51 protein-coding genes and 5 pseudogenes (1 of these 56 running past the window's edge) are annotated in these 54,379 nt (G+C 73.6%); 24 read left to right on the top strand and 32 right to left on the bottom strand.

What is annotated here, in order from left to right; genetic code table 11:
* On the bottom strand, positions 1 to 388 hold the 5' portion of the coding sequence (locus OG299_RS34705; RefSeq protein ID WP_327363635.1) for a molybdopterin-dependent oxidoreductase. 290 nt of this gene lie to the left of the window's left edge; only the first 388 of its 678 coding nucleotides appear in the window; it begins with the start codon at positions 386 to 388; its stop codon lies off the left edge, out of view.
* Positions 389 to 677: 289 nt separating this feature from the next.
* On the opposite strand from OG299_RS34705, the gene OG299_RS34700 reads away from it, so the two are divergent.
* The 3 genes from OG299_RS34700 (at position 678) to OG299_RS34690 (ending at position 2,549) form a co-directional block, all read left to right on the top strand.
* Positions 678 to 1,016, top strand: a complete 339-nt coding sequence (locus OG299_RS34700) for a thioredoxin family protein (protein WP_266632087.1) — start codon at positions 678 to 680, stop codon at positions 1,014 to 1,016.
* Positions 1,017 to 1,152: 136 nt separating this feature from the next.
* Positions 1,153 to 2,340 carry a cytochrome P450 gene (locus tag OG299_RS34695; protein WP_327363634.1) on the top strand — a complete coding sequence of 396 codons (1,188 nt, stop codon included), beginning with the start codon at positions 1,153 to 1,155 and terminating at the stop codon, positions 2,338 to 2,340.
* A gap of 5 nt (positions 2,341 to 2,345) precedes the next feature.
* The gene (locus tag OG299_RS34690) at positions 2,346 to 2,549 is read left to right on the top strand and encodes a ferredoxin (RefSeq protein ID WP_327363633.1); all 204 of its coding nucleotides are present in this window, start codon (positions 2,346 to 2,348) and stop codon (positions 2,547 to 2,549) included.
* Between the two features lie 43 nt (positions 2,550 to 2,592).
* Here the strand turns inward: OG299_RS34690 and OG299_RS34685 are convergent, their stop codons facing one another.
* On the bottom strand, positions 2,593 to 3,591 hold the full coding sequence (locus OG299_RS34685; protein ID WP_327363632.1) for a BtrH N-terminal domain-containing protein: 999 nt from the start codon (positions 3,589 to 3,591) through the stop codon (positions 2,593 to 2,595).
* Positions 3,592 to 3,703: 112 nt separating this feature from the next.
* On the opposite strand from OG299_RS34685, the gene OG299_RS34680 reads away from it, so the two are divergent.
* Both OG299_RS34680 and OG299_RS34675 read left to right on the top strand, forming a co-directional pair.
* Positions 3,704 to 4,057, top strand: coding sequence for a DUF1304 domain-containing protein (locus OG299_RS34680; RefSeq protein WP_136222011.1), 354 nt, complete (start codon positions 3,704 to 3,706; stop codon positions 4,055 to 4,057).
* A gap of 14 nt (positions 4,058 to 4,071) precedes the next feature.
* On the top strand, positions 4,072 to 4,662 hold the full coding sequence (locus OG299_RS34675) for a TetR/AcrR family transcriptional regulator (RefSeq protein WP_327364652.1): 591 nt from the start codon (positions 4,072 to 4,074) through the stop codon (positions 4,660 to 4,662).
* A gap of 65 nt (positions 4,663 to 4,727) precedes the next feature.
* On the opposite strand, the gene OG299_RS34670 is transcribed toward OG299_RS34675, so the two are convergent.
* Together OG299_RS34670 and OG299_RS34665 are read right to left on the bottom strand one after the other, a co-directional pair.
* Positions 4,728 to 4,934 carry a cold-shock protein gene (locus OG299_RS34670; RefSeq protein WP_266632077.1) on the bottom strand — a complete coding sequence of 69 codons (207 nt, stop codon included), beginning with the start codon at positions 4,932 to 4,934 and terminating at the stop codon, positions 4,728 to 4,730.
* A gap of 124 nt (positions 4,935 to 5,058) precedes the next feature.
* A complete protein-coding gene (locus OG299_RS34665; protein WP_327363631.1) occupies positions 5,059 to 5,427 on the bottom strand; it encodes an HGxxPAAW family protein in 369 nt (122 codons plus the stop codon).
* A 108-nt stretch (positions 5,428 to 5,535) separates the two neighbouring features.
* On the opposite strand from OG299_RS34665, the gene OG299_RS34660 reads away from it, so the two are divergent.
* Together OG299_RS34660 and OG299_RS34655 are read left to right on the top strand one after the other, a co-directional pair.
* Positions 5,536 to 6,045, top strand: a complete 510-nt coding sequence (locus OG299_RS34660) for a MarR family winged helix-turn-helix transcriptional regulator (protein WP_327363630.1) — start codon at positions 5,536 to 5,538, stop codon at positions 6,043 to 6,045.
* A 62-nt stretch (positions 6,046 to 6,107) separates the two neighbouring features.
* The gene (locus tag OG299_RS34655) at positions 6,108 to 7,607 is read left to right on the top strand and encodes a DEAD/DEAH box helicase (RefSeq protein ID WP_389876207.1); all 1,500 of its coding nucleotides are present in this window, start codon (positions 6,108 to 6,110) and stop codon (positions 7,605 to 7,607) included.
* A 79-nt stretch (positions 7,608 to 7,686) separates the two neighbouring features.
* On the opposite strand, the gene OG299_RS34650 is transcribed toward OG299_RS34655, so the two are convergent.
* The 7 genes from OG299_RS34650 to OG299_RS34620 form a co-directional block, all read right to left on the bottom strand.
* Positions 7,687 to 8,619: a class I SAM-dependent methyltransferase gene (locus tag OG299_RS34650; protein WP_266632071.1), complete on the bottom strand. Its 933-nt coding sequence runs from the start codon at positions 8,617 to 8,619 to the stop codon at positions 7,687 to 7,689.
* A 196-nt stretch (positions 8,620 to 8,815) separates the two neighbouring features.
* Entirely contained in the window at positions 8,816 to 9,343 is a 528-nt protein-coding gene (locus OG299_RS34645; protein WP_327363629.1) for a hypothetical protein, read from the bottom strand.
* 81 nt (positions 9,344 to 9,424) lie between these two features.
* Complete coding sequence (locus OG299_RS34640; protein WP_442817555.1) at positions 9,425 to 9,736, bottom strand: hypothetical protein; 312 nt, start codon at positions 9,734 to 9,736, stop codon at positions 9,425 to 9,427.
* Positions 9,737 to 9,741: 5 nt separating this feature from the next.
* A complete protein-coding gene (locus tag OG299_RS34635) occupies positions 9,742 to 10,476 on the bottom strand; it encodes an SDR family oxidoreductase (RefSeq protein ID WP_327363628.1) in 735 nt (244 codons plus the stop codon).
* 138 nt (positions 10,477 to 10,614) lie between these two features.
* Positions 10,615 to 11,145, bottom strand: coding sequence for an SRPBCC family protein (locus OG299_RS34630; RefSeq protein WP_266632065.1), 531 nt, complete (start codon positions 11,143 to 11,145; stop codon positions 10,615 to 10,617).
* Between the two features lie 174 nt (positions 11,146 to 11,319).
* On the bottom strand, positions 11,320 to 11,946 hold the full coding sequence (locus OG299_RS34625; RefSeq protein ID WP_327363627.1) for a hypothetical protein: 627 nt from the start codon (positions 11,944 to 11,946) through the stop codon (positions 11,320 to 11,322).
* Positions 11,947 to 11,988: 42 nt separating this feature from the next.
* Positions 11,989 to 13,002: an NUDIX domain-containing protein gene (locus OG299_RS34620; RefSeq protein ID WP_327363626.1), complete on the bottom strand. Its 1,014-nt coding sequence runs from the start codon at positions 13,000 to 13,002 to the stop codon at positions 11,989 to 11,991.
* Between the two features lie 333 nt (positions 13,003 to 13,335).
* Here OG299_RS34620 and OG299_RS34615 point away from each other — a divergent pair, with 333 nt between their 5' ends.
* From OG299_RS34615 to OG299_RS34605, 3 genes are all read left to right on the top strand, one after another.
* The gene (locus OG299_RS34615; RefSeq protein WP_327363625.1) at positions 13,336 to 14,178 is read left to right on the top strand and encodes a DUF418 domain-containing protein; all 843 of its coding nucleotides are present in this window, start codon (positions 13,336 to 13,338) and stop codon (positions 14,176 to 14,178) included.
* Positions 14,179 to 14,256: 78 nt separating this feature from the next.
* Positions 14,257 to 14,718: a hypothetical protein gene (locus OG299_RS34610; RefSeq protein ID WP_327363624.1), complete on the top strand. Its 462-nt coding sequence runs from the start codon at positions 14,257 to 14,259 to the stop codon at positions 14,716 to 14,718.
* A 145-nt stretch (positions 14,719 to 14,863) separates the two neighbouring features.
* A complete protein-coding gene (locus tag OG299_RS34605; protein ID WP_327363623.1) occupies positions 14,864 to 15,514 on the top strand; it encodes an NAD(P)-dependent oxidoreductase in 651 nt (216 codons plus the stop codon).
* Here the strand turns inward: OG299_RS34605 and OG299_RS34600 are convergent.
* On the bottom strand, positions 15,508 to 16,479 hold the full coding sequence (locus tag OG299_RS34600; RefSeq protein ID WP_327363622.1) for a helix-turn-helix transcriptional regulator: 972 nt from the start codon (positions 16,477 to 16,479) through the stop codon (positions 15,508 to 15,510). The genes OG299_RS34605 and OG299_RS34600 overlap by 7 nt on opposite strands.
* Positions 16,480 to 16,580: 101 nt before the next feature.
* On the opposite strand from OG299_RS34600, the gene OG299_RS34595 reads away from it, so the two are divergent.
* From OG299_RS34595 to OG299_RS34575, 5 genes are all read left to right on the top strand, one after another.
* A complete protein-coding gene (locus OG299_RS34595) occupies positions 16,581 to 17,195 on the top strand; it encodes a TIGR03086 family metal-binding protein (protein WP_266632051.1) in 615 nt (204 codons plus the stop codon).
* A 97-nt stretch (positions 17,196 to 17,292) separates the two neighbouring features.
* A complete protein-coding gene (locus OG299_RS34590; RefSeq protein WP_327364651.1) occupies positions 17,293 to 19,098 on the top strand; it encodes an RNA ligase family protein in 1,806 nt (601 codons plus the stop codon).
* Complete coding sequence (locus OG299_RS34585) at positions 19,098 to 21,980, top strand: poly(A) polymerase (protein WP_327363621.1); 2,883 nt, start codon at positions 19,098 to 19,100, stop codon at positions 21,978 to 21,980. Before OG299_RS34590 ends, OG299_RS34585 begins: the two co-directional genes overlap by 1 nt.
* A gap of 326 nt (positions 21,981 to 22,306) precedes the next feature.
* Entirely contained in the window at positions 22,307 to 24,463 is a 2,157-nt protein-coding gene (locus tag OG299_RS34580; RefSeq protein WP_327363620.1) for a pectate lyase-like domain-containing protein, read from the top strand.
* Between the two features lie 84 nt (positions 24,464 to 24,547).
* Complete coding sequence (locus OG299_RS34575; protein WP_327363619.1) at positions 24,548 to 25,408, top strand: serine/threonine-protein kinase; 861 nt, start codon at positions 24,548 to 24,550, stop codon at positions 25,406 to 25,408.
* A gap of 6 nt (positions 25,409 to 25,414) precedes the next feature.
* On the opposite strand, the gene OG299_RS34570 is transcribed toward OG299_RS34575, so the two are convergent.
* From OG299_RS34570 to OG299_RS34550, 5 genes are all read right to left on the bottom strand, one after another.
* On the bottom strand, positions 25,415 to 26,332 hold the full coding sequence (locus tag OG299_RS34570) for an NADP-dependent oxidoreductase (protein WP_266633749.1): 918 nt from the start codon (positions 26,330 to 26,332) through the stop codon (positions 25,415 to 25,417).
* A 151-nt stretch (positions 26,333 to 26,483) separates the two neighbouring features.
* Positions 26,484 to 27,815, bottom strand: a complete 1,332-nt coding sequence (locus OG299_RS34565) for a GH1 family beta-glucosidase (RefSeq protein ID WP_405706588.1) — start codon at positions 27,813 to 27,815, stop codon at positions 26,484 to 26,486.
* An 88-nt stretch (positions 27,816 to 27,903) separates the two neighbouring features.
* Complete coding sequence (locus OG299_RS34560; protein ID WP_327363617.1) at positions 27,904 to 28,770, bottom strand: carbohydrate ABC transporter permease; 867 nt, start codon at positions 28,768 to 28,770, stop codon at positions 27,904 to 27,906.
* The gene (locus OG299_RS34555; RefSeq protein ID WP_327363616.1) at positions 28,763 to 29,692 is read right to left on the bottom strand and encodes a carbohydrate ABC transporter permease; all 930 of its coding nucleotides are present in this window, start codon (positions 29,690 to 29,692) and stop codon (positions 28,763 to 28,765) included. Before OG299_RS34555 ends, OG299_RS34560 begins: the two co-directional genes overlap by 8 nt.
* Positions 29,693 to 29,702: 10 nt before the next feature.
* Complete coding sequence (locus OG299_RS34550; RefSeq protein ID WP_327363615.1) at positions 29,703 to 31,022, bottom strand: ABC transporter substrate-binding protein; 1,320 nt, start codon at positions 31,020 to 31,022, stop codon at positions 29,703 to 29,705.
* Between the two features lie 195 nt (positions 31,023 to 31,217).
* Between OG299_RS34550 and OG299_RS34545 the strand changes: the two genes are divergently transcribed.
* Positions 31,218 to 32,558, top strand: a complete 1,341-nt coding sequence (locus tag OG299_RS34545; RefSeq protein ID WP_327363614.1) for an ROK family transcriptional regulator — start codon at positions 31,218 to 31,220, stop codon at positions 32,556 to 32,558.
* Positions 32,559 to 32,692: 134 nt separating this feature from the next.
* Here OG299_RS34545 and OG299_RS34540 read toward each other — a convergent pair.
* The 3 genes and pseudogenes from OG299_RS34540 to OG299_RS34530 all read right to left on the bottom strand — a co-directional run.
* Positions 32,693 to 33,058: pseudogene (locus OG299_RS34540) on the bottom strand (LysR substrate-binding domain-containing protein); the annotation flags it as partial.
* A gap of 94 nt (positions 33,059 to 33,152) precedes the next feature.
* Positions 33,153 to 33,902: a pentapeptide repeat-containing protein gene (locus OG299_RS34535; RefSeq protein WP_327363613.1), complete on the bottom strand. Its 750-nt coding sequence runs from the start codon at positions 33,900 to 33,902 to the stop codon at positions 33,153 to 33,155.
* Between the two features lie 199 nt (positions 33,903 to 34,101).
* Complete coding sequence (locus tag OG299_RS34530) at positions 34,102 to 35,178, bottom strand: RNA ligase (ATP) (protein ID WP_327363612.1); 1,077 nt, start codon at positions 35,176 to 35,178, stop codon at positions 34,102 to 34,104.
* Positions 35,179 to 35,310: 132 nt separating this feature from the next.
* Between OG299_RS34530 and OG299_RS34525 the strand changes: the two are divergent.
* Together OG299_RS34525 and OG299_RS34520 are read left to right on the top strand one after the other, a co-directional pair.
* Positions 35,311 to 35,766, top strand: a pseudogene (locus OG299_RS34525) (SDR family NAD(P)-dependent oxidoreductase); the annotation flags it as partial.
* Between the two features lie 164 nt (positions 35,767 to 35,930).
* A pseudogene (locus OG299_RS34520) lies at positions 35,931 to 36,218 on the top strand (SDR family oxidoreductase); the annotation flags it as partial.
* Between the two features lie 121 nt (positions 36,219 to 36,339).
* On the opposite strand, the gene OG299_RS34515 reads toward OG299_RS34520, so the two are convergent.
* Both OG299_RS34515 and OG299_RS34510 read right to left on the bottom strand, forming a co-directional pair.
* Positions 36,340 to 37,062, bottom strand: coding sequence for a peptidoglycan-binding domain-containing protein (locus OG299_RS34515; protein WP_327363611.1), 723 nt, complete (start codon positions 37,060 to 37,062; stop codon positions 36,340 to 36,342).
* 268 nt (positions 37,063 to 37,330) lie between these two features.
* The gene (locus OG299_RS34510; RefSeq protein ID WP_327363610.1) at positions 37,331 to 38,563 is read right to left on the bottom strand and encodes an MFS transporter; all 1,233 of its coding nucleotides are present in this window, start codon (positions 38,561 to 38,563) and stop codon (positions 37,331 to 37,333) included.
* Between the two features lie 302 nt (positions 38,564 to 38,865).
* On the opposite strand from OG299_RS34510, the gene OG299_RS34505 reads away from it, so the two are divergent.
* Together OG299_RS34505 and OG299_RS34500 are read left to right on the top strand one after the other, a co-directional pair.
* Positions 38,866 to 39,327: a hypothetical protein gene (locus tag OG299_RS34505; RefSeq protein ID WP_327363609.1), complete on the top strand. Its 462-nt coding sequence runs from the start codon at positions 38,866 to 38,868 to the stop codon at positions 39,325 to 39,327.
* A gap of 62 nt (positions 39,328 to 39,389) precedes the next feature.
* Positions 39,390 to 40,235, top strand: coding sequence for a MerR family transcriptional regulator (locus OG299_RS34500; RefSeq protein WP_327363608.1), 846 nt, complete (start codon positions 39,390 to 39,392; stop codon positions 40,233 to 40,235).
* Between the two features lie 23 nt (positions 40,236 to 40,258).
* Here OG299_RS34500 and OG299_RS34495 read toward each other — a convergent pair.
* Together OG299_RS34495 and OG299_RS34490 are read right to left on the bottom strand one after the other, a co-directional pair.
* Positions 40,259 to 40,405, bottom strand: a pseudogene (locus OG299_RS34495) (winged helix-turn-helix transcriptional regulator); the annotation flags it as partial.
* Between the two features lie 165 nt (positions 40,406 to 40,570).
* Positions 40,571 to 40,915, bottom strand: a complete 345-nt coding sequence (locus tag OG299_RS34490; RefSeq protein ID WP_327363607.1) for a hypothetical protein — start codon at positions 40,913 to 40,915, stop codon at positions 40,571 to 40,573.
* A 92-nt stretch (positions 40,916 to 41,007) separates the two neighbouring features.
* On the opposite strand from OG299_RS34490, the gene OG299_RS34485 reads away from it, so the two are divergent.
* Together OG299_RS34485 and OG299_RS34480 are read left to right on the top strand one after the other, a co-directional pair.
* Entirely contained in the window at positions 41,008 to 41,475 is a 468-nt protein-coding gene (locus OG299_RS34485) for a hypothetical protein (protein ID WP_442817554.1), read from the top strand.
* A gap of 70 nt (positions 41,476 to 41,545) precedes the next feature.
* The gene (locus OG299_RS34480; protein ID WP_405704389.1) at positions 41,546 to 42,418 is read left to right on the top strand and encodes a GNAT family N-acetyltransferase; all 873 of its coding nucleotides are present in this window, start codon (positions 41,546 to 41,548) and stop codon (positions 42,416 to 42,418) included.
* Between the two features lie 265 nt (positions 42,419 to 42,683).
* Here OG299_RS34480 and OG299_RS34475 read toward each other — a convergent pair whose 3' ends face one another.
* From OG299_RS34475 to OG299_RS34450, 6 genes and pseudogenes are all read right to left on the bottom strand, one after another.
* Entirely contained in the window at positions 42,684 to 43,310 is a 627-nt protein-coding gene (locus OG299_RS34475) for an HIT family protein (protein ID WP_327363606.1), read from the bottom strand.
* A gap of 131 nt (positions 43,311 to 43,441) precedes the next feature.
* Positions 43,442 to 44,038: a hypothetical protein gene (locus tag OG299_RS34470; RefSeq protein ID WP_327363605.1), complete on the bottom strand. Its 597-nt coding sequence runs from the start codon at positions 44,036 to 44,038 to the stop codon at positions 43,442 to 43,444.
* A 108-nt stretch (positions 44,039 to 44,146) separates the two neighbouring features.
* Positions 44,147 to 44,203, bottom strand: a pseudogene (locus OG299_RS34465) (hypothetical protein); the annotation flags it as partial.
* Positions 44,204 to 44,499: 296 nt separating this feature from the next.
* Positions 44,500 to 45,561, bottom strand: coding sequence for a tetratricopeptide repeat protein (locus OG299_RS34460; protein WP_266632006.1), 1,062 nt, complete (start codon positions 45,559 to 45,561; stop codon positions 44,500 to 44,502).
* Positions 45,558 to 46,943, bottom strand: coding sequence for an ATP-binding protein (locus OG299_RS34455; protein ID WP_327363604.1), 1,386 nt, complete (start codon positions 46,941 to 46,943; stop codon positions 45,558 to 45,560). Before OG299_RS34455 ends, OG299_RS34460 begins: the two co-directional genes overlap by 4 nt.
* 217 nt (positions 46,944 to 47,160) lie before the next feature.
* Complete coding sequence (locus OG299_RS34450) at positions 47,161 to 48,141, bottom strand: helix-turn-helix transcriptional regulator (RefSeq protein WP_327363603.1); 981 nt, start codon at positions 48,139 to 48,141, stop codon at positions 47,161 to 47,163.
* Between the two features lie 108 nt (positions 48,142 to 48,249).
* Here OG299_RS34450 and OG299_RS34445 point away from each other — a divergent pair, with 108 nt between their 5' ends.
* Positions 48,250 to 48,702 (top strand): DUF3224 domain-containing protein, encoded by a 453-nt coding sequence (locus OG299_RS34445; protein WP_266632002.1) that lies wholly within the window; start codon positions 48,250 to 48,252, stop codon positions 48,700 to 48,702.
* An 84-nt stretch (positions 48,703 to 48,786) separates the two neighbouring features.
* Here the strand turns inward: OG299_RS34445 and OG299_RS34440 are convergent, their stop codons facing one another.
* Positions 48,787 to 51,519 (bottom strand): DNRLRE domain-containing protein, encoded by a 2,733-nt coding sequence (locus OG299_RS34440; RefSeq protein ID WP_327363602.1) that lies wholly within the window; start codon positions 51,517 to 51,519, stop codon positions 48,787 to 48,789.
* A gap of 173 nt (positions 51,520 to 51,692) precedes the next feature.
* Here OG299_RS34440 and OG299_RS34435 point away from each other — a divergent pair, with 173 nt between their 5' ends.
* The gene (locus OG299_RS34435; RefSeq protein ID WP_266631998.1) at positions 51,693 to 52,370 is read left to right on the top strand and encodes an HAD family hydrolase; all 678 of its coding nucleotides are present in this window, start codon (positions 51,693 to 51,695) and stop codon (positions 52,368 to 52,370) included.
* Between the two features lie 62 nt (positions 52,371 to 52,432).
* Here the strand turns inward: OG299_RS34435 and OG299_RS34430 are convergent, their stop codons facing one another.
* Complete coding sequence (locus tag OG299_RS34430; RefSeq protein WP_327363601.1) at positions 52,433 to 54,340, bottom strand: glycoside hydrolase family 5 protein; 1,908 nt, start codon at positions 54,338 to 54,340, stop codon at positions 52,433 to 52,435.
* Positions 54,341 to 54,379: the final 39 nt, after the last annotated feature.

Here is a 54,379-nt window from a genome sequence, read left to right as displayed (position 1 = left end):
TCAGCACCTCGTGCAGCGGCACGCCCTGGTACGTGTGCTCCTGATCGCCCTTGGCGCTGGTGAACTTCACCGCCGCCGAGGTCTGGGGCAGCTTGCGCAGGTCGGCGAGGGTGAGGGTGTAGGGCTTGCCGACCTCGCCGCCCACGCGCACCTCGCCGGGCTTCAGCGGGGTGACGGAAGCCTTCGCGGACGCGCCTGCAGAGGCGCCCGCAGAGGTAGAGGCCGAAGCCGCCGTCCCCGCCTCGGCGTCCTTCCCGTCCGCCGACGTGCCGCAGCCGGCGAGAACCAGCGCGCCCGCCGCAAGCGCGAGGCCCGGTCGGCGAACTTCCCGAAGTCCGCGCGCTCCCCGAACTGCCCGGGCTCTCTCGAGGTTCCTGCGACGTTCCATGGACGACCCCTCCCGACCACGCCGATCAACTGCCTCGCATATGCAAGGCGATCAGCCCTCTGACGGCGAAAATGCCGTGCGCAACATACAGGAAGACCCGCAGCTGCCCCAGCCCACCCGAACGCCCCTGGAGCATCGGCCGAACGGCCTGGGCACAACCCCCGCCAAACGGTCCCGCCCCTTGGCGGAAACACCCGTTCCGGACGGGATTTCGGGCTCGGCCGAGCCGGCGGCGATGATGGGGCCGACCGGCCACGGCCACTCGGCACACGAAGCAGGAGCACCACCCATGACACGTCGGGTACACCAGCCGCTGGAGAACCAGGAGTTCGACTTCATCCTCGGTATGGCGCAGGGGCCGGTTCTCGCCTACTTCATCGGGACCTGGCCCAAGGCCCTGGAAGGCTGCCGGGCGATGGACGCGCTCGTGGCCGAGGCGGCCGAGGAGTACGGCACGCGGCTGACGGCCGTGCGCACCGACATGACCCGCTGCCCCGAGCCGACCAGGCGATACGGCGTGACCGGCGCGCCCACCGTCGTCCTCGTCCAAGGCGGCGAGGCCGTGGCGAGCCGGGCCGGCGCGATGAGCCGCGCGGAGCTGCGGGAGTTCCTGGACGCCCACCTCTGAGCGGCTCGACGGCCACCAGGACGGGCGGGCCAAAGTGGGCTATCTGGCCGAAACTGGCATAGGTCAGATAGGTGCCTAGGGCATGTAATGGGTTCCGGTGAGACGGACACACGGAACCATGCTTACGAGGTGCTGCATGCCAGAAACCGTTGCCTTTCCTCAGGACCGGACCTGCCCCTACCACCCGCCGGCCGCCTACCAACCCCTCCGCGAGGGCCGGCCGCTCTCCCGGGTCACCCTCTTCGACGGCCGCTCGGTCTGGGTGGTCACCGGGCACGCCGAGGCGCGCGCCCTGCTCTCCGACGGACGGCTCTCGGCCGACCGGCAGAACGAGGCCTTCCCCGCCCCCACGAAGCGGTTCAAAGGCCTGCAGAACCGCCGCACGGCCCTGCTCGGCGTGGACGACCCCGTGCACAACACCCAGCGCCGGATGCTCATCCCGAGCTTCACCCTGAAGCGAACGGCGGCGCTGCGGCCCGCGATCCGCCAGACGGTGGACCGGCTGATCGACGACATGATCGCCAGGGGGCCGGAGGCCGAGCTGGTCAGCTCCTTCGCCCTGCCCGTGCCCTCGATGGTGATCTGCGCCCTGCTCGGAGTCCCCTACGAGGACCACGAGTTCTTCGAGGCGCAGTCCCGGCGGCTGCTGCGCGGACCGGAGCTCGCCGACGTGGAGGACGCGCGGTCCCAGATCAACGGGTACCTGGCCGATCTGATCGAGCGCAAGCGCACGCACCGGGGCGACGGGCTGCTGGACGAGCTCGTCGAGCGGCGCCTGGAGACCGGTGAGACCGATATCGACGAGCTGGTCTCGCTGGCCGCGATCCTGCTGATCGCGGGGCACGAGACCACGGCGAACATGATCTCGCTCGGTACGTTCACCCTGCTGCGGCACCCGGAGCAGCTGGCCGAGCTGCGCGCCGACCCCTCGCTGATCTCGGTGGCCGTGGAGGAGCTGATGCGCTTCCTGTCCATCGCGGACGGGATGCTGCGGGTGGCGACGGAGGACATCGAGATCGGCGGGGTGACGGTCCGCGCGGACGACGGGGTGATCTTCTCCACCTCCGTCATCAACCGGGACGCGGCGGTGTTCGAGGAGCCCGACGCACTGGACTGGCACCGGCCCGCCCGGCACCACGTCGGGTTCGGCTTCGGTGTCCACCAGTGCCTCGGGCAGAACCTGGCCCGGGCCGAGATGGAGATCGCCCTGGGGACGCTCTTCGCCCGGCTGCCGGGGCTGCGGCTGGCGGCCGAACCGGACCGGATCCCGTTCCGGCCCGGCGACACCATCCAGGGCATGGTCGAACTCCCCGTGGCATGGTGAGAGGCATGTCGCCACAGCGCATCGACATCGACACGGCCGTCTGCATCGGCGCCGGGCAGTGCGCCCTGACCGCGCCCGACGTGTTCACCCAGGACGACGACGGCTTCAGCCGGTTGCTCCCGGGCCGGGAGGACGGCAACGGCAGCCCGCTGCTCCGCGAGGCCGCCCGCGCCTGCCCGGTCGCCGCCATCCGGATCCAGGAGGAGTAACCGGCGCAGGAGCAGAGCCGGCCCTTCGCGGGGCCCGTACGGCTCAGAACAGGGCGACGGCCCGGCGCTCCAGGTCCAGCGAGCGGTCCACCAGGTCGGCGCACGCGTCGAACAGGGCCCGCCGCCCGCCGGCGCCGGAGTCCGGGTCGGCCGTACGGGCCAGGGCAGCCAGCTCCGACCAGTGCCGGGCGGAGTCCCGCAGGAGCGAGGCCGCCTCCGGCCGCCCGGCGAGGTCGAGGAAGTCGGCGTACAGCGGCCGGGTGGCGCCGGGGGCGGTCCACTCCTCCTCCAGGCAGGCGTACAGCCGCCCGGTGCCCACCCGGAACGCCTCCGGGCCGGCGAACCGCCGCTCCCAGCCCGTCTTGGTGCCGGTGTCCCGCAGCTGCGCGGCGAACTTCGCCATGCCGGAGAAGCCGAAGTTGACGTCGAACTGGTTGCCGAGCACCGGCCCGGTGAGCCGGGCGGCGGTGGTGGCGACGGCCTCGTCGAGGTCCGGCTCGGCGGTGGCCGGCCCGGTGGGCACCACCATCTGGTGGTGACCCTTGCGGTGCCCCGTCCAGGCGGCGCCGAACTCCTCCCGGCCGATCCGGTACGGGACATCGGCCCCGTCCTCGACGTACAGGGTCTCGCCCTCGGCGCCCTCGTAGCCCACCACGACCACGGTGTACGGATCCGCGCCCGCCATCTCCGCAACGCCCTGGTGCCAGGGCAGCCGGGACCGGTCGACCGTGCAGAACACCGGATGCCCGTCGTCGAGGGCGGCGCACATCCGCCCCCAGCGGGGTTTGGTGCTGCGCGTGGCCTCGTACGGGACGTGCAGCCGGCCCAGAGCCGTCTGCACCCAGGGCTGGGGGTGGGCCTGGGCGACGATCGTCGGCATCGGCGGGTGGCCCGCGTACTCGAAGACGAAGTACATGAAGCCGATACCGCCCGCGAGGCCCGCGACCAGCACCTCGTCGTGCACGCTCCCGAGGGCGTGGCGGATGAGCGAGGCCTCGCGGTGGCGGCCGGTGCCGAAGTCCGAATGGACGAGGGGGGTCATGCGGCCAGCGTAGCCGCGCCCGTTCGGGTGACCGCACACCGACTTCCTGTACAGTTGTCCAGGAAGTCGCCCGCCGGCGCCCGATTCAACAGCCCGCGAAACGGAGGTGGCCGTGCACACGGTCGCTCAGGTCCTCATCGGTGTCGTCGCCGCGCTGCACGTGTACTTCCTGGTCCTGGAGATGTTCCTCTGGCAGCGGCCGCCCGGCCGGGCCCTGTCCGGGTTCGACGAGGACCTCGCCCGCCGCACCGCACCGCTCGCCGCCAACCAGGGCCTCTACAACGGCTTCCTGGCCGCCGGCCTGGTCTGGTCGCTGGTCATCGACTCGCTCGCCACGCAGGTCTTCTTCCTCGTCTGCGTGATCGTCGCCGGGGTGTACGGGGCCGCGACCGCCAATCGCCGCATCCTGATCGCCCAGGCCCTGCCCGGCGCACTCGCCCTGGGCGCGGCGCTGCTGGCCGCGTGAGCCCCGAGCACCCCGTGAGCCCCGCGCACCCCGAGGACCCCCGGACCGCCCGCACCAAGGCCCGGCTGCGCGAGAGCCTGCTCGCCGAGTGCGCGGACCGGCCGCTCGGCGAGGTCAGCGTCTCGGCGGTGGTCCGCCGGGCGGGGGTCGGCCGCGCCACGTTCTACCTGCACTACGAGGACCTCCCGGCGCTGGCCGTCGACGCGTGCGCCGAGGTGGTGCACGCGGCGGTCGACGCCCTGCACGCCTGGCAGACGGAGCCCGGGGCGCGGGCCCCGGCCCGGCCCCCCGCCGCGCTGGCCGGCTTCCTCACCGACGCCGACGCGCATGCGGCCCTCTACCGCACCCTGCTCCTGCCGGGCGGCGGCGGCCCGCTCGGCGAGCGGCTCCACCGGGAGCTGCGGGCCCGCGCCCGCGCCGAACGCACGGCGGCCGGCGCCCCGCACGCCGACCTGGTGGCCTCGGCGGTGGCCGCGACCTTCACCGGGATCCTCGCCGACTGGCTGCACGACAGCGTTCCGGGCTCCCCGGCGGAGCTGGCGGACCACGTCTGGCCGCTGCTGCTGGCCCTGCACCGCGCGGGCTCCCGGCCGACTGCCCCGTGACAGCGATGAGCCCCGCCGGACCGACCGGCGGGGCTCATGTCACGGGCTGAGCTCGTGAAGTGGCGTCACCTGGCGGGGTACACGTTCTCCGCCTGCGGGCCCTTGGGGCCCTGGGTGACGTCGTACTCGACCTTCTGGTTCTCCTGCAGCTCCTTGAAGCCGGTGCCCTGGATGGCGGAGAAGTGCACGAACACGTCGGGGCCGCCGTCATCCTGCTGGATGAAGCCGAACCCCTTCTCCGAGTTGAACCACTTCACGGTGCCTGTTGCCATCAGTACTGATCCTTCTCAACGTTCCACGCGGGCCGCACGTGCGGTGCAGCCAGTTCCATCCTGCCCACCCGTCACGCCCACCACACCCCAGACACGGCCGATCGGGGGCGTTTCGAACTTTCGTTCACGCACCGCCGTCCACCGTGGGTGACAACTCGGCGGGCCGGGGCCGCGGGGCCGCCGCGGCGGCGCGCCGGGTTCCACCGACCCGGCAGCCCAGGCACTGCACATGCCCGGTCCGGGCGACGGTGTCGCGGGTGCGCCAGTCCCAGTCGGCACGGGGACGGGGGCCGCCGGGCTTGCCCCAGCCGGCGAGGTGCAGGACCCAGGTGACGACTCCGGCCACGCCGACGAGGCCGAGGCCGAGCCAGATGCCGGGGGTCCAGGCCGCGCACACGGCGACCCCGGCTCCGGTGCAGCCCAGCAGGACCAGGGTGGTGCCGGTCCAGCCGGCGACCGTGTGGCCCATGTCGACGTCTCCGTGCGCGCTCATGATTCTCCCCGGACGGACGGGCGGCAGTAGGCTCGAAGCGCGAGATGCCTTAGTGAGCAAGATAAGCATCTCACGAGCTAAGTTACTTAGACACTAAGGAGTATCTGCGTGCAGGGCAAGTCCCGCCCCGCGGCCACGCCCGCGGAGGCGCTGTCGCGCATGGACCGGTACGTCGCGCTCGGCCTCGTCGGCCAGCAGGAGGTGGCGCAGCTGCTGGGGCTGAACGTCACCGACCTGACCTGCCTGGGCCACGTCCTGGGAGCCGGTGACACCCCGCTGGGCGCCGGCGACCTCGCCGAGCTGACGAACCTGACCACCGGGGCCGTCACCGGGGTGCTCAACCGTCTGGAGCGGGCCGGATACGCCCGCCGGCAGCCGGATCCCGCGGACCGGCGCCGGGTGCGCGTGGTCGCAGACCCGGCGGCCGCGGCCCGGGTCTTCGCCGTGTACGAGCCCTTCTACGCCCGGCTCGGCGAGGTGTTCGCCGCGTACTCCCCCGACGAGATCGCCGTCATCGCCGACTGGTTCGCGCGGGCGACGGTCGAGATGACCGCCCACCTCGCCGAGGTGCGGTCCGGGCAGCTCGGCCCCCTGGCTCCCGGCCCCGGGACGCCGTAGTCCCGTGGCGCCGTGGCCCCGATGGTAAAATTCCTCTTTTCACGTCTCACGGAAGGTTCTGCATGAGGAACCCGTCAGCTCACGGGCGTTTCGGCATCAAGGCCGGAGCCAAGGCAGGCCCCAAGGGCGGTGCGAAGTCCGGCGGCAAGACCCCCCGGACGGCCCCCCTGAAGGGCGAGTTCGCGATGCCGAAGACGGTCGAGCCGGCGCTCCCGCCGGTGGAGGCCTTCTCCGAGCTCGACCTGCCCCGTGAGCTGGTGACGACGATGACCGACCTGGGGGTGACGGAGCCCTTCCCCATCCAGGCGGCCACGCTCCCCAACTCCCTGGCCGGCCGGGACATCCTCGGCCGCGGGCGGACCGGCTCCGGCAAGACCCTGGCCTTCGGCCTGGCCCTGCTGGCGCGCACCGCGGGACGCAAGGCCGACCCGAAGCGCCCGCTGGCCCTGGTCCTCGTACCGACCCGCGAGCTGGCGCAGCAGGTGACCGAGGCGCTGACCCCGTACGCACAGGCCCTTGACCTGCGGATGGCCACGGTGGTCGGCGGGCTGTCGATCGGCAAGCAGGTGAGCGCACTGCGCACCGGCGCCGAGGTCGTCGTGGCCACCCCCGGACGCCTCAGCGACCTGATCGGGCGGCGCGACGTCCACCTGGAGCGGGTGAAGATCACCGTCCTCGACGAGGCCGACCAGATGTGCGACATGGGCTTCATGCCGCAGGTCACCGAGATCCTCGACCAGGTGCACCACGCCGGGCAGCGGATGCTGTTCTCGGCCACCCTGGACCGCAATGTGGACCAGCTCGTGCGCAGCTACCTGAAGGACCCGGTCTCCCACACCGTGGACCCGTCGGCGGCCTCGGTGAGCACGATGGACCACCACGTGCTGCACATCCACTCCGCCGACAAGTACTCGGCCGCCACCGAGATCGCGGCGCGCGAGGGCCGGGTGCTGATGTTCCTGGACACCAAGCACGGCGTGGACCAGTTCGTGAAGCACCTGCGGGCCATGGGCGTACGGGCGGAAGGGCTGCACAGCGGCAAGTCGCAGCCGCAGCGCACGCGCACGCTCGCGCAGTTCAAGACCGGGGCCGTCACGGTCCTCGTCGCGACGAACGTCGCCGCGCGCGGCATCCACATCGACGACCTCGACCTCGTCGTGAACGTGGACCCGCCGGCCGACCACAAGGACTACCTGCACCGGGGCGGCCGTACCGCCCGCGCGGGCGAGTCCGGCAAGGTCGTCACCCTGGTCACCCCGAACCAGCGCCGGGACATGGTCCGGCTGATGGCCGAGGCCAAGATCCGGCCGACCACCACCCAGGTCCGCTCCGGCGAGGCCGCGCTGAGCCGGATCACCGGGGCCAAGCCCCCGTCCGGGGTGCCGCTGGCCGGCGCCGAGCCGACCGATGCGAAGGGCCGGCCCTCGGGCTCCGACCTCGCCTTCCGCGGGATCGGTACGCGTCCGGGCCGGCCGGGTGCGGCCAAGGAGTCCCGCAAGACCGCGGAGGCCCGGCAGCTCGCCGAGGCGCGCCGCGCGGCCCGCGTCCGCCGGGGCGGCTGAGACCCGACACCCACGGCGCCGGCCCCCGGATGCGGGGGCCGGCGCCGTACGTGCATCCGGAGGCGGTCAGCGCGACCGGTCAGCGGCGGCGGCGCCGCCAGGACACGATCGCGCGAGTGACGACCGGCGGGAGCAGGTCCTTGGCCAGCCTGCGCCAGGCGGTGCCGGCCCGCGGGCGGGGTCCGGGCTGGTGCACGGGCGCCACGACGGGCTCGGGCGCCGGACGCAGCGGCACGGGCGGCGCCGGCGGCACGGCTCCTTCGTCACCGATGCGGACCAGGGACTGGCCGGCCACCGCGTCCACCCCGTGCCACAGGTCCGTGCGGCCCTCCAGCCAGGTGAGCAGCGCCGACCGGTAGGCCGACGCGTCGTCCCAGGTCGCGTACAGCTTCGAGCCGGACACGGCGATCAGGTGCAGCTCGCCGGTGGCCACCGCGCCCCACACGGCGGCGGCGACGCCGGGGCAGTGTTCGGAGCGGTAGTCGTCGAAGACGACCACGGCGCCCGGGGCCGCCACGATGCGCGAGGACGCTATGTCCTGGACGACGTGCTCGTAGAGGTGCGAAGCGTCGATGTGGATGAAGCGGCAGCTCGCCGGGCGCACCCGGTCGGCGACGACGAAGGTCGGTGCCTGGATGAGCGTGGGCAGGGCCTCGTGGAAGGCCAGGTAGTTCGTCTCGAACCCGCGGCGGGTGAGGGTGGGGTACGAGCCCTGCATCTCCGCGAGGTTGGAGTCGTCCGGCGCGGGCGAGTCGAAGAGGTCGCAGACGGTGAACTCCTCGCCCTCCCGCAGGTACCCCCCGAGGAAGATCGCGCTCTTCCCCATGAAGGCGCCGAGCTCGAGAAGATCGCCCGGTTTTTCCTCTTCGCCGTTCTGGCGCGTCAGGAACCAGTCGAAGAGCACCTGGTCATAGTCCGAGAACCAACCCTTGACCTGGCTGTACTGGGTCGGTGCGGGCGGGGCCGGCTCGCCGTCGGGGGTGGTGACGGGAGCTTGGGAAACGTGCGACACGGAGAGCAGCCTCCAGTGGAACGGCATCGGATCAACGCTGATACCCGGCCAGGTAGGCAGACCATAAACCCCCGAACAGCCGTGTGACGAGACTCCTGTCCGGAGCGGACAGAACCGCACGCGCCGTATTCCCATCTTGCTCCTGATTGCCCCTTTCTTCCCAGCTGCGCCTGGGGGGCGGGTCAGGCTCGCCGCCTCAGGCCGTGATGTTGCGACGGTTCAAGCGCTGGGCGGCGGTGTTGCGCACGCGCCGGGTGCGGGCCGCGGCGGCGAGCAGGTCGAGGGCCTCGTACGAGGGCAGCGACTGGGCGGCGGTGCGCTGGCACCAGTCGGAGGCGGCGGTGAGCTCGGCCGGCGACCACGGCTCGCCGTCGGTGATCGCCTTGAGCAGGGTCCACTCGCGCAGCCGGCGGGCCGGGAAGGCGCGGGCGCCGATCGCGGTGTCCATGGCCCGGGCCCAGCCGGGGAAGCCCGCGTCGGTCAGCAGGTGGGCGGCGCGGCGGTCGAGGTGGGTGACCACCGCGCTCTCGGCCATCACCGGGTCGCGATCGCGCAGCACGGCGGCCACGGCATCCGCCTCGGCCCCGACCGCCGTTCCGGCCGCGGCGGCCAGGGCGTCGAGGTGGCGGGCGTAGCGCCAGTGGTCGGGCGCCGTGGTGGTCGTGCTCTCGGCGCGGTGCGCCGGGCCGCCCCCCTCGCGTATGTGGTTCTCGCTTCTCCCCATGCCGCCCATTCCACACGACCGCCGTGAACGACCGGTGCGCAGGGGTGCCCCAGCCTGCGCCCGGGGCACCGTTGCCCGCGGCTACTGCTGCGGCTGCGGCAGGGCCTCCGAGCCGACCGGGCGGCGCACGCACGGGTGGTCGGGGTCGGCGATCTCCCGCAGCTCCAGCGGCGGGTCGCCGGGCAGCGACGCGGCGACGCGGCGACGCGGCGACGCGGCGACGGCGAGCAGGTCGATGGTGTCGGTGGTACGGCCGGTGCGGTCGAGCAGGGCGGCGAGGAAGCGCGGGTTCATGGTGGCCGCGAGGCCGTCGCACTCGAGGGCGGCCAGGGCTGCGTGCACCCCATGCCCGCAGGCCGCCGCGTCCAGGGTCGCTTCGAGGGTGTGGCCCATGGCCGTCAGACCTGCTCGAAACGGAAGGACTTGATGAAGCAGTCGCGGGGCTGGCCGAGGGCGAAGAAGATGCAGTCCACCAGCGACTGGGCGGTGAGCGGGTCCTTCGCCGTGCGCGGGGCGCTCTCCCATTCCGGGGACAGCGGGTCGTGGTTGTCGAAGTCCGGCGGGTAGAGGGAGATGACGCGGACGCCCTGGTCGCGCAGCCGGCGCGAGAGGATCTCGGTGAAACCGGCCTGGGCGGACTTGGCGGCGTAGAACGCGTCGTGCGCGTCGGAGCGGTGGTGTCCGGTGTCGCCGCAGCCGGAGACCATCGTCACGATGTCGGGCTTGTCCGAGTTCAGCAGGAGCGGGAGGAAGGCCTTGGTGGCGAGGACGGTACCGGTGGCGCCCGAGGCGAGGGTGTCGACCACGTCCGCGTCGGACGCGGAGAGCAGGTCGGTGCCGTGCTGGTAGCGGGAGCCGTTGTTCACGAGCACGTCGATGCGGTCGGTGCGCGCGGCCACCGCGGCGGCGAACTCCCGTACGGAGGCCGGGTCCGTGAGGTCGCACGCGAAGGCGTGCACGCGGTCGGCGTCGTGGCCCTGCGCGAGGATCTCCTCGCGGACGCGTTCGGCGGCTTCGAGGGTGCGCGCGGAGAGGTGGACCTCGGCGCCCCGGGCGGCGAACCGGAGCGCGAGGGTGCGCCCGAAGTCGCGGCCGGCGGCGGTGATGACGACGCGGTGGTGTTCGAGGGTCATGTCAACGCTCCTGGTTCCGTGCTCGTTACACAGGATCTCAGGTGCGCCGTAGGGCTGTTCGGGCAGGGCGGGGTGCGGGACGGGGCGGCGGAGGCGGGCGGACCGGCGCCGGACCCGCCGCCGCCGGTGCACCCGGGGTCAGCCCCCGTGGGTCTCGTACCCGCCCCGCCCCTGGTCCGGATCGTGCCCCGGTTCGGGCAGCGGAGCCCCGGTCTCCAGCAGGGTCTTGAGGCTGGAGGCGAGCATCGGCCAGGCGCGGCCGCACATGCCGATCAGGGTGCCGCCGGGTTCGAAGCCCTCGTGGAGGATGGTCAGCCGCGCGAGCGTGTCCCCGACGGGCTCGATCTCGTACGTCACCTTCGTACGCCGCTCCTGCGCCAGCGCGGCCCGCAGCTCCTCGGCGATCCCGACCGAGGCCGCCCACTGCGGGGTGAAGGTGTGCCAGGTGTACGAGAGCCGGCGGTTCGGGACGCAGTCGAGGACCACCTGTTCGGGATCACTGGTCCGGGCCCCGCGCTCCACCCAGTCCATCCTCGATCCCACCGCCCAGTCGGTCTCGAAGCTCAGCCCCCAGTACCTCCGGGTGAAGGCGGGCTCGGTGAGGGCCTGCCAGACCCGGTCGGGATCGGCCTGGACGTACAGGGTGTAGGTGATCGCGCTGTCGCTCATCCCCCCATGCTGCGGGACCGGAACCCGCGGACCTCGGATTTCCCAGGTCGCGGCGGGGGTGGCCCCGGTACCCGGCATCCGGCGAACACCCGGGCCATCGCGATGAACCGCCGCCTCGGCTTCACCGACGCCGCATGGACCTGTCCCCGGGTCCGCGATCCCCCGCCGGGCCGGTCAGTACACGTGCAACGCGACCGCGCAGAGCCCGCGCCCCGTCGCGGCGGCGGACCGCCAGACGCGGAGGGGGCCGTCGGTGACGCGCTCTTCGCGGGCGCCGTAGTCCAGCCAGTCGCGGTCGGCGACGCGGGCCCGTTCCCCGGCGGTGAAGGTCAGCGCCCGCTCCACGCCCGGCAGCGTCCGGCGCACCTCGGCCGCGGTCAGGAGCACGTTGCCGCACCAGCCGGGCAGCAGGGCGGCCCGGTCCGGGCCGATGGCGTGGAACAGGGCGGCGAGCGCGTAGTCCTTGCGGTGCACGGAGACGAACATGTCCGCCGGCTCCGGTTCGGGCTCCCAGAGGTCCTGCATGACATGGAACCCGGGGTCGGTGATGCCGTTGCAGAGGTCGTCGACGTGCTCACCGGGGCGGGTCAGGTTCCAGAACGAGTCGATCGCCTCGTCGTGTGCCCGGTCGCTGTACCAGGTGCGGTGGTCCGGCAGTGGGGCGCCCTGCCAGGCCTCCCGGCGGCGGCGGGCCGCCGGGTTCGTGCGGTCGGCTTCGAGGGCCGGCGCGAGGCGGGGCGCCAGCTCCGCGATGACGGAGTCGGGGTGGCTGCTGATCGACCAGGCGCTGGTGAATCCCATGCCGGTCACGCTACGGGGCACCACGGACAGGAACCGGTGGCGTCACCAGGAGGCGCCCTGTTCGGGGAGTTCCGCAAGGGGGGTGCGGGGTGGGCGCGGGAGGCCGAGGTGGGAGCGGGCCGTGTGGACCGCGGCGAGTTCGGCGTGGCCGGCCGGGCCCCAGTCGGCGAGTTCGCGGACTTGCTCGGGGGTGGCCAGCAGGCGCACGTACGCCGGGTCCGCCGCCGGGGGCAGGGAACCGAGGCGGGCCGCGGTACGGGGCTGGGCGGCCTCGTCGGCGTACCGGTAGCCGAGCGGGGTGGAGCCGGCCGTCGGGGGCGGGAGCCGGGTGGCGCCGGTGGTGCGGCAGATCAGGAGCAGGACCCGGCCGTCGGGGGCGAACAGCCAGGCCGAGGGCTCCCGTACGGGCAGCGCCGCGGGCACCGGGCCGGGGTGCCAGGTGCCGTGGTGCGGGGCGCGGCGGGTGCCCAGCGCTCCGAACCGGTCCAGGGCGGTCGGCGCAACGGGGCGGCCGTCCTCCAGCAGGGCCGGGCCGCCGCCGTTGATGCGGGCGCGCAGCGCCGACAAGGCGCGGCGCGCGTCGCCCGGGTCCATCAGGGCGGCCAGGTCGGCCGGTTCGGCGAAGTGGACGCCGGTGATCTCCTGGGCGGGGAGGCGGATCGCATCGACCCGGTCCGGGGTCCAGGTGCCGCCGTCGTACACGAACAGGATCTCTCCCGGGAAGCGCATCTCGGGCGGGAAGCCCGGGGTGTCCGCCGGGATCCAGTCCACGGCGAGGCCGTTCGGGTAGCTGCCGTCGACGCCGAGTTCCTCCCGCATCTCACGGGCCGCGGCGGCCGACGGGGCCTCGCCCGCGTCCACCGCGCCGCCGGGGAGCATCCGGTCGGCGCGGTAGTCGACGCTCTGGACGAGGACCCGGCCGTCGGTGTCGGTGACCAGGACGACGGCGCCGGTCCAGAGCGCGGCCCGCGAAGCCCCGTACTCCTGCGGGGTCATCCACGTGCCCGGCCCGCCGCCGTCCCCGTCGGTCACGGCCTCGTCGGTCAGCTGCGGCATCGGAACTCCGTTCACCGTGGATGGACCCTCTCCCTGTGCAACAGCCCGCACGGCCTGCGGGTTACGCCGCCCGCGCCACTCCGGCCACGGACCGCCACTTTGCTTCCCCCATACCTCTTTATTACCTTGTTACGCCCTCGTTGGTACGTTCGCGTCGCGGACTGGCGGCCTGAAAACCGCCGGTCCGACCACGTCACCGGACCCGCACCGGACCTGCGCCGGACCTGCGCCGGACCTGCGCCGGACCTGCGCCAAAACCGCACCGAGGAGAGACAGAGCCATGCGACGCGCTTCCCGTCCGGGCCCGGCACCGGCCAACAGGCCCGCCCGCACGTGCGCGTGACGGCCGTGCGCAACGGCCCGGCAACCGACACCGGAGACGGCACGGGACCCGGCACCGGGCCCGGCCCCGGGCGGCTCGTCGCCGTCGACGCCGTCCGCGGGCTCGCGGTGCTCGGCATGTTCGCCGTACACGTCGGCCCGGGCCCGCGCCCCGACGGCGCCGGCTACCTGCTCGTCGCGGCCGACGGCCGGGCGCCCGCGCTGTTCACCCTCCTCGCCGGGTTCTCGCTCGCCCTCGCCCAGCGCGGCCGGACCCCCGCGCAGCAGCCGGACGGCTGGGCCCTGCGCTACCGCCCGCTGCTGATCCGCTGCGCGGTCCTGGCCGGGCTGGGCCTGCTGCTGGCCGCGCTCCGGCCGGGGATCCTGGTCATCCTGGCCTTCTTCGCCGTCCACTTCCTCGCCGCCGAGCCCTTCACCCGGCCGTCCGCCCCGGTGCTCACCGCCGTCGCCGGGGTCTGCGTGGTGGCGGGTCCGCTGCTCTCGTTCCTGCTCGGCCCGGTCTTCGGGTACGAGGCCTCGGGGCGCGGCGCGGTTCCCGGAGCGACCGCCCTCACCGGGCTGTTCGTGCTCGCCGCGCGCAGCCGGGCCGGTGCGCGGCTGCTGCGGCCGCTGACGGCGCTCGGGGCGATGGCGCTGAGCGCGTACGTCCTGCATGCTCTGGCGCTGGCCGGACCGGCCCACGGAGCCGCCTCCTGGACCGCACTGGCCGGCTTCGCGGGTGTGGCGCTCGTGGCGGCCTGGGCCTGGCAGCGGTTCTGGGCGGACAGCCCCCTGCGCTGCGGCCCGCTGGAACACCTGCTCCGGCTGGCCGCGCAGGGGCGCCCGGCCGCGTAGCCGGGCCCGATCGGCGCCCTGACTCGTGTGGGTGACGGTGCGTAGGTTCCACCGGCTGCCGTACGGCAGGGTGGGCGGATGCAGTTACGCCGGGTGGCCCTGCCCCTGCCCTTGACCCTCGCCGCGCTGGCGCTGAGCGCCGGCTGCGTGACCATACGGCCGACCGGGCCCGCCGAACCGGCTCCGGCGGTGGACCGGACCGCGGCCCGGGAAACGGCGGCCGGGGCCCTGCCGTTGGGCCGGCTGCCGGCGTCGGAGCCCCCGTCGGCGCCCGCGCCGGAGCCTCCCGCGCCTCCCGCGCCGCCCGCGGCGCCCGCGGCGCAGCCCGAGGAGAACCGGCCGCCGCAGCACCGGACCGGCGAGCGCGCGCCTGTTCGGCCGGCGCGGCCCGAGCGCGCCGCCCCGGCGCCAAAGCCCCGCAAGCGGCCGCCCGTACGGACCAAACCCCGGTCCGCGCCGCCGCGCACGTACGACATGACACCCCTGTGCGAGGCCGCCAAGGGGACGGTGTCCCCGTCGATCGTCGCCCTCTGCCGCTAGGTCGTCTCTTTCGGATCTTGTCGATCGGGCCGGATCATCCGAGTGGACCCGGCCCGGCTGCCGGGTGGCGGCGCGCCGGTTCGCTTGGATGGGCGGCGCGGGTCCGACCGGAGACCCGTACCGCCTCCACCCCCTGGGAGTCGCCATGGCGAAGATCGCCCTGTTCGGCGCGACCGGCACCATCGGAGCCCTTGTGCTGCGCGAAGCGCTCGGGCGCGGCCACGAGGTCACGGCGATGGTGCGCGACCCCGCGAAGCTCGGGGATTGCGGCGCCGAGGTGCTGCGCGGCGATGTCCTCGACCCGCACTCCGTCGCCGAGGCGGCCGCCGGCCGGGACGTGGTCGTCAGCGCGATCGGCCCCGGGTCCGGGGATCCGGGCATGCTCGTCACCGCCGCCAAGTCGCTGATCGGCGGCGTCTGCACGCTCGGCCCGGGCATCCCCCGCCCCCGGGTGATCGTCGTGGGCGGGGCGGGCTCGCTGCGCACCCCCGGCGGCCCGCTGGTCTGGGACGCGGCGGGCGTCCCGGAGTCGGTCCGCGCGCTCATGCACGCCCACGGAGAGGCGCTGGACTTCCTGCACACCGTGCCCGTGGAGGAGGTGCCCTGGACCTGTCTGAGCCCCGCCGCGCAGATCGGCCCGGGTGAGCGCACGGGCACGTACCGGCTGGCCCTCGACGATCTGATCGTGGACGAGGACGGCCGCAGCCACATCTCGGCCGAGGACTACGCCGTGGCGCTGGTCGACGAGATCGAGCGCGACGCGCATCCGGGCCGTCGGTTCACCATCGGCTACTGACCGGGCGGCGCGTCCCGCGGGTCCCCGGCGTACACCGCCGTGAGTTCGGCGCCGATCCGGGCCAGCCACTGCCGTACCTCCGGCGGCTCCAGGACCTCGACCCCCGCCCCCAGCCCGGCCAGGTGGCCGGCCAGGGCCTTGGGGGCCGGGCCGTCGACCCACACCTCGGTCCAGCCGTCGGGCAGCGGACCGCCGACGCGCACCCGGCCGCCGAGGAACCGCTGCAGCAGGGCCAGCGCGTCGGGGTGGACGCGGGCCCGCGCGGTCACCGCGTACATGCCGTCCTGGAAGACCCCGGACAGCTCCCGCCAGGCCGTGGCCAGGTCGAAGCCGGGCGGCCGGACCACGGGTTCGCCGGTCGGCTCGACGGAGCGGACCCGGCTGAGCCGGAAGGTGCGCAGGCCCTTCTCCGTACCGGCGACCAGGTAGTCGACCCCCGCCTTGGCGACGAGCCCGAGGGGGTCGACCGTACGCTCGCCGGCCGGTTTGCCGACGCCCGCGTACCCGAGGCGGACGCGGATGCCGTCCACGACGGCGCCCTGGAGCGCGGAGCGGTGGGCGGTGTCGGCGGTGACCGCGTTGCGGGACCAGTCCGTCGCGTCGACCACTCCGGCGCGGGTGGCGGCCTCGGCTTCCGCCCGGAGGGTGGACGGCAGGGCCCGGACCAGCTTGCGCAGGGTGGTGCGCAGTTCGGGGGTGGCGGCCAGCGGCCCGGTGACGAGGAACAGTGCCCGGATCTCGTCGGCGGTCAGCCCGGTGAGGTTGGTCCGGGCGCCGCCGACGAGGGACCAGCCGCCACCGCGGCCCCGCTGCGAGTAGACGGGGATGCCGGAGGCGGCCAGCGCCTCCAGGTCGCGGCGGGCGGTGCGCTGGGACACCTCCAGTTCGGCGGCCACCTCGGGGACGGTGACGCGGCCCCGCTCCTGGAGGAACAGCAGGGTCGCCACCAGCCGGTCGGCTCTCATGTCCCTCTTCTCTGCCTGCGCTCCGGGCGTTTTCGCCGGTCCGTTCATTCTCCTCGGGAAACTGGCCAGAAGGTGGCCAGTTTGGCTTCCAGGATGAACTCATGACCGAGATCACTCAGCTCACCGAGACCCCGTCCGCCCCCACCGCCTTCGACCCGCGGCTCGACCTCGCCGCGGCCGTCGAGCTGGCGGGCCGCACCCTTGCCGCCGTCCGGCCCGACCAGTACGACGCCCCGACCCCCTGCGACGAGTTCGACGTCCGGCGGCTCTCGAGCCACCTCGTCGCCGTCGTCCGCCGGATCGCGGTGATCGGGCGCGGCGAGGACCCGTTCAGCGTCCCGTCCTTCGCCGACGAGCTCGCCGACGGCGCCTGGGCGGCGGCCTGGGAGCCGGGTGCCCGCGCCGTCGCCGAGGTGTGGGCGGACCCGGCCGTGCTCGGCCGGCAGCTGCGCCTGCCGATGGGCGTCCTGCCGGGCGCGGCCGCCGCGGCCGTCTACACCCACGAACTCACCGTGCACACCTGGGACCTGGCCAGGGCGACCGGACAGCACCCGGAATGGGACGAGGCCCTGATCGAGCGGGTGATCTCCGTCGTACGCAGGGCGCTGCCGGCCGAAACCCGCGGCGGGCGGATCCCGTTCGCCGAGGTCGTCACGGTGGACCCCGACGCGCCGGCCGTCGAGCGGCTGGTGGCCTGGGCGGGGCGGCGGCCCTGACGGACCGGGCGGCCCCGCACGGGGGTTATTGGGTTGGATGCCCCGGCTCCGCATACCTAGAGTGACGACGTACCCCGTCGTCGAGCAGGAGCCGGTCATGCGCACCCACTACCCCCGTACACCGCATCTGCCCTGGTCCCCCGGGGCGGCGGCGGACGACGTGCGCGCCTCCGGGCTGCCGGGGCTGGCCGGGCGCGAGGTCGTGGTCACCGAGAAGCTCGACGGGGAGAACACCACCCTGTACGCGGACGGCCTGCACGCGCGCTCGCTCGACTCGGGCCACCACCCCTCGCGGGCCTGGGTCAAGGGCCTGCAGAGCCGGATCGGCGCCGGCATACCGGCCGGGTGGCGGGTGTGCGGGGAGAACCTGTACGCCCGCCACTCGATCCCTTACGAGGACCTGGACAGCTGGTTCCACGGTTTCTCGGTGTGGGACGGCGAGCACTGCCTGGACTGGGACCGGACGGTGAGCTTCCTGCACGGCCTCGGGGTGCCCACCCCGCGCGTGCTCTGGCGGGGCGTCTTCGATGAGCGCGCGCTGCGCAAGCTGCGGCTCGACACCGCACGGCAGGAGGGCTACGTCGTACGCACGGTGGCCGGATTCGCGCGTGCGGACTTCGGGCGGTACGTGGCCAAGTGGGTGCGCGGCGGCCATGTGCAGACCGACACCCACTGGATGTACGCGCAGGTGGTGCCGAACGGGCTCGGTCCGCAGGCCCCGCTGTGGGCGGTGCGCTCGGGCTCCGAGCCCGATGCGGCGGAGCTGGCGGCCGCCCTCGGTCTGGATCCCGCGCCCTGGGCCGCACCCGATGCCCCTGTCGCGGCGCTCGCGCCGGTCGTCGCCGAAGTGGCGGGCCGGCTCGACGCGTCGGGCCGCACGGGTGAGGACCGGCTGGCCGGCGTACTGGCCGCCGTACTGCACCGCGCGCCGCGGGCCCGGATCGGGGCGCGGCTGGCGGCGGGGCCGCTCGGGATGCCGCTCGCCCGGCGGGTCGCCGACCTGGTCGGGCTGTACCCGTCCCTGCAGCGGCCGTTCCCGGACGAGGGCCGGCGGGCCGGGCTGGTCCGGATGGCCGTCGCCGCCGATCTCGGGGTGCTGCACGCCCTCGCCGGCGCCGCGGCCGCGGGGGACGGCGAGGCGCGGGAGTGCGTGGAGTGGTCCGCGCTGTACGCCGAGGAGGCGGGGCTGCTCGGCCCCGATCCGCTGGGCCCGCTGCGCACCGGGCTGCGGGAGGCCCTCGGCGGGCTCGGCGCGGACGCGGCGGACCGCTGCTGGGCGGAGGCCAGGGAGGCGTTCGCGCGGGGCGGGATCTCCACCGTGCAGGAGGCGGTGGCCGCGACCTGGCGGTGGCGCGACGGCGGCTTCCCGCGGCTGGTCCAGCTGTGCGGGCCCTCGGGCAGCGGGAAGAGCACGTACGCCCGGAGCCTGCCGGGCGTGGCCGCGTACATCAGTCTCGACGATCTGCGCACCGCCCGGGGTTCCCGCGCCGACCAGCGGGCCAATGCGGACGTGCTGCGCGAGGGCCTGGACCTGCTGAACGCTGCGCTGACCGCCGCGGCGGGCGCCGGCGGCACGGTGGTGTGGGACGCCACCTCCCTCACCGAGCAGCAGCGGGGCCTGGTCGCCGCGGTCGCGCAGCGCCGTGACGCGCTGGTCACCCAGGCCGTGGTGCTGGTCGAGGAGGCGGAGCTGCTCCGCCGCAACGCCGTCCGCCCCCATCCCGTACCGCCGCAGGTGCTGGCCACCCAGCTGCACCGGTTCAGCCCGCCGTACCCGGGACACGGTCCGGGGCACCGCACCTGGTACGTCGGGGCGGGCGGGACCGTGCAGGACACGGCGGGATCCATCGGGGCGACCGCAGGGGCACCGGCAGTTGCCACGGCAGGGGGCGAGGACGGCTGATGCGCACCAGTGAGGAGCTCTACCACCAGGTGCGCTGGGACCCCCGGTTCGATCCGGCGCGCTTCGTGTTCGGGCTGCACCAGCGCGGGGCGCCGCCGAAGCGGATTCCGCTGCACTCCTTCGTGCCCGGCGGCGACATCCCCTGGCACCGGGTGCTGTTCGTCGAGGCGGACGGCGAGCTCGTCTGGGACCGGGCGAGCGGTGTGGACCTGATCGATTCCACCGAGGCCGGGCGGATCCGCGAACCGCGGCTGCTGCGGGCCCCGTTCTTCACCTCCCGGACCCCGCACGCGTGGGATCCGGCGGACGGCGGCGCCTGGCGGCCGGCCGAGGCGCCGGCCGGCGGGTCTGCGTCATCCGGCCCGGCCGGCGGCCCGGGGCCGCAGCACGTGCGGCTGCTGACCTGGAACACCCTGTGGGACCGGTACGACGCCCCGCACATCGACACCGCCCGGCGCAGGCCGATGCTGCTGGCCGACCTGGCGGGCTCCGACGCCGATGTGATCGCCCTCCAGGAGGTCGAACCCGCGCTGCTCGGCATGCTGCTGGCGGAGCCGTGGGTGCGGGCCGGATACACGGTGGGCACCGATCCGCGCGGCAAGGACGTCGCCGCCAGCGGGTTGCTGGTGCTGAGCCGGCTGCCCGTACGGGAGGCGGGGCTGCACCTGCTGGGGCCGCACAAGGCGGTCGCCGCCGTGACGGTGGACACCGCGAGCGGCCCCCTCGTCGTGGCCTGCGTCCATCTGACGAGCGATCACACGGAGAACGGCGCCGGGCGGCGCAGCGTCGAACTGGCCCGGATCGCCGAGGGTTTGAGCGGCATCGAGGCGGATGCGGTGCTGCTCGGCGACTTCAACGACGGCCGCTCCGGCCCGCAGGGGCCGGCGGCCGCACTCGGCATGCGGGACACCTGGAGCGAGGTGCACGGGGCGCAGGACGCCACGCCGACCTTCGATCCGGCGGCCAATCCGCTGGCCGCGGTGGGCTCGCTGTCGGGGCGGGCCGCCCGGCTGGACCGGGTGCTGCTGCGTTCGGCGGGGGCGCGGGTGCGGGAGGCCGCCTTGCGGGGTGACACCCCCGGTCCGCAGGGGCTGTTCATCTCCGACCACTTCGGGGTCGAGGCGGTGGTGGACTTCGCCGAGCGGGACGCCGGGCGCGCGGCGCTCGACGTACGGTCGACCGCGCGGACGGCGGTGGCATGGCTGCCCCCGCACGATCCGGCGGTCGAGGAGCTGCGCCGGGAGCACGACCCGGCGGTCCACCGCTGGCCGGCGCACGTGAACCTGCTGTTCGGCTTCGTGCCGGAGTCCTCGTTCGAGGAGGCGCTGCCGCTGCTGGCCGAAGTGGCCGCGCAGACCCCGCCGTTCACGGCCCGGGTGGCCGGGGTGCACAGCTTCGGGCACCGCGAGGACGCCACGCTGTGGCTGGATCCGGCGGCGGCCGGCGATGCGCCGTGGCAGCAGCTGCGGCGGGGGCTCGCCGAGCGGTTCCCGGGGTGCCGTGGGCGCGACGGCTTCACCCCGCACCTGACGCTGGGGCGCAGCCGGGATCCGCAGCGGGCGCAGGCGGAGTTCACCGCGCGACTCGGCGGATCCGGGGCGGGGGCGTCGGCCCGGGTCGGTGAGCTCGCGGTGCTGTCACGGCGCGGGGACGGGCCGATGCAGGTGCGGGCGACGGTGGAACTCGGCACCGGCAGGTGGCGGTGGGCACGGGAACCGGAACCCGGCCCGGAACGAGAGGCCGAACCGGTGGCGGCATCCGCACGTGACGCGGAAGCCGCGTCCCTCACCGCCCGGATCGCGCAGGCGCTCGGCGACGGCGTGCTGCACCTCGCCGGATCCCGGCGCATGGGCTGCGCCCTGCCCGGGGCGGACCTCGACCTGGTCGCGGCCCTGCCGGGCACGGTCGGGATCGCGGAGGTACGGGAGCGGGTGGCGGCAGCCCTCCCGGAGGCCGAGGGGCTGCGGGAGGTGAAGGGCGCCCGGGTGCCCGGGCTGCGGCTGCGTACGGCCGGACTGGACGTGGACCTGGTGGTCGTCACCACGGGCGCGGTGGACCCGGCGCAGGCGGTGGCACTCCGCGCGGAGCTCGGCGAGGCGGCCGCGATCGCGCTGAGCGCGGTGAGCGACGCCGATGCGGTACGGGACTTCGCGGGCTCCGATCGGCATGCGGCGTTCGTCCGGCTGACCCGGGAGGTGAAGGCGTGGGCCCGGGCCCGGGGGCTGGATTCGGCGCCGTTCGGCGGACTGCCGGGGGTGGCCTGGGCGGTACTGGCGGCGCGTACGGTCCGCGAGGCCGCCGACCTGTCCCCCGCGGCCCTGCTCCGGGAGTTCTTCGGCACCTGGGCGGCTTGGGACTGGCGCGACCCGATCGCCCTGACGCCCCGGACCCGGGACACGACCCCCGACCCCGTCACCGTCCTCACCCCCTCCGCACCGACCCGCAGCTGCACGGCCCAGGTCGGCCCGGGCCTGCGCGACCTGCTCGGCCGGGAGCTGTACCGGACGTGGGAACTCCTCGAGGCGGAGACCCGCACCCGGGCCCTGCCCCTCGGCGCCCCGCCGCTGCACCGCCGGCACGCTGCGTGGGCCGTGGTGACCGTACGGGCCGATGCGCCCCGGGAGTTCGAGGAGTACCTGGGCCGGGCACGCGGCCGGATGCGGGCCCTGCTCGGTGCGCTGGCGGAGGCCGGTGTCCGGGACGCACACGCCTGGCCGCGGCCCTTCGCGCTCTCCCCGGTCTCGGCCCGCTATGCGATCGGGCTCGGCGCGAGCCCGCCGGATGCGGCCGGTCTCGACGCGCTCGCGGGGCGCTGGTCCGCCGGCCTCACGGGCGTCGAGGTCGCCTGGGCGGAGTGCGGGGCGGTCCCCCCGCTCGGGTGACGCCTCCGCCTCCCTGTCGACAAGCAACGAACGCACGACGGCACTCGCCCTCCGGGCTGGGCCATGCTCCGAAGACGGCCGAACTCTGTCCCGCCCAGCGGGCGGGGCGGCACAGAGCGGCCTGAAATCTCAGTAGAGTCCTGACGCCTTTTTTCGTCAACACTTTTCACAAGGATTGAAGAAACTCCGAGTTCACAGGCCCCACCGGCCATTGACACCCCCTCAGGCCTTCACTTCATGAACGCGGAAACCCTTGACGGCCCTCGTGGCGGGCAGTTCACTCACGCTTCGATCGCCCCGGATCCACGACGTCAGGAGAGCCCCCCATGCCCCGCCTCTCGGACCATCCGCCGCGACTGACGGTCGCGGCCCTCGCCGCCGCGCTGGTCGCGGCCCTCCTCGTACTGCTGCCGGGTGGCACCGCCCAGGCCGCGCCCGTCCTCCTCTCCCAGGGCAGACCCGCCACCGCTTCCAGCCAGGAGAACGGCGGCACCCCCGCCTCGGCCGCCGTCGACGGCGACAACGCCACCCGCTGGTCGAGCCAGTTCGCCGACCCGCAGTGGATACAGGTCGACCTGGGCGCCCCCGCCCAGGTCAGCCAGGTGGTGCTGCACTGGGAGACCGCGTACGCGACGGCGTACCGGATCGAGCTGTCCGACGACGGCACGCACTGGAGCACCGCCTCCTCCACGAGCACCGCCACCGGCGGGGTGCGGACCCACGACATCACCGGCACCGCCCGCTACGTCCGCGTCTACGGCACCCAGCGCGCCACCCAGTGGGGCTACTCCCTCTACGAGTTCCAGGTCTACGGCACCACCGACGCAGGCCCCACCCTCCCCGGCGGCGGCGACCTCGGCCCCAACGTGATCGTCTTCGACCCGTCCACGCCGAACATCCAGGCCCGGCTCGACGAGGTCTTCCGGCAGCAGGAGTCGGCCCAGTTCGGCGCCGGCCGCTACCAGTTCCTGTTCAAGCCGGGCACGTACAACGGCCTCAACGCCCAGATCGGCTTCTACACCTCCGTCTCGGGACTGGGCCTCAGCCCCGACGACACCACCATCAACGGTGACGTGACCGTCGACGCGGGCTGGTTCGGGGGCAACGCCACCCAGAACTTCTGGCGTTCGGCCGAGAACCTCGCGCTCAACCCGGTGAACGGCACCGACCGCTGGGCCGTCTCCCAGGCCGCGCCGTTCCGCCGCATGCACGTCAAGGGCGGGCTCAACCTCGCCCCGGACGGCTTCGGTTGGGCCTCCGGCGGATACATCGCCGACTCGAGGATCGACGGCCAGGTCGGCAACTACTCGCAGCAGCAGTGGTACACCCGCGACAGTGCGATCGGCGGCTGGGGCAACGGCGTCTGGAACCAGGTCTTCTCCGGAGTCCAGGGCGCGCCCGCCCAGTCCTTCCCGAACCCGCCGTACACCACGCTCGACTCCACGCCCGCCTCCCGGGAGAAGCCGTTCCTCTACCTCGACGGGACCGAGTACAAGGTCTTCGTCCCGGCAAAGCGGGTGAACGCCCGCGGCACCTCCTGGGGCAGCGGCGCGCCGCAGGGCACTTCGATCCCGCTGAGCCGGTTCTACGTGGTGAAGCCGGGCACGACCGCCGCGACGATGAACCGGGCGCTGGCCCAGGGCCTGCACCTGCTCTTCACGCCCGGCGTCCACCACGTCGACCAGACCGTCCGGGTGGACCGCGCGGACACGGTCGTCCTCGGTCTCGGCCTGGCAACGATCGTCCCGGACAACGGGGTGACGGCGCTGAAGGTCGCCGACGTCGACGGGGTGAAGCTCGCCGGGTTCCTGATCGACGCCGGCCCGGTCAACTCGCCGAGCCTGCTGGAGGTCGGCCCGGCCGGGACGACCACGGACCACGGCGGCAACCCGACGACCGTGCAGGACGTGTTCGTCCGGGTGGGCGGCGCCGGCCCCGGCAAGGCCTCCGTCGGCATGGTGATCAACAACCACGACACGATCGTCGACCACACCTGGATCTGGCGCGCCGACCACGGCGACGGGGTGGGCTGGGAGACCAACCGGGCCGACTACGGGCTCCGGGTGAACGGTGATGACGTCCTGGCCACCGGGCTGTTCGTCGAGCACTTCAACAAGTACGACGTGGAGTGGAACGGCGAGCGCGGCCGCACGGTGTTCTTCCAGAACGAGAAGGCGTACGACGCCCCGAACCAGGCGGCGATCCAGAACGGTCCGACCAAGGGCTACGCGGCCTACAAGGTGGCCGACTCGGTGACCGTCCACGAGGGCTGGGGGCTGGGCAGTTACTGCTACTACAACGTGGATCCGACGATCCGTCAGGACCACGGCTTCCAGGCGCCGGTGAAGCCGGGCGTGAGGCTCCACGACCTGCTCGTCGTCTCGCTCGGCGGCAAGGGCCAGTACGAGCACGTCGTCAACACCACGGGCGCACCGACCTCGGGTACGTCGACGACCCCGTCCACGGTCGTCTCCTTCCCCTGATCCACCACCGTTGCGTTCATCGCCGCGCGGATCCACAGTTCCGGCTCGCGGGCCACGGCGCCCGGCGGGGCATTCGTACGGCCGGTGAAGCACGATCCGCTACTGTCGGACGACCCCCGGGAGGTCGGCCGGCACCTGCTCACCGCGCGGCTCGGCGAGGGCGGGATGGGGACGGTCTACCTGGGGCTCTCGCCCGGTCGGCGGCGGGTTGCGGTGAAGGTGGTGCGCGCCGACCTGGCGGCGGACCCGGGGTTCCGGAAGCGGTTCGCCCGGGAGATCGACTCGATGCGCCGGGTGGGCGGCTTCCACACCGCGCAGGTGGTGGACGCGTCTCCCGAAGAGGAACGGCCGTGGCTGGTGACGGAGTACATTCCTGGCCCGTCCCTGCACACCGTCCCGCAGAAGCACGGACCACTGCCCGCCCCGACGCTGCGCACCCTGGCGCTGAGGGTGGCCGAGGCGCTGGAGGGGATCCACGCCTGCGGGATCGTCCACCGCGATCTGAAGCCCGGCAACATCATCATCGCGGAGTCGGGTGCACGGGTGATCGACTTCGGGATCGCCCGAGCGGTGGATGCCACCGCCCTGACCCGGGCGGACCTCCTGGTCGGCACCCGGGGCTTCCTCGCGCCGGAGCAGCTGACGGGGGCTCCGCTCACACCGGCCGTCGACGCGTACGCGTTCGGGATGGTGCCGGCCCATGCGTGCGGGGCCGCGCCCTTCCCTGCGGGAGTGCGGCTGGAGTCGGCCCTGCGGGTGCTGCCCTCGGACGTGTCGGCCGTCGTGACGGCCTGTCTCTCGTCCCGGCCGACGGCCCGGCCGACCCCGGCGCAGATCCTGGACCACCTGGGCGGCGAGGCCGCGAAGCCGGCCGGGGACTGGCTGCCCCCGGCCGTGCACACGATGGCGGATCTCCACAACATGCCTACCTTCGCGGCGCATTGACGGGCGTCACACCTCCAGGATGATCTTTCCGGCGGCGCGCCCCGTCTGGCTGAACTCGAAGGCCGCCGCCAGCTCCGAGAGCGGGAAGGTCTTGGCGACGGGGACGGTGAGCTGTCCGCCGTCGGCGAGCCGGCCCAGTTCGGCCAAGCCCTCGGCGTCGGGCCGGACCCACATCCACTGGCCGCCCGCGCCGAGCACGGTGTGGTCGGCGATGGAGGCGTGCCGGCCGCCGTTCGCCAGGACCGCCTGCGTGACGTCGAGGACGCCGCCGACGAAGTCCGCGGCGACGGTGATCCCGTCGGGGGCGAGCGCGCGCACCCGGTCGACCAGGCCGTCCCCGTACTCGACGGGCTCGCAGCCGAGGCCGCGCAGCCGGTCGTGGTTGCGCGGCGAGGCGGTGCCGATGACCCGGGCGCCGAGCGCGCGGGCGATCTGCACGCCGAAGGAGCCGACGCCGCCCGCGGCCCCGTGGATGAGGACGATGTCGTCCTTGCCGGTGGCGAGCCGCGTGAGCAGCTGGTACGCGGTGAGCCCGGCCAGCGGCAGCCCGGCCGCCTCCTGCCAGCTGAGCGAGGCGGGCTTGGCGGCCGCGGCCCGTACGGGCACGCTGACGTACTCGGCGAAGGTCCCGCCGTGCACGTAGTCCTTGCGGGCGTACGCCATGACCTCGTCGCCGACCGCGAACTCGGGTGTGTCGATGCCGACCCGCTCGACCGTGCCGGCGACGTCCCAGCCGGGGACGACCGGGTACACGACGTCCATCAGGGGGTCGAGCCCGCCCGCCATGATCTTCCAGTCGACGGGGTTGACCGAGGCGCACTTGACCCGGACGAGGAGCTCGCCGGGGGCCAGCTTGGGCATGGGCAGCCGGGTCTCGGTGAGCACCTCCGTCCCGCCGTACGTCTCGTACGCCATCGCCCGCATGGTGTCCTCGGACATCTACCCGACCTCTCCGTGAGCCGTGAGCCGTGAGCTGGTGGAAGCTGGTGGAAGCACTCCTTCCCCATCCCATCACGAAAGACCGGGCCCGCCCCGAGAAGCGGGGCGGGCCCGGCGCGGCGCGGTGCCTGCGGTCTCACAGGGCCCGGTGCGCGGCGATCACCTCGGCGTAGCGGCGGCCGCTGGTCTTGACCGTGCGGCGCTGGCTCGCGTAGTCGACGCGGACGAGGCCGAAGCGCTTGTCGTAGCCGTAGGCCCACTCGAAGTTGTCCAGCAGGGACCAGGCGTAGTACCCGGCCACGGGCGCGCCGCGGCGGGCGGCGCGGGCGCAGGCCGCCAGATGCCCGGTCAGGTACGCGGCCCGCTCGGGGTCGTGGACACTGCCGTCGGCGGCGACGGTGTCGTGGTACGAGGAGCCGTTCTCGGTGACGTGGATGCGGCGGGCCCCGTAATCCTCGGTCAGCCGCATGAGCAGGGTCTCGAGGCCGTTCGCGTCGACTTCCCAGTCCATTGCGGTGCGCGGGACGCCGGGCCGGCCGGTCTGGCGGGCGTACGGGGCGGGCCCGGCCGGGTCGGCGGTGACGGTCTGCGGGAAGTAGTAGTTCAGGCCGGTCCAGTCGAGCGGGGCGGCGATGGTGGCCGCGTCGCCGGGCCGTTCGGGGAGGTCCACGGCGTAGACCTCGCGCATGTCGGCGGGGAAGCCGCGGCCGTGGACGGGGTCGAGCCACCAGCGGTTGACGTGGCCGTCCATGCGCAGGGCCGCCGCCCGGTCGGCTTCGCCGTCGGTGGCGGGCTCGACGGTGGAGAGGTTGTTGACGATGCCGATCTGCGCGCCGGGGGCGGCGGCCCGGACGGCCTGGGTGGCGAGCCCGTGGCCGAGCAGCAGGTGGTAGGAAGCGCGGACGGCGGCGGTGAGATCGCGCCGGCCGGGGGCCATCCTGCCTTCCAGGTGGCCGATCCACGCCGAGCACAGGGGCTCGTTGAGCGTGGCCCACTGGGTGACGCGGTCTCCGAGGCGGGCGGCGACGAGGCCTGCGTACGCGGCGAAGTGCTCGGCGGTCGCCCGCTCGGGCCAGCCCCCGCGGTCCTGGAGGGCCTGGGGCAGGTCCCAGTGGTAGAGGGTGACGGAGGGGGTGATCCCGGCCGCGAGCAGTCCGTCGACGAGCCGGTCGTAGAACGCGAGGCCCTTGGGGTTGGCGGGGCCGTCGCCGCCGGGGACCACGCGCGGCCAGGCGACGGACATCCGGTAGGCGTTGGTGCCGAGCTCCCGCATCAGGGCGATGTCCTCGCGCCAGCGGTGGTAGTGGTCGCAGGCGGTGTCGCCGGTGTGGCCGCCGTCGACGGCGCCGGGGGTGTGGGAGAAGGTGTCCCAGATGGAGGGGGCGCGGCCGTCCTCGTCCACCGCACCCTCGATCTGGTAGGCAGAAGTCGCGGTGCCCCAGGCGAAGTCACGCGGCAGGGCGGCCAGGTCGACGGATGCCGGGTCGCGAGCAGGGTCGGAACCGGTTTCGGAATACGTTTCGGAAAGGGTCACTTGACGGCTCCTGCCGAAGGATTCATTTGACGGCTCCCGCCGTGAGGCCGGCCACCAAGTACCGCTGCAGCAGCAGGAATCCGGCGACGACGGGGATGCTGACGACGAGCGAGGCGGCCATGATCTGGTTCCAGTAGACGTCGTTCTGCGTGGAGTAGCCCTGCAGGCCGACGGCGAGGGTGCGGGTGGTGTCGTTCGTCATGACGGAGGCGAAGAGCACCTCGCCCCAGGCGGTCATGAAGGCGTACACGGCGACGGCGACGATGCCGGGGACGGCGGCCGGGACCACGACCCGCAGGAGCGCGCCGAGGGGGCCGCAGCCGTCGACGGTGGCCGCCTCGTCGAGGTCGCGGGGCACCGAGTCGAAGTAGCCGATGAGCATCCAGATGGAGAAGGGGAGGGAGAAGGTCAGGTAGGTGAGGATCAGCGCGCCGCGGGAGCCGTAGAGGGCGATTCCGGTGGCGTTGCCGATGTTCACGAAGATCAGGAACAGCGGGAGGAGGAAGAGGATCCCGGGGAACATCTGGGTGGAGAGCACGGTGACGGTGAACAGCCGCTTGCCGCGGAAGCGGTGGCGGCTGACCGCGTAGGCCGCGAAGGCGGCGATGACGACGGAGGCGGCGGTGGCCGCGCCCGCCACGATCAGGGAGTTCACGAAGTACCGGGCGAGCGGGACGGTGTGCCAGATGTCGATGTAGGGGCGGACGGTGAGCCCGCTGGGGATCCAGCGGAAGCGGCCCGCGACGTCCTGGAGCGGTTTGAGCGAGCTGGTGACCATCACGTAGACGGGCAGCAGGACGAAGCCGGTGAGGAGGGTGAGGAAGACGGCGCGGACCGCCCGGAAGGAGGCGGGCGGGGCCAGGGGCGACGATCGGCGGCGGTCAGGCACGCTCGTTCCTCCGTCCGCGTGTCGTGGCGAGCAGGTAGCCGGCGGTGACGAGCAGCAGGAAGAGCAGCAGCAGGACGGACATCGCCGATCCGGTGCCGAAGTTCCAGGTGACGAAGCTGGATTGGTAGATGTGGAGGGAGATCAGGTCGGCGGCCTCGGGGGCGGATCTGCCGAACAGTACGAACGGTGTGTTGAAGTCGTTGAAGGTCCACAGGAACAGCACCAGGATCAGTGCCTGGTTGACCGCGCCGACCGAGGGCAGGGTGATCTGGCGGATCTGCTGCCAGACGCCGGCGCCGTCCAGCGCGGCGGCCTCGTACAGCTCCGCGGGGACGTTCTGCAGGGCGGCCATCACGATGAGGAAGGCGAAGGGCCAGCCCTTCCAGACGGAGACGGTCAGCAGGGCCCAGAAGCTGTTGTCGCCCAGCAGCCAGAAGGTGTGCTCGCCGCCGCCGAGGCCGAGCTGGTCGTGGAGGACGTGGTTCACCAGGCCGTTGTCCCGCTGGAACATGAACGCCCAGGTGATGACGGCCGCGTACACGGGCAGGGCGTACGGGACCAGGAACAGGGCGCGCAGGATGCCGCGGCCGCGGAAGCCCTCCTGCATCAACACGGCCGCCGCGGTGCCCAGAAGCCAGCACAGGCCTACGGAGAGCAGGGTGAACAGGCAGGTGGTGAGGAAGGAGCGCAGGAGGGCCTCGCCGACGGGCCGGTTGACGTCGACGGCGAGTTCGTAGTTGGCCAGTCCCGTCCAGGGGGCGCGGGACCAGTCGCGGATGAAGAACTGGGTCAGCTGCCGGAAGCTCATCAGGATGCCCATCACCATGGGGACGAGGTGGATGAGCAGTTCCAGGAGCAGGGCGGGCAGGAGCAGGAGGTAGGGCAGGGCGCTGCGGCGCAGGCGGGCGGTCTTGGGGCTCATCGGGCCGGACTCAGCTCGCCATCTGCTGCTGCGCCTTGGTCAGTTTGGCCTTGACCGACTCGGTGGTGACCGGGCGGCCCGCCGCGGCGTCGGCGAAGAGCTCCTTGACGGCGGTGCCGACGGCGGTCTCGAACTGGGACTCCTGGGGGACCTGCGGGAGCGGGGCGGCGCTGGTGCCCAGGGTGGTGCGGAGCACGCTGAGGTCGTCGGTGGCGAAAGCGGGGTCGTTCTGGGCCGCCTTGACGGGCGGGACGGAACCGTAGGTCTTGTTGAGGATCTTCTGTTCCTCGTCGCTGGTCATGAACTTCACGAACTTGAGGGAGCCGTCGATGTTGTCGGTGTTCTTGAAGACGGCCAGGTTGATGCCGGCGACCATGGAGTTGGTGTTGCGGCCGGCGCCGGGCACGCCGCCGGCGGGCACCGGGACCGGGGCCACGCCCCAGTCGCCCTCCTTCATGCCGTGGCTCTTGAAGGAGGAGGCGGCGCTCTGCCACAGGACCATGGCGGTCTTGCCGTTGGCGAAGTCCTGGAGGGACTGGTTCTGGGCGTACTCGGCGTTGCCCGGCGCGATGATCTTGTCGTTGGCCATCAGGTCGACGTACTGCATGACGGCGTCCACGGCGGCCGGGGAGTCGAAGGCGGGCTTGCCGGCCGCGTCGAAGAAGTCCGCGCCGTGCTGCTTGGCGAGGACGAAGACCTGGTGGATGTTGTTGGCGAGGTTGCCCCCTTCGGCGCCGAGCGCCCACTTGCCGTCCTTGGACAGGCTCCGGCCGATCGTGACCATCTCGTCCCAGGTGGCCGGGGGCTTCGCTATGCCCGCCTCCTGGAACATCTTCCTGTTGTAGTAGAGCGCGTACGACATCGAGTAGAGCGGGACGGCGGCCGGGTCCTGGCCGGCGGCGCCCGCCGAGCCGATGGCCGACTCCACGAACCGGTCCCTGCCGCCGATGGCATCGAAGTTCTTGCCGTCCCACGGGAGCAGGGCCCCGGTGGCCTGGAGGGAGGCGGACCAGGTGTTGCCGATGTTGAGGACGTCGGGGCCCTGGCCGGAGGCGGTGGCGGCGAGGATCCGGTTGAGCAAGTCGGACCAGGGGACGACCTCGAGCTTGACCTTGATGCCGGTCTGCTCCTCGAACTTCTTCAGCTCCGGGCCGAGGGCCGCCTGGTCCGCCGCGAGGTCGGGGCCCTGGTTGGAGGCCCAGTACGTGAGCTCCTCGGGGGCGGTGTTGGTCCCGCCGCCGTTGTCCGCGGTGCCGCCGCCGCAGGCGGTGGCCGCGGCGGCGAGCAGGCAGGCGGTCACGGCGGCAGCGGCGGCTCGGGTTCTGCGCATGGCGGATCGGCCCCTTTCGGCAGGGTCGGGGGAAGGCCGGCGGGTGGTCCCGGCTCGGGCGCTTCGAGGGCGCCCAACGCATCAAGGCCTTAATTTAGGACGTGAGTTAAGCCTCGCGAAAGGGTCGCGTCAAGGGGTCCCGCACGGGTATGTTGCGAGCGACGACAGGGCGAACGGCAGGACGGAAGGAGCCAGATGACCACAGGGCGTGGCGGCCGTACGGTGCGGGACCTGCGGCGCGGCAACCGCAGCGCCGTGCTCCAGCGGCTGTACTTCGGCGGGCCGATGAGCCGGCAGGAACTCGGGCCCGCCACCGGGCTGAGTTCCGGTTCCGTCAGCAACGTGGTCGGCGAACTCGTCGCGGACGGACTCCTGGAGGAGGCCGGCATCGTCGACTCGGACGGCGGCCGGCCCCGCACCCTGCTGCGCGTGGCCCCCGGCAGTGCCCACATGATCGGGGTCGACGTCGGCGAAACCCGGGTCCGTGTCGAGCTGTTCGACCTCGCCCTCACCGAACTGGCCCGCACCGAACTGCCGTTGCTGCCCCGTGGCTGCTACGACGTCGGCCCGATCGTGGACCACGTCCGGACCGGAATCGCCGCCGTGCTCGCCGAGGCCGGGATCGGGACCGAGCGGCTGCTGGGCGTGGGCGTCGGCGTCCCCGGCATCGTGGACCGCGAGGCGCCGGGCGGAGCGGTCGTGCACGGGCAGACCATCGGCTGGGACGCGGTACCGCTGGAGGCGCTGCTGCGCGCCACCGGGGCCCTGCCCGACGAGGTTCCGTACATCATCGACAACGGTGCGCGCACGCTCGGCCAGGCCGAGATGTGGTTCGGGGCGGGGCGCGGGGCCCGGGATGCCGTCGTCGTCCTGTTCGGCTCGGGCGTCGGCGCCAGCCTGATCACGGACGGCTCGCCGGACGGGGGCACGACGGAGGGCACCCCGCTGGAGTGGGGGCATCTCACGGTGTCGGTGCGGGGGCGGCGCTGCCGGTGCGGGGCGCTGGGCTGCCTCGAGGCGTACACGGGGGCGGAGTCCCTGCTGGCGCGCTGGGCGGAGCGGGGCGGGGGCACCGGCGACGCGCCGGACTCTCCGGACTCGCCGGACTCACTGGACGAGGAGGAGGCCCTGTCGGCCCTGCTGGCGGCGGCGGTCGCGGCGGATCCGGTGGCCGTGGAGGTTCTGGAGGAGACCGCGGAGTACCTGGGCGCGGGCCTGTCGGACGTCATCAACCTGTTCCGGCCGGAGCGCATCCTGATCGGCGGCTGGGCGGGCCTGCTGCTGGGCCCGCACATCCTGCCCGCCGTACGGGAGCACGCCGCCCGGTACTCCCTGCGCCATCCCGCCGAGCGGGTCACCATCGACCTGGGCTCCCTGGGCCCGGACGCGGTCACGGTCGGGGCGGCGACGCTCCCGCTGTCGGCCTTCTTCGCCACGGGCGGCCGCCGCACGCCCCCGCAGCCGCAGGCCGAACCCCCGGCCTGGCGCACGGCCCTGGAGGTCCGCGGCGGACCGGCGGGCCGGACCCGGCCGTGACCTGCCGGGGACCGGCTAGTCCGGGTGCCCGGCGAGGGTGTCCAGGAATGCCGTGGTGGGCGGGTCGGGGTGCGGGCGCATGTAGGCATCCGGCGCACGGGCGGATCGGGGCGCAGCACCCGGCTCGCGAAGCCGGGCGGCACGATACTCTCGGGGGCCAGGGCCGGGCCGAGCCCGGTGGCGGCCAACAGCGGTGCGGCGGCGGCCTGTTCGGTCCGTACGGCGGCACGCGGCCGGAAGCCGGCCGCCGTGCAGGCCTGGTCCACCACCTCGGCCAGGCCGTTGCCGGGGGCGTAGTGCACCCATGAGCGGTCGGCCAGGCCCACGAGGCGCACCCGGTCCGGGGCCGGATGGTCGGCGGGGACGGCCAGCACGAGCTCCTCCTGCCCCAACTCCCCTACGGGACGGTCCCACCCGCGGGGTTCCGGGCCGACGGCACGGCGGGCGGTGGTACGGGCCCGTTCGGCTTCGGCGAGCGCGGCGCGGGCGTGCGGGAGCATCGCGCGGCCCATCGGCGTCAGCCGGACCGCACGCGGGAGCCGTTCGAGCAGCGGGCCGCCCGCGCCCCGCTCCAGCGTCGGAGCAGAAGGGCCCCTACGGCTGTACGCGCATACCGTGCTTCCACAGCGCACAGCCCGGTGCCTGCTGGCCGCCGATCACGTGGTCCTTCTTGTCGTCCTCGCGCGTCAGGGTGAGGCCGCTCTCATCGTCGGCGTAGTTCTGCACCACCACCCCGCTGAGCAGATCATTCAGCTCCGCGGGAGTCAGCCCCTTCGGCCAGCACGTGCGTGCGTTCACCATCGCCCCGGAGAAGGAGGTGTGTGGGCCGGCGACGATCGCGTGGGTGAAGTTCGCACTGTGCAGGAAAGCCTTGCGCAGATCGGCGTCGATCAGGCTCGCGTCCTGGAGGTTGGCGCCGATGAGATTCGCTTCCCGCATGTCGGCGCCCGTGAAGTCCGCGCCGGTCAGGTCGGTGTCCCGGAACTTGGCGCCACGCAAGTCCGCCTTGGTGAAGTCCGCGTCGTGTAGCGACTTCCCACTGAAGTTGATTCCCTTGATGTCGCGGCCGGCGACAGTGAAGCCCGGAATGTTCGCCGCGCTCTCGACGCTCGCCCGCCACGTTGCGTACTCCTCGGAGACCCGCATCGACTCGGCCATGAAGATGGCGGACAGGCCCACGGCGATCCCGCACACCAGACCGCCGCCTATGCCGGAGAGCACTTCGATCCTCGGCTCGGACTCCGGTTCCTTGACGGCCATCCGCCAGGCGCGAACGGCGAGGAGACAGCCGAGGACGAGCAGTACCAGGACCAGGGCCCATTGCAATGGGCCTACATGAGGCATGGGGAGCCTCCCCACATTGCGTAACAGTGCGCAGACAAAGGCGACCTACGACGCACGCCCCTCTCTTCCTCTGTACGCCCGACCTGTCGTGATCGCAAATGCGCGCATGCATCGGGCAGGGCCGCCGCATGGTGTCCTGCCCGCCCGCCTGGGGCGTGGGTGCTCCGGAGCTTGCGGGCCGGCAGGAGAGGCGGCGGGGTCACTCGTACTCCGTGCCTCCCTTGCGGGTGAGGTAGGCCGGGCTGACGGCCTTGGCGATGGCGCGGCCGCCGACCACCGGGCTGTGGCGTTCGGTCACCGGGCGGATCACGACGCCCTCGCGCAGGTGCACGGCCCGGCCGGACACCGTCTCGCGGCCGCCGGCCAGCTCCAGGACCGCGTCGAGCTCGTACGGGCCCTCGAACAGCCGGGGTACGAGCGGGAGCTCGCCGTCCGGGAGCAGCTCGTGCGGGTCCAGCCAGCGCACCTGCCCGTCGATCTCGGCGGACACGTCGAAGACGGCGTACCCCGGCCCCGTGGCGGCGGTCCGCGCGTCGGTTCCGTACCCGAGGTCCTGGACGCCCGCGCCGTACACCTCGCCGAAGACGCCGATCCGGGTGGCTCCCAGCCGGGCGGCCAGCTTGGCCGCGACCTGCGGGACGCCGTGGCCGCGTACGGCCCGCCAGTAGAGGTTGCGGTCCTCCTCCTTGAGCGCCAGCCCCTTGGACCCGAAGCCCTTGGAGGAGACGAGCACGCGCTCGCCGTCCGCGACGTACGTCAGCAGGCAGGCCGTCCCGTGCAGTTTCTCGGTGAGGACGACCGGCTCGCCGGGTTCGAAGAGGTGCGGGTAGCGCTGGAGGTTCTCGATGTCCACCCAGGGCAGCAGGTCGGGCGCGGCCTCCACCTCGCCGTTCATGGTCGTCGGCACGGGCGGCGCCCATTTGGTGATCCCGAGCAGCTCGGCGAAGTCGGTACCCTCCTCGGCCGCCTGGGCCAGGTCCACGTCGGCCAGGGCGCGCGGCCGGCACACCAGCCCTTGCGACAGCTCGCCGCGCAGCCGGACGGCCTTGACCCGGTCGGCGGAGCCGCCGGCGAGGCGGCCCGTCAGGCCCAGCTCCGCGATCAGCTCGGCGGGCAGCACGGCCTGTTCGGGTATGTAGACGGCGAACTCACCCGAGCGGTAGGCGCCCTTGGCGACGACGGCACGGTAGAGGCCCACTTGGGCCAGCTCCAGCGCGTCGGCGTTCGGATGCTCGTGGACGGTCAGCTCTTCGGCTGTGACTCGCAGGGTCGACATGTGCGCAACTCCTCGGATGTGACGACGGCGCCCACTCTGCGGCCCGGCATTTTTGCTGGTCCAGCCGATATCACGGTGTTAGCCTGACCCGCCCGCCGCCCCGGCGGCCCGTTCCGCCGCCCAGGAGGCCCCGTGCCTCGTCGTCCGGTCACCGTCGTCACCGGAGGCGGCAGGGGCATCGGCGCCGCGACCTGTGTACCGCTGGCCGCGGACGGCCATGACGTGGTGCTGGGCTACCTCCGGGACGACGTGGCCGCCGAGAACGTCGCGGAGCGCGTACGGGCGGCCGGTGCGCGCTGCCTGACCGTACGGGGCGACACCTCCCGGGAGTGCGGGGTGGAGCGGCTCTTCGACATCGCCGGGGGCGAGTTCGGTGCGGTGACGGGACTGGTGAACAACGCCGGGGTGACCGGCCCGCTCGGCCGGCTCGCCGACGCCGCGACCGAGGATCTGCGCCGTGTGGTCGAGGTCAACCTGCTCGGGTACCTGCTGTGCTGCCGCCGCGCCGCCCGGGACATGGCGGATGCGGGCGGCGGGGCCACCGTGAACGTGTCCTCGGCGGCCGCCACGCTCGGCAGTCCCGGCGACTAGGCCGTCTCTTTCGGATCTCGCCGGTTGAGCCCGGGGTGTCTGGTGCCGTGCATCGCAAGGCGGAGGGGCGCCCGAGTACTGGACGTACTCGGGCGCTGCGACAACGCGGCGAGGCGCGATGTCAGGCGCCCCGGGCGAGGCGTGATCCGAAAGAGACGGCCTACGTCCACTACGCGGCGACCAAGGCCGCCACCGATGCCCTGACCGTGGGGCTGTCCAAGGAGCTCGGCCCGGACCGCATCCGGGTCAACGCGGTGGCGCCCGGCATCATCGAGACCGACATGCACGCCGCGATGGGCGACCCCGATCGGCCGGCCCGCGCGGCTGCCGGGATCCCGCTCGGGCGGGCCGGACAGCCCGAGGAGGTCGCCGGGGCCATCGCATGGCTGCTGTCCCCGGACGCCTCGTACACGACGGGCGCCGTCCTGCGCGTCTCCGGCGGCCGCTGAGCTCGGTCTTCGCCTTCGGGCTCGACCGGGGCCGGGGTGTGGGAAGGACGGCGCTGTGGGCGCAGGCCGTCTCTCCACGATCACCGAGGAGGGCGAGGGCCGATGAGCCGGCCCCGGCGGGTCAGCCCCCGAAGGCTGCCTGCGTGGCCGGGCCGTAGACGCCCGGCTGGTCGCCCTTGATGTCCCGGTCGCGCTGGAGCTGGGAGACCCCGCGTTTGGTCTGGCTGTCGTAGACGCCGGTGACGTCGACGTACGTGAACCCCTGGCCGCGGAGCCGCTCCTGCAGGGCGCTCACCTCGGGCCCGCGGTCGCCCATCCGCAGCGTCCCGGAAGGCCCCGCCGGCTGCTGTCCGGCCGAGGCGCTCGCCGGGGGCGTCCGCTTCGGCGTCCGGCTCGCGGACGGGCCGGCCGACGCCGGGGGCGCGGAGGCCCGTACGGATCCCGCGGGCGAGGGCTCGTCGCCTGCGCCCCCGCTGCCCGCCGGGAGCGCCGGAACGGACAACTCCGGCGGCACCACGGCCCGCTCGGGCCGCGGATCGGGGCCGCTCAGCAGGAACACCAGCCCGCCGGCCGCGCCGAGGGCGAGCAGGAGGACCACCAGCGGGAGCGGGCTGCCGCGGTCCCGCCGGCCGGCGCGGGCACCGGCAGCGCCGGCGGCCTCGGCGGACCGCCCGGGCTCGTCCTCACGCCGGGCGTCGGGCGCACGGAAGGAGACGGGGACGGGTCCGGTGTGCGGCCACGCGGGCGTCGTCGCCCGGTACGGCCGCTCCGAGGGGGCGACGTACGGGCGTATGAGCCGGCGGTCCTCGGGGACGCTTCCGCTCTCATCGGGATGGTGGGACACGGTTGTCTCCCGGCAGGGGTGGGGACCGGCGCGGCGGTGCGGTGTCGGCCCCCACCCGGCCGATCAGGCCCTGCGCCGCCGCGCGACGACCAGGACCATGCCCGTAGGGGGTGTCTTGGGGTCAAGCGAAGAGCGGACCGATATGAACATATGGGATATCTCCGAAGTGCAGCTCATGCGGTGGTTCTTGAGTGCTTGATCGGCGCACTCTTTCCCCCCGGGACGGCCCGGGTCAAGCCAGGTGTCCGAACTGCCCCATCCGTCCGGCCTACCCGTCGGTCGCGGTAGCCGTCGGCATCCGGACCGTGACGGTGAGGCTGACCGTGACCGCGGCCACGAGCATCAGCGCGGCCCCGGTGAGCGGGGCCGCCGGGGCGCCGATCCCGTCGACCGCGAACCCGCCCGCCAGGGCGCCCGCCGCGATGGCCAGGTTGAACATGGCCACCATGAGCGAGGTGGCGGCCTCGGCCGCGCCCGGCGCCGCCTTGATCATCCAGCTCTGCAGGCTCACGGAGACACCCCCGTACGCGAGCCCCCAGGCGAGCAGCAGCGCGGTCCCGGCGGCCGCTCCCGGCAGGGTGGCGATCAGGCCGAGGACCACGGTCAGCGCGGTACTGATCACCAGGAGCGCACGGTACGCATCGCGCGCCCCGGCCAGGAAGTTGCCCGCGACGCCGGCCACCCCGTACCCCAGGAGCAGGGTGCTCACGTACGCGGCGTCGATGCCGGAGACGTCCTGCAGGACGGGCCGTACGAAGGTGTAGGCGGCGAACTGCCCGGTCACCACCAGGAAGGTGACGATCACCCCGGCCCGCACCCCGCGGTTCCCGCGCAGCAGCGCGGGCAGTTCACGGAAGGTGACGTCCCGGGTCGGCGGCAGCGGGGGCAGCAGCAGGAGCAGCGCGGCCAGCGCGAGGAGGCCGAGGACGCCGACCGCGCCGAAGGCGGACCGCCAGCCGCCGAGTTCGCCGAGCAGCGTTCCGGCGGGGACGCCGAGCACGGAGGCGGTGGGGACGCCGCCGAAGACGAGCGCGGTGGCCCGCCCGACGTGGCGCTGCGGTACGAGCCGTACGGCGAGCCCGCCCGCCAGGGCCCAGAAGCCGCCCACGCCGACCCCGACGAGCAGGCGCGCGGCCAGCAGCACGGCGAAGCCCGGGGCGACGGCGGCGGCCAGGTTGGCGGCCGCCATCAGGGCGATCAGCACGCACAGCACGAGCCGCCGGTCGAGCCGGCCGGAGCCGACGGTGACGAGCGGGGCGCAGAGTCCGGCGACGAGCCCGGGCACGGTCACCATCAGCCCGGCGGTGCCGTCGGACACCCCGAGGGCGTCCCCGACGGGGGTGAGCAGGCCGACGGGCAGCAGTTCGGAGGTGATCAGGCAGAAGATCGCGAGCGCGACGGCGAGGACGGCCGCCCAGCCCTTCCAGGGCGCGGGGTGGACGGTGGGCGGGAGGGGGTCAGGAGTCGGTGCGGGGTGGCCGGGCGCGTCGGCTGCGGTCATGGATCGGTACTCCGTACGGTCCGTCGGGATGTGAGGGCAGGGCAGCACGGCGCACCGGGGGTCGCGCCTCCCCGGCCATCGCACTGTCGTTCCCGTCCTTCGGCAGACTACGGAAATTCCCGGTCCGGGCAATCGTTTCCGCAGCCGGGGCCGGCCCGGGACCGGCGCCGGGCGCCCCTGGTGGCGCCGGGCCGACTCCCCGATCGCACCCGCAGCGGGCTCCGCGGGCGGCTTGCGGGCCCTGTCACCCGGACGCGTGAGCGCGGGGACCGGCCGGCCGTGCGGTACGGCATGGTGGTCGGATGCAGTTACGCCGGGCCCTGCCCCTGTCCCTCGTCGCACTTCTCGCGAGCAGCGGCTGCGTCTCCGTCGGCGCGGACACGGATCCGGCCCCGGCGCCCGGCACCTCGGCGCCGCTGGAGGCGCGGGATCCGGCCGGTGCGTCGCCCCCGACGGCCGGTCCCGACCTGCCGCCGCCCGTCCCGGAGTCCCGGCCCCTGCCGCTGGGGCGGCTCCCGCAGCCGGACGGGGAACCGGATGCGGAACGTCCGCCGGCCGCGGCCGCGGCCGCCGCCCGGCCGCCCGCCGCGCGCAACGCGAAGCCGCCGGCCGCGCCGCGCCGGGCGCACCCGCCCCAGCCCGCGCCGCCGCGCGGCCCGCGGCAGCCGGCCCCGCTGCCCCGGCCGGACGAGCTGTGCGCGGCCGCCGAGGGCACCGTACCGCCGTCCATCGTGGACCTGTGCATCCGGCAGTATGGCCGCTGACCAGCAGATATCGCTCAGGACTTGACCCTCCCCCCGTGTCAGGGCCTGCACTGGAAGGCGTCATGTACACCATCGGAGACTTCGCCAAACACGGCCGGGTATCGATCCGTATGCTGCGTCACTACGACGCCATCGGACTGCTGCGCCCCGCACGTGTCGACCCCGCCAGCGGCTACCGCTACTACGAGGCCGGACAGCTCGCCCGCCTCAACCGTGTCATCGCGCTCAAGGAGCTCGGCTTCAGCCTGGACCAGGTGGGGTCGATCCTCGACGAGCGGGTGGGCGCGGAGGAGTTGCGCGGCATGCTGCGGCTGCGCCGGGCGGAACTGGAGTCGGCCATGGCCGCCGCGGCGGCCCGGCTGACCCAGGTCGAGGCGAGGCTCCGGACCATCGAGAGCGAGGGATCCATGTCCACCGTCGACATCGTCGTCAAAAGCCTCCCGCCCGTCCGGCTCGTCGAACTGACCGGGGTCGCGGGGAGCTACCAGCCGCAGGACATCGGGCCGGTCATCGGCCCGCTGTACGACGAGCTCTGCCGCCTGATCGAGGCCGCCGGGGTGGTCCCGACCGGCCCTGGGACCGCGTACTACGAGGACGCGCCGGGGGCCGAGGCCGGAGCCGTCCTCGTTCACGCCGGGCTGCCGGTGGGGGCCTCGGTACGCGCCGAGGACCTCGGGGGTGCGGTCCGGGTGGTCGATCTGCCGGGGGTCGAGCGGGCCGCGACCGTGGTGCACCGCGGCTCGATGGACCGCGTCCTGCCCACCGCCCAGGCCCTCGCCCGGTGGATCGACGCCAACGGCCACCGCTCTGCGGGTTACGCGCGTGAGCTGACCCTCGCCTGCCCGGAGGACCGGGACCAGTGGGTCACGGAACTCCAGGAGCCGCTCGCGCCCACGGCCTGGCTATAAAACTGCCGGAGGCCCTGCGGGGGTCACGGAGCCGGGTTCGCGGCGTCCCAGCGTCGGCGGGACGCCGCGATGGCTTCGCGGTGCTCGGCCGACCAGTCGGCGAGCGACTTGAGCAGGAAGGTGAGGCTGTGGCCCATCGGGGTCAACTCGTACTCGACGCGGGGCGGGACCTCGGGGTGGACGCCCGGCTCCTCACCGAGGCCGCCGGGACCCCCGTCCCCTTCGAGCCGGGGACCCTGGCCGGGGCCCGCGAAGCGATCACCGCCTCATGGGCGCCACCGGGAGCGATCTCGCCGGCCTGCTGGGCAGGCCCCCGCGTTCCGCCCTCGATGTCATCACCGCCGCGGTGCACGCGCGGCCGTGATGCCGAGGAGGGCGGCGGGGCGGCAGGCGCGGACGGAGGCGCAGCGCCGGGCCGTGCCCGCGCGGGCGGTGCGCAGCCGGTGCATCGTGGCGTGGCCGCGCCGGCGCCACTCGGCGCGGGGCAGGCCCGCCCGCTGACCGCCGCCGGTGATGAGGGCGTTGACGGGGGTGTGCGGGTCGGCGGCCATGCCCTTGGCGACCAGGACGCCGACGACGAGCGGGACCAGGGCCACGGCCAGGGCCGAGCCGGCGGTGGTCACGTGCTGCATGCGGCGCGGGCGGGGCGCGGTGCGGGCGGCGGCGGCGGCGAAGGTCATGCCCCTATTCGACCAGCGGCGCGGCCTCGGGGAATCGGGGCGGATACTCAGGTCGTTGGGCGTGAGGTACTCAGACCGAGGGAGGGTGGTGGGTGGTGACGGCATCCGGGCAGCGCTTCGAGCCCGCGACCGGCGACGGACCGGAACGGCCCGCCACGGCAGCGCGGGCGGCCGAGGTCCGCACGGCGTACGAGGGCCTGCTGCAGATCCGCCGCCTGGTGAACGGTCCGGCGGGGACGGCGGTTCCCGCCCCGTGGGAGCTGCGGCAGATGCCGCGCGCGGTGGCCCTCGTACTGGAGGCGGCGGGCCTCACGCCGTCGGCGGTGGACGCGGAGGGCCGGCGTACGCGGACGGGGTACCGGGTGGCGCCCGGCCCCTCCGAGTCCGGGGACGGACGGGTCGAGGTGACCTGGGCCGGCCCGCCGGGCGGCGGCGCGGCCGAGGCGGAGCAGGAGCGCCTTGTGGCCTGTGCGGCCGCTCTGGAGCCCCTGGGCTGGGGGTGCCTGCTCTACCGGGGCCCGCGCCGGCGCCGCTTCCTCGAGGTGGAACCCCCGCGCTGAGCGGCCCGTCCCGTCCGCCGCACGCGAAAATCGGTGTCCGGAAGCCCGGCAGGGCAGGCAGACTCGCCCGATGGGCATGCTCGACGCGTTGGCGGACCGCATCGGCCGGGGCGAGACCGTGGAGTTCCGGCCGGCCGGCGACTCGATGGTGCCGCTGATCCACAGCCGCCGGCGGGTCCGGGTCGCCCCGGTCGACCCGGCGCTCGTCGAGCCCGGTGACATCGTCCTGGCGCGGGTCGCCGGCACGGTGTACCTGCACCTGGTCTCGGCCGTGGACGCCCCGCGCCGGCGCGTGCAGATCAGCAACAACCGGGGCCGTGTCAACGGCTGGACCGGCCACGACCGCGTCTTCGGGATCTGCCTCGCCGTGGAGGGCGTACCCCGCCCCGGCGCGGCGGCCAAGGTCCGGCGGCCTGCGGCCCGTACGGTCCACGCGGCTGAGCTCACGACGCGTCGGCTCGACCTCGTCCCCCTGCGCGTCGAGCACGCCGGGGAGATGGCCCTCGTACTGGGCGATCCCGTACTGCACGCGTTCATCGGCGGTGCCCCGCTCTCGGCCGATGCGCTGCGGGCGCGCTACGCGCGGCTGGCGTCCGGGTCTCCCGACCCCGCGGTCGTGTGGTGCAACTGGGTGCTGCGGCTCCGCGGGGACGGGCGGCTGGTGGGGACCGCGCAGGCCACCGTCACGCCCGCGCGGGACACGGCCGAGCTGGCCTGGGTGATCGCAACCCCCTGGCAGGGCCGGGGGTTCGCCACCGAGGCGGCCCGGGCCGTCACCGCCTGGCTGGCGGAACTGCCCGTCGGGCGGCTGATCGCGCACATCCACCCGTACCACCATGCCTCGGCGGCGGTCGCCACGGCCTGCGGCTTCGCCCCGACCGCACACCGCGAGGACGGCGAGATCCGCTGGGAGCACCGCCCGCCGGCACCGCCCAACGGCTAGGAGGCTACGGCCTGTTGTGAAAGTGGGTCTTGCAACCGCCACGAAGCGACCGTGCTGGTCGCAGTCCTTGACGAGTGGCCACGGCGGCGGCGCCTCGCCGTCGGCGCCTGGGTGTGGTGTTCAGGCCGGGGGCCTTTGGCGTATTGCCCGTTGGCGGGTTGTGCCACGTCGAAGCCCCCGCCTCTCGGCTGGGGCTTCGCGCTGGCTTCGGCCACCTTTACGGAACAGCAGCCAGGGTCCCCGAACATGACCGGTCAGCTGGCAATCAGTCGTGCGGCGATTCGCCGGCAGCCGACCGACGACCCCCGATGGAGGCGACCAATGCGTCTGCCACGATCGCTGCATCTGCCGCTGCAACATCTGCTGGGTATTCCGGCAGCAGATCGTCCCAGACGGGCATCCATGATCCGTACAGCTGCGTCTGTCCCTCGGGCCGGGCGAAGAACCAGATGTGCAGGTGCGCGCCTCCATCTCCGATGCGGTAGACGTGAGCTCGCGAAATGTGCGGCAGGGCCTGCACGTGGCGGACAATGTGGGTGGACAGGACCCCCAGCTCGGCTGCCAGCTCATCAGGCAGGTCAGCCATGTCATAGTGCTCAAGCGGATGCAGCATGAGCACCAGCGGCACACCAACTCCCGTGATCCGGGTGAGCCGCCAACTGTCGTTGAACCAGATCCCATCGCCTCGGTCACGGCACGCCCCGCAGTTCGACGGGTCCTCGCCATGTCGCGGAGGCTCGGGCAGAACCGGAGGGCGCAGCGGCGCAACGCGCAATCCGTCCGGCTCGAACGGGCTGATATCCCACCCTGTCATGCGCGCGAGTGGGAGCCGATGCTCCCCATCCGCAGCGGCAAGCGCGTGGTCGTAGAACTCGTCAGGTCTCAAGGCCATGATCCGTAGATTAGTTCGGCATCGACCCCCGATGCGGGCTGGGGTGACGTGACTTGGCCCTTGGTAGGGCCGGGTCCGTCCTGCCCGCCGGGAAGGGTGGGAGCGCACCGCCGTCCTCGCCCGGTGAAGCCTCAGCCACAGAAGGTGCGCCCAGCGAAGCAGGTTGACTCTCTCCCGTCGCCAGGTTGCGCCTTCGGGTCGTGCCGCGGAAGTCCGGCGTCGTCCGCTCCCCTGTCCTGCGGCGGGATCGTGCCCTCCGGCTCGGGCTCCGGGTCGGGTTCGTGAGCCGGTGGCGGAACCGGCGCCGCGGCCACAGCCTCCGGTGCGCTCGGCGCGGGCGGCAGGAGGGTGGTACGGCCGGCCACGGACATGACGAGCGCGAAGAAGAACAGCGGAATCGCGAGCGCGCCGAACAGGGCGCTGCGCCACAGCACCAGCGCCAAGACCGGGTGGACGATGAGCAGCGCGATGGCGAACGCCATCCCGAGGACCGGCCGGCAGCCGCGCGACACCAGCAGGAGGGGACGGCGCAGGTGAGGCGGGACCCGCCGGGTCTGCCACAGCAGCCAGCCTCCCCAGCTGCCGACGAGCACGGCCGCGCACACCAGGTGGGTGACGAGGGCGTCGGTGCCGGTGGCGCCCGCACGCAGGTGGGCGGAGCCGGACGACACCGCGATGATTCCGGCGAGGGCCACCCAGCGGGAGCCCATGGCCGTCCCCCAGGCCATGGTCTCCAGGTTGTAGCGGGCCTTGTGGTCGTTCAGGTCGAGGGCGGCGGACTGGACGAAGCCCTCGGCAGCCCGGGTCCACGAGCCGGGACGGAGCCGGCGGCGGCGCAGATGGAGCAGCGCGAGGTTGTTGTGGGCCTGGCTGCTGTTCGGGTCGAGGCGCAGCGCCGTCTCGTAGGACTGCTGGGCGACGCGGTGGTTGCCGGTGCGGTGGGCGGTCAGGCCGACGAGGAAGTGCGTGTTGCTCTCCTCGGGGGCGAGGGCGGCGGCCGTGCGGGCGGAGTCGTATGCGGCGGCCCGCTTGCGTTTCCTGCGGCCGGCGCGGCCGAGGACGATACCGAGGGTGTAGTGGCTTCCCCAGTGCTACGGGGCGAGTTCGACGGCGCGCCGGGCGGAGCCCTCGGCCTGCTCGTAGCGCCCCAGGTCGAAGAGGGCGTCGCCCTGTTGCAGGGCCCGGCTCATCAGACCTTGTCCCGGTCGTGGCTGATGCTGAGCAGGTTCGGTACGAGTGCCAGCCAGAACAGGATCTGGGGGACGGTGCGCTCGCTCCACGGAAGGGCCACGAGCAGCAGCGCGCACAGGGTGGCCCAGGTGGCCTGGCCGAGCGCGACCCTGGGCCAGAATGAGCGGCGCACGAGCGCGAACACGGTGAGCTGTGCCCCGGTCCGCAGCCGCCGGTAGCGGCGCCAGGCGCCGAAGCCCCACACCGCGGCCATCAGGGTGAGCGTCCACAGCCGGGTGCCGAGGTGGACGGGCAGCTCCTTCGCCTCGCCCCCGGTGGGGAAGACGTCGACGGTGACGGCGGCCATGACCAGACAGAGCAGGGCGAGCCATCGGGTGCCCCGCAGCATCCGGTAGACAGCCCTGTCGAGGTCGGCGCGGAGCGACTCGGAGTCGGGGGCGACGGCGAGTGCGCCGGCGTAGAGGTCGGCGGCCCGCGCGGCGGACGTGCCGGGCTCGCGGGCCTCGCGATCGGTGACCACGGTGACGGCGAGCTGGTCGGTCGGGTCGATGCGCAGGAGCTGCCGCACGGACTCCTGCACCAGGTCGGAGCGGCTGTTGAACGCGGCGACCTTGTACATGGTGTGCCACGTGTCGACGACGTCGGGGCCGAGCCGAACGGCCTCCTGGGCCTCCTGGAGCGCCTCCTCCTTCGTCCCCACGAAGATCAGCATCTCGGCGCGCTGGGCCCGCGGGCCCCAGCTTTGCGGCGCGAGGCGGATGGCCTCGCGCTGCGACTGCTCGGCCTCGGGCAGCCGGCTCATCCTGCGCAGGGCGAATCCGCGCATGAAGTGTCCGTCGGCGAGCTCGGGTTCGAGCTTCAGCGCCTGGTCGGCGGCGTCGAGCCCCTCCTCGTTGCGGCCGAGAGCGGTGAGACAGCGGGCGCGCGCGGTCCACGCCTCGTGGTCGTCGGGTGCCTCGGCGAGACGCCGGTCGAGGAGGGCGAGCGCCTCCTCGCGCCGCTTCATGCCGTAGAGCTCGAGGGCCTGTTCGACCCGTGGGTGCAGGGTTGTTCCACTCACAGCTTGCGCTTCTTCTTCAGGTAGGCGACCAGGTCGTCGTACACACCGCCGTCGTTGGCGAACATGGCGACGTTGCGGGCGGAGGCGAACCAGGATTCGCTGGACGGCTTGATCTGCTTGGCCGCGTTCAGGAGGTCCTTGGTGCCGATCATGCGGACGGCGCCGGAACGGGTGGAGTCCAGGAGCGCGTACTCGGCCGCGCTCTCGCAGACATGGGCGAGATCGGCGCCCGAGAAGTCCTCGGTGACCTTGACGATCTTGCCGAGATCGACGGACTCGATGGGACGCTCGCGCAGGTGGTAGCGGAGGATCGCCTCCCGGGCCGGGGCGTCGGGCGGCAGCACGAGCAGGGTGCGGTCCAGGCGGCCGGGGCGGCGCAGGGCGAGGTCCACGTCCCAGGGGACGTTGGTCGCGGCGAGCACGAAGACGCCTTCGTTCTGTGCGGCGTTGATGCCGTCGAGCTCGGTGAGGAGCTGGTTGACGACATTGCGCAGACCGCCGTGCTGCGTACGCGAGCGCTTGGCGCCGAGCGCGTCCAGCTCGTCGAGGAAGACCACGCAGGGCGCCTGGCGGCGGGCGGCCTCGAAGATGTCGTGGACGTTCTTCTCCGAGGTACCGACGTACATGTCGAGGATGTCGGAGAGCGAGACCGACATGAACCCGGCACCGAGTTCGCCGGCGACGGCCCGCGCGATGAACGTCTTGCCGCAGCCGGGCGGGCCGTAGAGGAGCAGGCCGCCGCGGAGCGACTTGCCGTACAGCTTGCGGAGTTCGGGGTTGCGCATCGGGGCGAGGAAGGCGGCATCGAGCCGGTCCTTGACCTGCTGCATGCCGCCGACGTCGGCGAGGCGTACGTCGCCGGGGGCGTCGATGTCCCAGGCGGACGCGTCGGCCGGGTCGCCGCTGCCGTCCGCGGTCAGGGGAGCCTCGGTGGCGTCGCCCGCGTCGGTGGGGTCGGCGGCGAAGCGGGGGCCGACGACGCCGGCGACTTCCTGCTCGGCGGCGGCCCAGTCGAAGGCGGGGGGTTGGGTGCCGTCCGTGGCGGGTGAGGGGGCGGCGGCCGCGGCGGCCTGAGGCGGGGTCGTGGTGGACGCGGGCGGAGCCGGCGTTGCGGTGGGCGCGGGCGGGGTCGGCGTTGCGGTGGGCGCGGGCGGGGTCGGGGGCGTGCCGACCGTGGGCAGTTGCATGGCGCGGACCATCAGGTCCCGTACGGCTTCGTCGCCCGGCGCGTGCTGCAGCGCGACCGCGGCTTGCGCGACGGCCTCGTTGTGCCTCCCCTCCGCGAGGAGCAGTTCGGTGAAGTGCAGCCGCAGGGGCACGTCTTCGGGAGCGGCGGCGACAGCGGCCCGCAGGCTGCGGACAAGAGGTGACTCGTCGGACATGGGGTCAGCCTAGAAAGCGGCCCGCGGCTCTCGTGCACCGGGTGCGGTCAAGATCGACGGGCGCGGGGAGCGCGTCGGTCCGCCGGCGCCCGGCCGGCCACCACCAGTACGCGGAATACCTCGGTGCCCCGCGGCGTGCGGGGTACGGGGCACGGGGTACGGGCGACCGTGGTCAGCGCCATGGTCAGTCCGACGGATCTCCGGGGCACCGGCGGTGTCAGCCGTACCGTTCGGCCAGCGCGGCGACCGTGTCCGCGAGGGCCTGCCGGAGCTCGGGCGGGCCGAGGACCTCGGCCTCGGTGCCCAGTCGGAGCAGGTCCCCGACGGCTACGGCCTGGGATTCGACGTCGAGGTCGACGCGGATCCAGCCGTCCGGGTCCGCGGGGTCGGCCGGCCCGGCGCCGGCCAGCGCCCGTACGCCTGCGGCGCCGAACTGCATCGGCAGCAGCCGGCGGCCGCGCGGGGACAACAGCAGCCGGGCGGTCCCCTGTCGGGTCGCCTCCTCCATCCGGCGGGCGGACTCCGCCCAGTACGCGGCGAGTTCGAAGCCGGCCGGACGCTCGAAACCCTCCTCCGCGGTGTCCACGGCGAGGAACCGCGAGACCCGGTAGCTGCGCGCGCGCCCGTCGGCGGCCCGCGCCACCAGGTACCAGATGCCGCCCTTGAGGACGAGGCCGAGGGGGTGCAGCGGGCGCCCGGCCCGCTCCTCGCCGCTCCAGCGGCGGTAGTGGGTGAGCAGTACGCGCTGGTCCCAGACGGCCTGCGCGATCTGCGCGAGGTGCGGGACGGGGTCGGCGTCGCGGAACCAGGCCGGGGCGTCCAGGTGGAAGCGGTCCTGGAGCCGGCGGGCCCGGTCGGCGAGTGCGGCGGGCAGCGCGGCCTGGAGCTTGAGCTGGGCGGCGGCCAGATCTGCGCCGAGGCCCAGCTCCTGCGCGGGGCCGGGCGCACCGGCGAGGAAGAGCGAGCCGGCCTGGGCGTCGGTGAGGCCGGTGAGCCGGGTGCGGTAGCCGTCCATGAGCCGGTAGCCGCCGGCGGGCCCTCGGTCGGCCTGGACCGGGACGCCGGAGGCACCGAGGGCTTCGATGTCCCGGTGGACGGTGCGGACCGACACCTCGAGCTCGGCGGCCAGTTCGGGTGCGGTCATCCGGCCGCGGTTCTGCAGCAGGAGGAGCAGGGAGAGGAGCCGGTCGGCGCGCATGGGGCCATTGTGTCCGGGATACCTGACAGAGGATGTCAGGTATCCCGGACAGGCTGTACTCGCGCCGGAGGGACCGAGCCCGCCCGGCCGTGAACCAGGAGGTCCGCCATGTCCGCCCGTACCACCATCGGTGCCACCGCCCGTGCCACCACTCCTACTGCCGCTCGTACCACCGGCAGTTTCACCTTCGCCGACTGGCAGGAGCAGCCGATCGGTCCGGCCGAATCCACCCCGCGCCTCGCCCGCTCCACGGTCGTCAACTCCTTCGCGGGCGGGATCGAGGCCGGGGCGACCAACGCCGGCTACACGTTCACGTACACCGGGGAGGGCTCCGGCTCCTACACCGGCATGGAGCTCCTGTCGGGCACCGTCGACGGCCGCAGGGGCACGTTCGTCATGGAGCAGCGCGGCACGTTCGACGCCGCCGGCACCCGGTGCACCTTCGAGGTGGTCCCGGGCTCCGCGACGGGCGAGCTGGCCGGGCTGGCGGGCTCCGGCTCGTTCACGTACCGCCACGGCGACACGTCCGTCCCGTACGAGTTCACCTACACGGTGGCCTAGGCAGGGCGGGGCAGCGCCCGCACGACGGAGGGGCGCGGCCCGTTACGGTCCGCGCCCCTCCGGTGGAGTCACCAGCACTCACCCCTAGGGCGCGCCGAAGGTCAGCGTCAGCTGCGGCGTGCCTTCGTTCGCCGTCGCCTCGGAGGACCACAGCCACAGGGCGTCCGTACCGGGGCTGGTCAGGGCCAGGCTGTAGCTCGTGCCGAGTGCGCCCGCGAGGGCGGCCGTGGCCAGGCCGGTGGTGTGCACCGCCGTGCCGTCCGGGATCCCGGCGAAACTGCCGAGGGCCGGAGTGCCGGTGGCGGGGCGGTTGTTGTAGGTGGCGCCGGCCTCGGTCCAGCTGCCGGTGACCGGGACCACCGAGACCGTGTCCGCCGTACCGGCTCCGCTCATCGTGCTGGTCTTCACGCTGAGGGCGGCCGACTTGAGCACGGTGCCCGCGGGCGCGGCGGGCAGGGTGAAGCGCAGGTAGCTCGCGTACAGCGAGGTGCCCCGTACGGCGAGGGAGGACGAGGTCCCGTAATTCGTGTCCGGGGCGCCCGCGTTGGCGTACGTGTCCTCGGTGGCCTGCACCTGGACGACCGAGTCGGCCGGGGCGGTGGCCAGGGCGTAGTGGTTCTGCACCTGGGCCGCGCTCAGGACGCTCGGGTAGACGGCGGTCTCGTCGAGCCGGCCCGCCCAGAACTCGCTGGTCGGGCGGTCCGGCCAGCCGCCGAGGCTGTCGCCGCCGGCGTGCCAGTAGCCGGCGTAGTTCTCGTGCGTGGTGACGGCGAGGGTGCCCTTCTGGGCGCCGTCCACGTAGAGGACCATGCCGCCCGGTCCCTGGGTGGCGACGGCGTGGTGCCACTTGTCGTCGTTGTAGGCGGCGCCGGTGGTGACGGTGCGGGTGGCGCCGGTGTAGACGCCGAAGACGATGCGCCCGTCATTGGTCATGTAGAGGTGCTTGTCGTACTGGTTGCTGCCGCGCACCTGGTTGTTGCCGAAGCCGAAGAGCTTGCCGCCCCGGGTGGTGTTCGTCTTGAACCAGGTCTCGATGGTGTAGCTGCTGCCGATGTTCTGGCGCAGGTCCCCGTAGACCCGGGTGTCCGTTCCGTTGAAGCCGATCGCCGTGCTCGCGCCCGAGACCGCGCCGGGTGTCTGGCGCAGGGCGGGAGCGTTGAGGTGGACGCCGTTCTGGTTGCCGCTGCCCGAGGAGTCGGCGACGTTCGGCAGGGCCGACTCGTCGTAGCGCCAGAACAGCTGGGCGCCGTCCGTACGGACCTGGTTCGGGTAGGCGTCGACCGAGGTCGGGACGGTCACGCTCGCGGTCGCCGACAGGGCGCTGGTGTTTCCGGCCGCGTCGGTTGCCGTCACCCGGTACGTGTACGACTGGCCCGCGGCGACGGTGGTGTCGGTCCAGGAGGCCTGCGGGCGCTTGAAGAAGAGCGAGTCCGCCGTGACCGTCGCGATCGGCGTGCCCGAGCCGTTGCGGTAGATCCGGTACGTCAGCGCGCTGTCGTCCAGGTCGAGGCTGGTGCGCCAGCGCACCTGTACCTCACCGGGTTTGAAGCTCGCCGCGGTCGCGACGGGGACCGTGGGCGCGCCCGTGTCGCCGGTGGACGCGAACCGGGTCAGGCTCTGCTGCCCGGAACCGTTGACGGTCGTGAACTCGCCGCCGACCCACAGGTACTGGACGCCGCCCTGGGAGCCGACCGCCATCACGCGCGGTCCGATGCCCTCGCCGATGCCGTCGTTGGTGTCGGGGGCCCAGCCCAGCTTGCCGACGCTGGTGGTCGGCTGTGCGAGGAGGTGGTGGCGCTGCCCGTCCGGATATTCGCCCACGCTGGAGCAGTCGTGGGCGTGCGAGGCGCTGTAGAGCACGTTCTGGTACGGGAGCACGGCCTGCGTGGCGCCGAGGCAGGTGTCGCGCCAGCGCTGGCCCCAGTCGCTCAGGTTGAGCGCGATCCGGCCGTCGAAGACGCCGCCGCCGGTGCCTTCGTTGGCGGTGTAGAAGCCGGTCGCGTCGGTCGCGATGTCGTTGACGACGGAGTTGGTCTCGATGAAGCCGGGGTAGGTCTTGGTGAGCGCGCCGCTGGTGGCGTCGACGACGGCCAGCGCGTGCGTGTTCGTACCGTTGACGGTGAAGAAGTCGCCGCCGAGGACGACGTGGTTGCCGTCGGGGGTGACCTCGACGGCGCGGCCCGGCTCGTCGGCGTCGGCCGTGAAGGGCCGCAGCGCGCCGTCGGCCGCGTCGACGGCGGCGAAGCGCTCGCGCTGCTGGCCGGCGACGGTGAGGAAGTCGCCGCCCGCGTAGACGGTGTCGTTCGTGACGGCCAGGGCGCGGACGGTTGCGGCGAAGGCCGGCCGGAAGGAGCCCTTGACGGTACAGGTCGCCACGTCGATGGCGGCGAGGCTGGAGGCCGGGGTGCCGTTGACGGCGCCGAAGTAGCCGCCCGCGTACAGGGTCTTCTTGTCCGGCGAGAGGGTGAGGGCGCGGACGGTGGCGGTGCCGCCGCCGACCGTGAAGGAGAGGTTGCAGGAGGTCGGGGCGCCGGTCGCGGCGTCGAGTGCGGCGAAGTTCACCGCTGGCTGCTCGCTGCCGTCGGCGCCGTCGGGCGGGCGTACGGCGGAGAACGTGCCGCCGACGAACACCGTGCCGCCCGCCTCGGCGAGGGCCCAGACGACGCCGTTGGGCTGCCAGGTGGACAGCGCATCGGCGGTGAAGGCCACGGGCGGGGTGATGGCCGCCGCCTGCGGGACGAGGCCGAGGCCGATCCCTGCGCCGGTGCCGGCCAGGGACAGGGCGAGAGCGGCCGCCAGCCCTCTGGATCTACGCATGAGCCCCCCAGTTCGGTTCACTGTGCAGTGCTGGCCGAAAACAGCCGTACAGCCGTTCGCAACCGTGCGTACGGGCGCACCTTAGGCCTCTTTGGGCACGCGTTCAGCACACTTGACGCATCGGATGCCGAATTGCCGGATCCGGGCCTTCCCGGCCCGCCTATCCTTCCCTCATGATCACTTCGACTGAGCCGTTCGAACTCGTCATATTCGACTGCGACGGGGTCCTCGTCGACACCGAGCGGATCGCGACCCGCGTGAACGTCGCCCTCGGCGCGGAGTTCGGTTGGCCGCTCACCGAGGACGAGGCGATCAGCCTGTTCATCGGCCGCTCCAGCGCCTCGAACCGGGAGCTGGTCGCCGACCGCCTCGGCTCGGAGGCCGCCCGGAAGTGGGAGGAGCGCTTCGCGCAGATGCACACGGAAGCGGTGGACGCCGGGCTCACCCCGGTGGACGGCCTGCCCGAGGCGCTCGCCGCGATCACCCTGCCGACCTGCGTCGCCTCCAGCGGCAGCCACGAGAAGATGCAGCACACCCTCGGCCGCACCGGCCTCTACGAGCGCTTCGCGGGCCGCATCCACAGCGCCACCGAGGTCGCCCGCGGCAAGCCCGCCCCCGACGTCTTCCTGTACGCCGCCCGGCGCATGGGCGTCGACCCCTCGGCCTGCGCGGTGGTCGAGGACAGCCGCCCGGGCGTCGAGGCCGCCCGCGCGGCCGGCATGCGCTCCTTCGGCTACGCGGGCGGCCTGACGCCGGCGTCCCACCTCGTCGGCCCGGGCACGGTCGTCTTCACCGACATGCGCGACCTCCCGGGCCTGCTCGCCGACGCCGTTGCCGACGGCGGTCGCTGACATCGCCGACGCCGCCGACGTCGCCCGTCTCGTGGAAGGCGCCGCCCTCGTGGACGGACGGGTCAGGCGGACGGCAGCGGGCGGCACAGGAGCGCCGCCGGGCCCGGGCGGGAGGCCGCGCGGGTGGTGAAGGCGATGCCCGCCGCGTACTCGGTGGGCAGGCACTGGCCCTTGTAGTCGCCGTACGCGTACTCGCCCCCGGGGCCGCCCGGCGGGCGGTTGTCGCCGCGGTCGAACCAGAGCGTGCGCCCGCCCGCGGGGAGGGCCGTCCGGGACGGCGCGCACAGGGCGGCCGAGACGCGCTCGCCCCGCAGGCCGTACCCGATCAGGAACTGGTTCGCCGGGCACTGGAACTTCGTGTAGCCGGAGGCCCAGTCGCCGCCCGCCGGGACGTACGCCTCGTCGCGGACCACGGTGTGCCCGCCCGTCGCGGCCCGCAGGTCGGAGGTGCTGCACAGGCCGCGCCCGTCCGTGTGCCCGAGTCCGGCCAGCCGGGAGCCGTCGGGGCAGACCGCCTTGCGGGCCCCGCTGTCCCAGTCACCGGTGGCCCGCGTGCGCAGCGAGGCGTTGTGGTCGCGGTGGTCGGTGGTCAGCTGGTACCAGGAGGGGGTGACGGGGATCTGGCCGGTGCGCCCGGGGGTGGCGAGCGCGGTCCACGGCTGCGTACGCCAGTCGCCCGCGTCCAGTACGCCGGAGCGGCGGCCGGAGGCGTCGTAGCGGAGCATCGCCCAGGAGTCGCCGCCCGGGGCGCCCTGGGCGGTGGTGCTCCAGCCGACGAGCGGCCAGTACGCGAAGTCGGCGTCGACGGCGGTCAGATAGCCGGTCAGGTTCTGGAACCAGGCGCGCGGGAGGGCGCCCGTCTCGTCGGCGCCGATGCCGAACTCACTGACCCAGACGGGGGCGGTGAAGTGGGTGCCGGTCTCGGCGGAGACGTAGAAGGCCTGGTCGTAGAGGGTCTGTTCGAGCTGGGCCCGGCTCATGTCCTGGTAGCGGAGGTCGTGGGTCTCGCCCATGCCGGTCGCGCCGCTGTGCCGGGGGCCGGTGTACCCGTAGAAGTGGGCCGAGTACACCAGCTTGTTGGAGACGACGAGGGTGTGGGACAGGGTGCGGACGGGGGTGAGGGTGGGGCGGCCGTGCGGGAGGCCGTCCAGGGGGATGCCGGTCCAGTTGATGCCCTCGACCACGATCAGCAGGTTCGGGTTGGCCTCGGCGAGGATCCGGTCGCCGGCCTCCTGGGCGGCGGCCTGCCAGTCGTGGTTGTCGCCCAGCCCCCAGTTGGGGTCGTCGAGCACGTCGCGGCGGACCTCGTTGTAGAGGTCGGCGCCGACCACGCGCGGGTTGTCGCGGTAGCGGCGGGCCAGGAACACCCAGTCGTCGGCCCACTGGGCGGTGGACCGGCCGCTGTTCCAGCGCTCGTTGCCGTCGAGTCCGCAGCACCAGCGGGTGGTGACGGTGTGGTTGTTGAGGATGACGGCGAAGCCGGCGTCCGTGAGCGCGGCGACGACGGCGTCGTAGACCTCGAGCGGGGTACGGCCGCGCAGCGCCGGGTTGGCGGCGACGGCCGCGTCCGGGACGGGGGCGGTGGTGCGCAGCATCTCGTTGGAGAAGGGCAGCCGGATGCTGTTGAGGCCGAGGGCCCGGAAGTCGGCCAGCAGGGTGGGCAGCGCCACCCGGTCGAGCCCGATCGGGATGCCGTGGGAGTCCTGGCCGCTGTGGTGGGTGGCGGGGTCGTTCCGGTCGCCGGAGCCGCCCCAGGAGCCCTGGGCTCCGTCCCAGTTGCCGGAGCGGAGGCGGAACCGGTTGCCGTTCGCGTCGACGATGTAGCGGCCGCGGGTGGACAGCGGCGGGGCCCACGCCTCCCCCGCGGACGCGGCCGGCGCGGCCAGGGCGGGCACCGGAGCGGCCACCGCCGGCAGGACTCCCACCAGCAGCAGGAGGGCGCCGAACAGCGCGCGGACGAGGCTCTTCATGTCACTCCTGCCGGGGTCGGGCCGTCCGGGACCGGTCGG

Source organism: Streptomyces sp. NBC_01296, assembly GCF_035984415.1.
Classification (GTDB): domain Bacteria; phylum Actinomycetota; class Actinomycetes; order Streptomycetales; family Streptomycetaceae; genus Streptomyces.
This window is presented reverse-complemented; position numbering and strand designations above follow the sequence as displayed.

Bases quoted from the DNA above. Each gene is read 5' to 3' on its own strand.
- OG299_RS34655 (WP_389876207.1), top strand. From the start codon at position 6,108: ATGAGGAACCCGTCAGCTCACGGGCGTTTCGGCATCAAGGCCGGAGCC.
- OG299_RS34600 (WP_327363622.1), bottom strand. From the start codon at position 16,479: ATGAGAGCCGACCGGCTGGTGGCGACCCTGCTGTTCCTCCAGGAGCGG.
- OG299_RS34630 (WP_266632065.1), bottom strand. From the start codon at position 11,145: ATGAGCGACAGCGCGATCACCTACACCCTGTACGTCCAGGCCGATCCC.
- OG299_RS34490 (WP_327363607.1), bottom strand. From the start codon at position 40,915: ATGACCTTCGCCGCCGCCGCCGCCCGCACCGCGCCCCGCCCGCGCCGC.
- OG299_RS34455 (WP_327363604.1), bottom strand. From the start codon at position 46,943: ATGTCCGACGAGTCACCTCTTGTCCGCAGCCTGCGGGCCGCTGTCGCC.
- OG299_RS34470 (WP_327363605.1), bottom strand. From the start codon at position 44,038: ATGGCCTGGGGGACGGCCATGGGCTCCCGCTGGGTGGCCCTCGCCGGA.
- OG299_RS34610 (WP_327363624.1), top strand. From the start codon at position 14,257: ATGCAGTTACGCCGGGTGGCCCTGCCCCTGCCCTTGACCCTCGCCGCG.
- OG299_RS34695 (WP_327363634.1), top strand. From the start codon at position 1,153: ATGCCAGAAACCGTTGCCTTTCCTCAGGACCGGACCTGCCCCTACCAC.
- OG299_RS34550 (WP_327363615.1), bottom strand. From the start codon at position 31,022: ATGCGCAGAACCCGAGCCGCCGCTGCCGCCGTGACCGCCTGCCTGCTC.
- OG299_RS34670 (WP_266632077.1), bottom strand. From the start codon at position 4,934: ATGGCAACAGGCACCGTGAAGTGGTTCAACTCGGAGAAGGGGTTCGGC.
- OG299_RS34665 (WP_327363631.1), bottom strand. From the start codon at position 5,427: ATGAGCGCGCACGGAGACGTCGACATGGGCCACACGGTCGCCGGCTGG.
- OG299_RS34545 (WP_327363614.1), top strand. From the start codon at position 31,218: ATGACCACAGGGCGTGGCGGCCGTACGGTGCGGGACCTGCGGCGCGGC.
- OG299_RS34500 (WP_327363608.1), top strand. From the start codon at position 39,390: ATGTACACCATCGGAGACTTCGCCAAACACGGCCGGGTATCGATCCGT.
- OG299_RS34595 (WP_266632051.1), top strand. From the start codon at position 16,581: ATGACCGAGATCACTCAGCTCACCGAGACCCCGTCCGCCCCCACCGCC.
- OG299_RS34555 (WP_327363616.1), bottom strand. From the start codon at position 29,692: ATGAGCCCCAAGACCGCCCGCCTGCGCCGCAGCGCCCTGCCCTACCTC.
- OG299_RS34585 (WP_327363621.1), top strand. From the start codon at position 19,098: ATGCGCACCAGTGAGGAGCTCTACCACCAGGTGCGCTGGGACCCCCGG.
- OG299_RS34590 (WP_327364651.1), top strand. From the start codon at position 17,293: ATGCGCACCCACTACCCCCGTACACCGCATCTGCCCTGGTCCCCCGGG.
- OG299_RS34435 (WP_266631998.1), top strand. From the start codon at position 51,693: ATGATCACTTCGACTGAGCCGTTCGAACTCGTCATATTCGACTGCGAC.
- OG299_RS34480 (WP_405704389.1), top strand. From the start codon at position 41,546: ATGGGCATGCTCGACGCGTTGGCGGACCGCATCGGCCGGGGCGAGACC.
- OG299_RS34475 (WP_327363606.1), bottom strand. From the start codon at position 43,310: ATGGCCTTGAGACCTGACGAGTTCTACGACCACGCGCTTGCCGCTGCG.
- OG299_RS34635 (WP_327363628.1), bottom strand. From the start codon at position 10,476: ATGACCCTCGAACACCACCGCGTCGTCATCACCGCCGCCGGCCGCGAC.
- OG299_RS34605 (WP_327363623.1), top strand. From the start codon at position 14,864: ATGGCGAAGATCGCCCTGTTCGGCGCGACCGGCACCATCGGAGCCCTT.
- OG299_RS34700 (WP_266632087.1), top strand. From the start codon at position 678: ATGACACGTCGGGTACACCAGCCGCTGGAGAACCAGGAGTTCGACTTC.
- OG299_RS34440 (WP_327363602.1), bottom strand. From the start codon at position 51,519: ATGCGTAGATCCAGAGGGCTGGCGGCCGCTCTCGCCCTGTCCCTGGCC.
- OG299_RS34445 (WP_266632002.1), top strand. From the start codon at position 48,250: ATGTCCGCCCGTACCACCATCGGTGCCACCGCCCGTGCCACCACTCCT.
- OG299_RS34430 (WP_327363601.1), bottom strand. From the start codon at position 54,340: ATGAAGAGCCTCGTCCGCGCGCTGTTCGGCGCCCTCCTGCTGCTGGTG.
- OG299_RS34580 (WP_327363620.1), top strand. From the start codon at position 22,307: ATGCCCCGCCTCTCGGACCATCCGCCGCGACTGACGGTCGCGGCCCTC.
- OG299_RS34685 (WP_327363632.1), bottom strand. From the start codon at position 3,591: ATGACCCCCCTCGTCCATTCGGACTTCGGCACCGGCCGCCACCGCGAG.
- OG299_RS34505 (WP_327363609.1), top strand. From the start codon at position 38,866: ATGCAGTTACGCCGGGCCCTGCCCCTGTCCCTCGTCGCACTTCTCGCG.
- OG299_RS34535 (WP_327363613.1), bottom strand. From the start codon at position 33,902: ATGCCTCATGTAGGCCCATTGCAATGGGCCCTGGTCCTGGTACTGCTC.
- OG299_RS34625 (WP_327363627.1), bottom strand. From the start codon at position 11,946: ATGGGATTCACCAGCGCCTGGTCGATCAGCAGCCACCCCGACTCCGTC.
- OG299_RS34620 (WP_327363626.1), bottom strand. From the start codon at position 13,002: ATGCCGCAGCTGACCGACGAGGCCGTGACCGACGGGGACGGCGGCGGG.
- OG299_RS34645 (WP_327363629.1), bottom strand. From the start codon at position 9,343: ATGGGGAGAAGCGAGAACCACATACGCGAGGGGGGCGGCCCGGCGCAC.
- OG299_RS34530 (WP_327363612.1), bottom strand. From the start codon at position 35,178: ATGTCGACCCTGCGAGTCACAGCCGAAGAGCTGACCGTCCACGAGCAT.
- OG299_RS34570 (WP_266633749.1), bottom strand. From the start codon at position 26,332: ATGCGGGCGATGGCGTACGAGACGTACGGCGGGACGGAGGTGCTCACC.
- OG299_RS34690 (WP_327363633.1), top strand. From the start codon at position 2,346: ATGTCGCCACAGCGCATCGACATCGACACGGCCGTCTGCATCGGCGCC.
- OG299_RS34640 (WP_442817555.1), bottom strand. From the start codon at position 9,736: ATGGGCCACACCCTCGAAGCGACCCTGGACGCGGCGGCCTGCGGGCAT.
- OG299_RS34450 (WP_327363603.1), bottom strand. From the start codon at position 48,141: ATGCGCGCCGACCGGCTCCTCTCCCTGCTCCTCCTGCTGCAGAACCGC.
- OG299_RS34510 (WP_327363610.1), bottom strand. From the start codon at position 38,563: ATGACCGCAGCCGACGCGCCCGGCCACCCCGCACCGACTCCTGACCCC.